At 40.0% G+C, this 45632-nt stretch carries 44 protein-coding genes; 21 read left to right on the forward strand and 23 right to left on the reverse strand.

The features are described from left to right. The first annotated feature begins 21 nt into the window (after positions 1–21). Positions 22–159 (forward strand): hypothetical protein, encoded by a 138-nt coding sequence (locus EHS15_RS19470; protein WP_425460623.1) that lies wholly within the window; start codon positions 22–24, stop codon positions 157–159. A gap of 567 nt (positions 160–726) precedes the next feature. Here the strand turns inward: EHS15_RS19470 and EHS15_RS19420 are convergent. The 3 genes from EHS15_RS19420 to EHS15_RS19475 all read right to left on the reverse strand — a co-directional run bounded on the left by EHS15_RS19420 (position 727) and on the right by EHS15_RS19475 (position 1629). After that, on the reverse strand, positions 727–957 hold the full coding sequence (locus EHS15_RS19420) for a superinfection immunity protein (protein ID WP_135759380.1): 231 nt from the start codon (positions 955–957) through the stop codon (positions 727–729). Positions 958–1138: 181 nt separating this feature from the next. Further along, positions 1139–1384: a transposase gene (locus tag EHS15_RS19425; RefSeq protein WP_135759381.1), complete on the reverse strand. Its 246-nt coding sequence runs from the start codon at positions 1382–1384 to the stop codon at positions 1139–1141. Further along, positions 1369–1629 (reverse strand): transposase, encoded by a 261-nt coding sequence (locus tag EHS15_RS19475; protein ID WP_135759382.1) that lies wholly within the window; start codon positions 1627–1629, stop codon positions 1369–1371. The genes EHS15_RS19425 and EHS15_RS19475 overlap by 16 nt, the downstream gene beginning before the upstream one ends. A gap of 1028 nt (positions 1630–2657) precedes the next feature. Between EHS15_RS19475 and EHS15_RS04635 the strand changes: the two genes are divergently transcribed. Both EHS15_RS04635 and EHS15_RS04640 read left to right on the forward strand, forming a co-directional pair. Continuing rightward, complete coding sequence (locus EHS15_RS04635) at positions 2658–3263, forward strand: helix-turn-helix domain-containing protein (RefSeq protein WP_135759383.1); 606 nt, start codon at positions 2658–2660, stop codon at positions 3261–3263. Position 3264: 1 nt separating this feature from the next. Next, positions 3265–4464, forward strand: a complete 1200-nt coding sequence (locus tag EHS15_RS04640) for a chloride channel protein (RefSeq protein WP_210416295.1) — start codon at positions 3265–3267, stop codon at positions 4462–4464. A gap of 30 nt (positions 4465–4494) precedes the next feature. Here the strand turns inward: EHS15_RS04640 and EHS15_RS04645 are convergent, their stop codons facing one another. Continuing rightward, positions 4495–5088 (reverse strand): TetR/AcrR family transcriptional regulator, encoded by a 594-nt coding sequence (locus EHS15_RS04645; protein WP_135759385.1) that lies wholly within the window; start codon positions 5086–5088, stop codon positions 4495–4497. 110 nt (positions 5089–5198) lie between these two features. On the opposite strand from EHS15_RS04645, the gene EHS15_RS04650 reads away from it, so the two are divergent. Then, positions 5199–5672, forward strand: a complete 474-nt coding sequence (locus EHS15_RS04650; RefSeq protein WP_135759386.1) for a PaaI family thioesterase — start codon at positions 5199–5201, stop codon at positions 5670–5672. Here the strand turns inward: EHS15_RS04650 and EHS15_RS04655 are convergent. From EHS15_RS04655 to EHS15_RS04665, 3 genes are all read right to left on the reverse strand, one after another. Beyond that, entirely contained in the window at positions 5669–5983 is a 315-nt protein-coding gene (locus EHS15_RS04655) for a Cys-rich protein (protein WP_135759387.1), read from the reverse strand. The two genes, EHS15_RS04650 and EHS15_RS04655, sit on opposite strands and share 4 nt — an antisense overlap. After that, positions 5980–7590 (reverse strand): ArnT family glycosyltransferase, encoded by a 1611-nt coding sequence (locus tag EHS15_RS04660; protein ID WP_135759388.1) that lies wholly within the window; start codon positions 7588–7590, stop codon positions 5980–5982. Before EHS15_RS04660 ends, EHS15_RS04655 begins: the two co-directional genes overlap by 4 nt. Before the next feature lie 87 nt (positions 7591–7677). After that, entirely contained in the window at positions 7678–8274 is a 597-nt protein-coding gene (locus EHS15_RS04665; RefSeq protein ID WP_135759389.1) for a TetR/AcrR family transcriptional regulator, read from the reverse strand. A gap of 183 nt (positions 8275–8457) precedes the next feature. On the opposite strand from EHS15_RS04665, the gene EHS15_RS04670 reads away from it, so the two are divergent. The 4 genes from EHS15_RS04670 to EHS15_RS04685 all read left to right on the forward strand — a co-directional run bounded on the left by EHS15_RS04670 (position 8458) and on the right by EHS15_RS04685 (position 12539). Continuing rightward, positions 8458–9015 (forward strand): TetR/AcrR family transcriptional regulator, encoded by a 558-nt coding sequence (locus tag EHS15_RS04670; protein WP_167884154.1) that lies wholly within the window; start codon positions 8458–8460, stop codon positions 9013–9015. A gap of 167 nt (positions 9016–9182) precedes the next feature. Then, positions 9183–9497 carry a pyrimidine/purine nucleoside phosphorylase gene (gene ppnP, locus EHS15_RS04675; protein WP_135759391.1) on the forward strand — a complete coding sequence of 105 codons (315 nt, stop codon included), beginning with the start codon at positions 9183–9185 and terminating at the stop codon, positions 9495–9497. 113 nt (positions 9498–9610) lie between these two features. Then, a complete protein-coding gene (locus tag EHS15_RS04680) occupies positions 9611–10948 on the forward strand; it encodes a proline dehydrogenase family protein (RefSeq protein WP_135759392.1) in 1338 nt (445 codons plus the stop codon). Between the two features lie 7 nt (positions 10949–10955). Continuing rightward, entirely contained in the window at positions 10956–12539 is a 1584-nt protein-coding gene (locus EHS15_RS04685) for an aldehyde dehydrogenase family protein (protein WP_135759393.1), read from the forward strand. Positions 12540–12705: 166 nt separating this feature from the next. Here the strand turns inward: EHS15_RS04685 and EHS15_RS04690 are convergent, their stop codons facing one another. From EHS15_RS04690 to EHS15_RS04715, 5 genes are all read right to left on the reverse strand, one after another. Further along, positions 12706–13188 carry an anthrone oxygenase family protein gene (locus EHS15_RS04690; RefSeq protein ID WP_135759394.1) on the reverse strand — a complete coding sequence of 161 codons (483 nt, stop codon included), beginning with the start codon at positions 13186–13188 and terminating at the stop codon, positions 12706–12708. Between the two features lie 824 nt (positions 13189–14012). Next, positions 14013–14765: a ceramidase domain-containing protein gene (locus EHS15_RS04700; RefSeq protein ID WP_135759395.1), complete on the reverse strand. Its 753-nt coding sequence runs from the start codon at positions 14763–14765 to the stop codon at positions 14013–14015. A 177-nt stretch (positions 14766–14942) separates the two neighbouring features. Continuing rightward, positions 14943–17438, reverse strand: a complete 2496-nt coding sequence (locus EHS15_RS04705; RefSeq protein ID WP_135759396.1) for a TonB-dependent receptor plug domain-containing protein — start codon at positions 17436–17438, stop codon at positions 14943–14945. A 24-nt stretch (positions 17439–17462) separates the two neighbouring features. Beyond that, on the reverse strand, positions 17463–18182 hold the full coding sequence (locus EHS15_RS04710) for an HmuY family protein (RefSeq protein WP_135759397.1): 720 nt from the start codon (positions 18180–18182) through the stop codon (positions 17463–17465). 145 nt (positions 18183–18327) lie between these two features. Then, the gene (locus tag EHS15_RS04715) at positions 18328–19092 is read right to left on the reverse strand and encodes a hypothetical protein (protein WP_135759398.1); all 765 of its coding nucleotides are present in this window, start codon (positions 19090–19092) and stop codon (positions 18328–18330) included. 197 nt (positions 19093–19289) lie between these two features. Here EHS15_RS04715 and EHS15_RS04720 point away from each other — a divergent pair, with 197 nt between their 5' ends. From EHS15_RS04720 to EHS15_RS04740, 5 genes are all read left to right on the forward strand, one after another. Then, entirely contained in the window at positions 19290–20162 is an 873-nt protein-coding gene (locus EHS15_RS04720) for a heme/hemin ABC transporter substrate-binding protein (protein ID WP_135759399.1), read from the forward strand. Then, entirely contained in the window at positions 20144–21151 is a 1008-nt protein-coding gene (locus EHS15_RS04725; protein ID WP_135759400.1) for a FecCD family ABC transporter permease, read from the forward strand. Before EHS15_RS04720 ends, EHS15_RS04725 begins: the two co-directional genes overlap by 19 nt. After that, a complete protein-coding gene (locus tag EHS15_RS04730; RefSeq protein WP_135759401.1) occupies positions 21148–21936 on the forward strand; it encodes a heme ABC transporter ATP-binding protein in 789 nt (262 codons plus the stop codon). The genes EHS15_RS04725 and EHS15_RS04730 overlap by 4 nt, the downstream gene beginning before the upstream one ends. After that, complete coding sequence (locus tag EHS15_RS04735; RefSeq protein WP_135759402.1) at positions 21933–22961, forward strand: hemin-degrading factor; 1029 nt, start codon at positions 21933–21935, stop codon at positions 22959–22961. Before EHS15_RS04730 ends, EHS15_RS04735 begins: the two co-directional genes overlap by 4 nt. A gap of 182 nt (positions 22962–23143) precedes the next feature. After that, positions 23144–23935 (forward strand): TrmH family RNA methyltransferase, encoded by a 792-nt coding sequence (locus EHS15_RS04740; protein WP_135759403.1) that lies wholly within the window; start codon positions 23144–23146, stop codon positions 23933–23935. A 7-nt stretch (positions 23936–23942) separates the two neighbouring features. On the opposite strand, the gene EHS15_RS04745 is transcribed toward EHS15_RS04740, so the two are convergent. From EHS15_RS04745 to EHS15_RS04760, 4 genes are read right to left on the reverse strand one after another with little or no spacing between them, the layout of a single operon-like run. Further along, positions 23943–24989: a serine/threonine protein kinase gene (locus EHS15_RS04745; protein ID WP_135759404.1), complete on the reverse strand. Its 1047-nt coding sequence runs from the start codon at positions 24987–24989 to the stop codon at positions 23943–23945. A 3-nt stretch (positions 24990–24992) separates the two neighbouring features. Next, on the reverse strand, positions 24993–25883 hold the full coding sequence (gene dgcR / locus EHS15_RS04750) for a diguanylate cyclase DgcR (RefSeq protein ID WP_135759405.1): 891 nt from the start codon (positions 25881–25883) through the stop codon (positions 24993–24995). A gap of 18 nt (positions 25884–25901) precedes the next feature. After that, entirely contained in the window at positions 25902–27695 is a 1794-nt protein-coding gene (locus tag EHS15_RS04755; protein WP_135759406.1) for a DUF262 domain-containing protein, read from the reverse strand. After that, on the reverse strand, positions 27692–29101 hold the full coding sequence (locus EHS15_RS04760; protein WP_135759407.1) for a hypothetical protein: 1410 nt from the start codon (positions 29099–29101) through the stop codon (positions 27692–27694). The genes EHS15_RS04755 and EHS15_RS04760 overlap by 4 nt, the downstream gene beginning before the upstream one ends. 177 nt (positions 29102–29278) lie before the next feature. Between EHS15_RS04760 and EHS15_RS04765 the strand changes: the two genes are divergently transcribed. The 4 genes from EHS15_RS04765 to mdoH are packed head-to-tail and all read left to right on the forward strand — an operon-like array spanning position 29279 to position 35031. Further along, positions 29279–30964, forward strand: coding sequence for a methyl-accepting chemotaxis protein (locus EHS15_RS04765; protein ID WP_135759408.1), 1686 nt, complete (start codon positions 29279–29281; stop codon positions 30962–30964). A gap of 44 nt (positions 30965–31008) precedes the next feature. Next, a complete protein-coding gene (locus tag EHS15_RS04770; RefSeq protein ID WP_135759409.1) occupies positions 31009–32592 on the forward strand; it encodes an OpgD/OpgG family glucan biosynthesis protein in 1584 nt (527 codons plus the stop codon). Beyond that, positions 32576–32971, forward strand: coding sequence for a hypothetical protein (locus EHS15_RS04775; protein WP_135759410.1), 396 nt, complete (start codon positions 32576–32578; stop codon positions 32969–32971). The genes EHS15_RS04770 and EHS15_RS04775 overlap by 17 nt, the downstream gene beginning before the upstream one ends. Next, complete coding sequence (mdoH, locus tag EHS15_RS04780; protein ID WP_135759411.1) at positions 32968–35031, forward strand: glucans biosynthesis glucosyltransferase MdoH; 2064 nt, start codon at positions 32968–32970, stop codon at positions 35029–35031. The genes EHS15_RS04775 and mdoH overlap by 4 nt, the downstream gene beginning before the upstream one ends. On the opposite strand, the gene EHS15_RS04785 is transcribed toward mdoH, so the two are convergent. Both EHS15_RS04785 and EHS15_RS04790 read right to left on the reverse strand, forming a co-directional pair. Continuing rightward, positions 35028–35954 carry a YheT family hydrolase gene (locus tag EHS15_RS04785; protein ID WP_246051897.1) on the reverse strand — a complete coding sequence of 309 codons (927 nt, stop codon included), beginning with the start codon at positions 35952–35954 and terminating at the stop codon, positions 35028–35030. The two genes, mdoH and EHS15_RS04785, sit on opposite strands and share 4 nt — an antisense overlap. A 35-nt stretch (positions 35955–35989) precedes the next feature. Further along, positions 35990–37225 carry an EAL domain-containing protein gene (locus EHS15_RS04790; protein ID WP_246051898.1) on the reverse strand — a complete coding sequence of 412 codons (1236 nt, stop codon included), beginning with the start codon at positions 37223–37225 and terminating at the stop codon, positions 35990–35992. A 125-nt stretch (positions 37226–37350) separates the two neighbouring features. Between EHS15_RS04790 and EHS15_RS04795 the strand changes: the two genes are divergently transcribed. After that, positions 37351–37797 carry a hypothetical protein gene (locus EHS15_RS04795; RefSeq protein WP_135759413.1) on the forward strand — a complete coding sequence of 149 codons (447 nt, stop codon included), beginning with the start codon at positions 37351–37353 and terminating at the stop codon, positions 37795–37797. 6 nt (positions 37798–37803) lie between these two features. Then, positions 37804–39726, forward strand: coding sequence for a lipase family alpha/beta hydrolase (locus EHS15_RS04800; protein WP_135759414.1), 1923 nt, complete (start codon positions 37804–37806; stop codon positions 39724–39726). Between the two features lie 17 nt (positions 39727–39743). On the opposite strand, the gene EHS15_RS04805 is transcribed toward EHS15_RS04800, so the two are convergent. After that, a complete protein-coding gene (locus EHS15_RS04805) occupies positions 39744–41081 on the reverse strand; it encodes an adenylate/guanylate cyclase domain-containing protein (protein WP_167884155.1) in 1338 nt (445 codons plus the stop codon). Further along, positions 41039–41602 (reverse strand): helix-turn-helix domain-containing protein, encoded by a 564-nt coding sequence (locus tag EHS15_RS04810; RefSeq protein ID WP_135759416.1) that lies wholly within the window; start codon positions 41600–41602, stop codon positions 41039–41041. Before EHS15_RS04810 ends, EHS15_RS04805 begins: the two co-directional genes overlap by 43 nt. A gap of 327 nt (positions 41603–41929) precedes the next feature. Here EHS15_RS04810 and EHS15_RS04815 point away from each other — a divergent pair, with 327 nt between their 5' ends. Together EHS15_RS04815 and EHS15_RS04820 are read left to right on the forward strand one after the other, a co-directional pair. Continuing rightward, positions 41930–42148, forward strand: coding sequence for an antitoxin (locus tag EHS15_RS04815; protein WP_135759417.1), 219 nt, complete (start codon positions 41930–41932; stop codon positions 42146–42148). Continuing rightward, complete coding sequence (locus EHS15_RS04820; RefSeq protein ID WP_135759418.1) at positions 42138–42590, forward strand: PIN domain-containing protein; 453 nt, start codon at positions 42138–42140, stop codon at positions 42588–42590. Before EHS15_RS04815 ends, EHS15_RS04820 begins: the two co-directional genes overlap by 11 nt. Positions 42591–43164: 574 nt before the next feature. On the opposite strand, the gene EHS15_RS04825 is transcribed toward EHS15_RS04820, so the two are convergent. The 3 genes from EHS15_RS04825 to EHS15_RS04835 form a co-directional block, all read right to left on the reverse strand. Continuing rightward, complete coding sequence (locus tag EHS15_RS04825) at positions 43165–43872, reverse strand: hypothetical protein (RefSeq protein ID WP_167884156.1); 708 nt, start codon at positions 43870–43872, stop codon at positions 43165–43167. Next, on the reverse strand, positions 43806–44180 hold the full coding sequence (locus EHS15_RS04830; protein ID WP_135759420.1) for a hypothetical protein: 375 nt from the start codon (positions 44178–44180) through the stop codon (positions 43806–43808). Before EHS15_RS04830 ends, EHS15_RS04825 begins: the two co-directional genes overlap by 67 nt. Continuing rightward, a partial coding sequence (locus tag EHS15_RS04835) for a polymorphic toxin-type HINT domain-containing protein (RefSeq protein WP_246051899.1) occupies positions 44177–45632 on the reverse strand: 1456 nt, incomplete at its 5' end. The genes EHS15_RS04835 and EHS15_RS04830, both read right to left, overlap by 4 nt.

Genomic DNA, 45632 nt, shown 5'->3' on the forward strand with positions numbered 1-45632 from the left:
TTAAACCATGCAGAAGAAGTTATGATTAAAATTCATAATTGGATTGACGACTACAATACTTTTGCTCCCCATAAAGGATTAAAAATGATGTCACCAAAAGAATTCATTTTAAATGAGCTAGCCAATGTCTGTTCGATTTTTTGGGCGACTCCTAGATAAATCGAATACTTTTAACAAATTCTCTTATTCCTTTGAAGCGACTATTGAGAAATCCTTTTTGCTTTAAATAATTGTATCAAGTCTTTTTTCACGATATTACACTCATAACGAAAAAGTAATAAGCTTAGGAAGTAAGAAAAGACTATCACTCCACCAAACACAAAACTCTTAATTGTTACAATCTTTGTTAAAAAAATCAATACTAATGATTTGATAAAGAATATGGTAAAAAGTAAAATAAATGAACTAAGAGCGATGCCAACATTATAGCCTAATCTCATCTTAAGAAAGATTTCCGTTTTCCCATTGTTCGCAGTAAATTTACCTAAGACAATAGGCTGGAAGGAATTTTGGTATTCAAGAAAGTATTTATTCTTTCTCGAATCATTAATATGGGTCAATCTGAACTGAAGACTTGATACTACAAGATTTGACTGCAACAGACACTTCTCATAATGCATTGGCTTACTACGCAAAATATAAGAATAAAAAAATAACCTTAAATATCTAAATAGTATTTGATAGATATTCGAATCCTCGCTCATGAAAATTCTAATAAAGCATCTGTTACAACGAATTACTTATTTTTTGTTTCTTAATAGAAATAATCAATGAGTAAATCCAGCCCAAAAACGTCCACCCCAGAAAGAGGTTGGTGAGAAATACTTTCAGCATATTTGATTTTTTGAAAATCGAAATGATGGTTGGCAAGAAATACAAACAGATGAAAGCACAAAATAACAATCCAGGAATTACAATTTCCCAAATCCCTATGTTCTTTAATGCAAATTGATTCATTGACTCTCCGAATTTATCAGTTTTAAATTCACTAAGTAATTCATATTAATTTAAACTATCCTGATTTGCAAATGGAATTTAATGCATTCGCCACCGCGGGATTATATCAAAAAATTGTGTAAATCAGTATCCCATATTATTTCCATACCCCAAATCAAAAAGTTGGTTGAGCCCATAAATATTAGCTGCTAATAGCAGGAATAGGCTTTCTGGACCATAGACCATGTAGATTGCAAAACTGAATGAAAAGGTTAACTTCTAAAAACCTAGTGCTGGCAAAGTAACCACCTAAATCGTTTCTCATTCTTTCAATCCCGGAGTTAATAGATTCGACAGCGTTGGTGGTATAAAAATGTTTTCTAGTATCTTCCGGAAAAAGCAAAAAAGTGAGATAGTGATCTTTTTGTTTCTTTAAAAGATCAGCCATATCCTGTTTTCCAATTTGACAAGATCAACTAAATTATTAAAATAAATTTCTCCTTCATTAAAGTCTCTGGCATCTTTGATATCTCTCCAGAGTCGCATAGCTTCTTTAGAATTAGCCTTTGATAAATTATGGTGTAGATTTCGTGCTAGGTGAACCATACATATTTGTCTGTAAGCCATCGGTCCAGAAAGCTTTAGTTTCTGAACCTTTGAGAGTCCGAAAGCCCAATATTTCCTTGGTTCCATCGCGTTTGGATTCCGCAAGCAACGAAAATAACAGTCTTTTGATTTCTTCTATTTTCATCTCTCATTTGTGTATGGCATGCATCGATGAAAACGGAAATCCATTCTTTATCGAAAGGTCTGGATTTATAGTAATCCATTCAGCGACAAAATCGAGAGCATCATTTAAAGTATCTTTTGAGAAAGGTAGTTTTTTACAGGATCGTTCAATTTGTGCACAAGATTAACCGTTGGATAACATCGCGATGATTAACTCTTCATAATCTTTGTCGATACGTTTCCAATGAGGAGGAAGGATCGCGGGTCTAAATTGAGTTCCTGAGCGAATTCTAGGGATTTTTAGTGTGCTAGTATAGTATTCACCTGACAGTTTTGTAAAGAAGCAGTGGTCACACCTCTTCTAATTGGAAAAATGATTTTAAGCACAAAGTCATGTTCACTTAAAAGAATTAAGCAATAGAAATGATACGAACCCCCCCCCTCCCCAAAAAAATCCACCTTAAGATAAAAAAATCCTTGTACTTTCTTTTGTATCTGAGAGAGTGATTGAGTACGTTCCTAATACGGAATCTCGCAAACTCCAGGGGAAGATGTCGGAGTCTTTCCCTGGAACTTTTCCTCGAAAACCAATTCATACCACGCCCCAGATCGCAGCGGAAATCCAAACGAAACGCAATCCTCTCTCTCGGTGGTAACACTCACAGCTTCAGTTTCGCAGCCTTATAGGGGCGTTTCGTTTGATTGGAGCGAAGAGCTGGACCAGGCGCCCCACTCTCCCTTATTTTCGTCACCGGAAAGTGACATAATTTTTATTGACAGGGTACCGGGGGGATTATTGTACCAGTAATTCTAAAGTGACATAATCCCTTCTCCGACAATAAGGGGTCACGCGAGATTTCGGCTCCCGCCGAAGAGACAGTTCGAGATATATTTACGTTCCCCAAAAAATAGAGTAGGGGACGGTGCTTTAGCTTTGTCTTCAGGCTTTGAAATCTTCTGTCCTTTAGAAAATTTAAGTTAGGTGACAGATTATGAAAGGAACGTACATCCGAATTCCCATTCATTTCATGAAAGATAAAAGAATCCTGCCCAAAGAAAGAGCCAGACTCATGTCCGTTTACGGAGCCTTATGGAGTTTCTGTGGCTCCGGAAATTCTTGTTTTCCCAAATTGGGAAACTCTTGGGAAGACGAAGGGGAAACCCTTTGCAAACGATCAGGGCTAGGCAAAAACACAGTCATCAAAGCGAAAAAAAGGCTGATCGATTTAGGATATGTTTTCGCAAAAAGAAACGGGCAAGGCAAAAACGATACGTACACTTTGTTCGAAGTTCCTTCTTTAGAATCCCAAAACCAGGAGTTCAAGACTCCCGAGAAAAAGGAATTCTTGTTTTCCCCGAAAGTAAAGGAGACAAACAGAACTCCCATCAAGGAGGGAAAACCCTTATCTCTTATAAAAGAAAATGTAAAAGAAAGTATAAAAGAGAGATGGGAAAGGAATTTGAAAAAGTTTCCTAAAACAACTCAACTGCAGATTTTGAAATTTTTACATTTCGAGAATGGATCCGTTCGTTTGGAAAAAGAGATCCCTTTCCATTACAAACGAATCTTCGATTCCTTACAGCTTGCCGTCGGTTGAAATGAATATCTTTCGTTATGTTTTGAAATGGGGATTCATTTCCTCTTTAGCGGGAGCCGTGGTCGGATCTGCCAGTGCACTATTTTTGGTTTCCTTGGATCTTGTGACTGATTTTCGATTTTCTCATCCTTGGACGATCTATCTGCTTCCTGTCGCAGGACTATTCTTGGGTTTCGTATATCATTCGTACGGTGCTAGTTCCGGGAAAGGGAACGATTTGATAATAGAGGAATTTCAAGATCCGAAATCTGTTTTGCCGTTTCGTATGGCTCCATTGATTTATGTGTCCACTCTTCTTACCCATCTTGTCGGAGGATCTGCCGGAAGGGAAGGAACCGCTGTTCAAATGGGAGGAGCCATCGTGGATCAAATCTCACGCTTTTTCTCGTTAGACGAAGTAGAAAGAAAGATTTTACTCATTATAGGAGTGAGCGCCGGTTTTGCATCCGTTTTCGGGACTCCTTTTGCAGGAGCCATTTTTGCTTTGGAAGTAATGGTCTTTCGAAAGTTTCAGTATCGTTATTTATTTCCTAGTCTGTTGGCAGGATGGATTGCCGACCGAGTTTGTCTGCAATGGGGAGTGGTTCATACTCGTTTCATTCGTCCCGATTTTTCCAAATTAAACATGGAGAGTTGGATATATGTTTTGTTTTGCGGAATTGTCTGCGGTGCAGTGGCTTATTTGTTCATTCGCTCCGGTAGGTTCACTTCAAGTTTGTTTCGAAAATACATTCCGCACCCTATATTGCGTCCTTTCGTAGGAGGACTTATTTTACTTTTGATCTTTTTATCTGCGGACATGCAGAGATTTATGGGCTTGGGTTTGGAAACCATCCTTTCCAGTTTTCATACGGAACTGCCTAAGTTTGATTTTTTACTCAAAATCTTTTTTACCGTTCTCACACTTTCTTCCGGCTGGAAGGGGGGAGAAGTCACTCCTTTGTTTTTCATCGGTGCGACTTTAGGAAATGCGATTTTTTCTTTCACTCCTCTTTCTCTTTCGCTCGTCGTTGCACTTTGTTTGGTGGGAGTTTTTTCCGCAGCTACGAAGACTCCTCTCGCATGTACTGTGATGGGAATGGAGCTTTTCGGTATGGAAGGATTTGTATTTATTTTTTCTATATGCGTGGTTTCTTATTTGGTTTCGGGAAAGATCAGCATCTATGAATCTCAACTTCCGAAAATAAAAATAGAAACTTAGACAAGGTAGATTTTGTTCATAAAGGAAGGATCAAAGATCGACGGATCTTCTCAATATGTCTTCTGCCAAAACTAAAACCGGTTTTTTCATAGAGCCAGCCTCTGTTTTGGGAAAATCGGTTTCAATCACCAGGTTGGAATAACCGTGAACCAACGACCAGGCCATCATTGCATATTCTTTCGGGTTTGTTTTTTTACCCACGGAATCTAAGTAAACTTTGCAGGAATGGAGAAGCACTGAATAAGAACGGATTTGGGATCTTCTTAAATTTAAAGATACCTTCGTTCGTTTTGTTTGAAACATCAGTTTGTAATAGCTGGGATTGGAAACTGCGAATTTGATATAAGCAAGTCCTAATGCTACGAAACCTTCTTTCGGGTGTTTGATCTTTTCAAAGGCTTTTTTTTGTGCATTCGCTAATTTCTCGAAACCGAAAGCAGCCATTACTTCCAATAATTCGTCTTTATCCTTAAAATGTCTGTAGATGGCGGCGTGAGAAGTTCCTGCAATCTCTGCAACAGAACGGAGTGAAATTTCTTTCGGATCTTTCTGTTTCAGAAGTCTATGACAAGCCTTGTAAAGGGCATTTTTGAGATCCCCGTGATGGTAGGCGGTTTTTCGCATTCTTAAATGAAAAAATATATGTTACCAAAGGCAACATTTTTACCGATTCCGTCAGGAAATTTATTGTTTTTAATGTTACCGTCCGTAACATTGGTTTAGGCAGGTGCTCTATGAGTCAATTAAGCGCAGAAGAAACGGATCAAATTTTGAGAGAAATGTCTTCGGAGTTTCAGGCAGGAAACCGTAAAATCACAATTCCTCCTCCTTCCTTTATCGATATGAAGGCTTCTATAGAAGGGTATGTTAAAAATAAAAGCATCACCGTATCCTTTCCCGTTATGGAAAACCAAACGAATCCTATGGGAATGATGCAAGGCGGTTATATCGCAGCCGCTTTCGATAATGCTTTCGGTCCTCTCAGTTATTTGGTGGCGAAAAAACCGACCACTACCATCGATATGAACATTCAATACATTCGAGGAGTTGCTACTGAGCAAAAAGTGGTCGTAGAAGCGAAAGTGGAAGCAAAAGGTTTTTCCACGATTCACATGACTGCGGAAATGCGCACAGAGAAAGGAAAACTCTTAGCAACCGCAACAACGAATTTATTGATACTTAAAATTCCCGCAGGGGCAGGGGATTAATATCCCTTGCCTAAGTTTTCATAAAAACATTTCTGCGATTCGGAACAGGAGAAGTTCTCCGTAGATCCGCACGATTCCATTACTTTGAATTGTTTCGTGCAGAATGTTTCACAGGATATGCGGACGATCATCTTATCGTCTTTGGATAGATTTTGCGAATCCATACAAGATGTTAAATTTTCACAAATGACCGGGCATCGTTCCAATGCATTTGCTCCTCCTTTGATCCCGAACGCATGGTTTGAAGTTTTCAATAGATCCCATGTCAAAAACCCGATCAAAAGAAACAATAGGTAGATATGTTTTTTCATTTTGCCTCCTGCCTGTAATAACGAACCGATTTTTTAAAACGTAAAGATTGGGGATGTTCCAATAGATCCAGGACATCCTCATAATGAAATTCTTTGGGTAATTTCCATAAAAACCATCGTTGTACTTCTCTATAACTTTCGTTCGGCTGATAGAACTCTGCAAATACTAGAATGGGAAGATGTTGTGCCGAACATACTGCCTCTGCTGCACTGGGAGGGGAATATGTGATTTTGTGATGGGGCAAACGATTTGCCAAATCCATCGCCCCCCAAGGATTTTCGCTTGTGACGCAGACTTCCGTATCTTCTAAAAAAACAGCATCTTGTTCTATGTTCGGATCTTGCAAAGGCAGGATTGATGTGAATCCTATCAAAGGGACAAAGAGAAGATTCGCAAGAATGGTCACATACGACTTATTCTTTTTAAAATATAAGGAAAGGGAGATAGAAAAAGAAAATAGTAAGATGAGTAAAAAGGAAAAATAATTTCCTAGATACAATGAGAATAATGCAACCGCAAGGTAACAAACGATAAGAAAGATCTGATTCCAAAAACTTCCTATTTTGCTAAGCCAGTCTTCGTAATTGAAGTAAATGGCGGGGAGTGTAAAAAACAATCCTGCAAAAGGAAGTATATAGTAAGGATCTTTTCTGTTAGGAAGTAAATGCAATATGCTTAGAAGAAATAATGCGGATAAAAGTCCTCTTCCTACTCTTTGTTTCATCGTAGAGATGGGTTCGATCAGTCCTTTTTTAAGAACTGAAAACAAAGGGATGGTAAAGGGAAGAGTGTATAAGATCCAGCCGCCTAAGATTCGCAAAAAAGATTGGTTTGTATCTCCGAACTTACCTAGGTTTTCCGTGATGAAAAAGAATTTGAGAAGTGCCTTTCCGTATTCGTGGAAAAAATTCAGATAAGAAATCCATAATACGGGTATTAGGAAAGCAAACAGTACAAAGGGGATTTGCCGGAAGTAGTGTTTGAGCTTATCTTTTTCAAAGAAAAACTTTCCTTTCCTTAATCTGATGCAATCGACTAGAAAAAAAGAGAAATGAGTGAGAAGTCCATAAACGATAAGAATAGGTCCTTTGAGTAAGTATCCTGCACCTAATGTTAAATATGCGAGTATAAGATAAAGATTCTTTTTATCTCTATCGAATTTGAGGAATAAGGTTACGAAAGCGAGATAAAAAAATACCATCGCTTCTTCCATCATAACGAGTCTGGAGAATTTCCATGTTCCGAAAGATAATAAAAAACTGAATGCGAGCAACAATGCCATCCTTCCGGAGTTGCTGAAGCTGAATCCCAGCCGATAAACCAAAAGAGTGGAGAAGCTTCCGAAGAGTGCGGATACAAATCTTTCCCAGAAGAAATGTATGCTGAAGATTCTATCTGAATAGATTCCTAACCAGAAGAGCAGGGGAGGTTTGTAAGGATTGGGAAAACCGGTGAGTTCCGGAACCAACCAATGGTTTACCTGCAAACTTTCCCGAATTGTCCGAATGTGCATCACCTCATCCCCTTGTGGAAACAAAGGGCTTGGGTCGCCCAGATGAGGTAGGAAGGCGAGAAGAGAAACTAGGAATAAAAATAGATAAACCATCTCTAGTTCCAGAAATTTTATTACTGACCAGTCAGTCAATAAAATGAAAAATAAAATTGCGATTTAAAAGGGAAAATCCGAAAAATTTTATTTTGGGGCGTATCTTTGGAGGAAAAGTTCTACCATCTTCATCTTAGGGAAATTGTCTCCCTGCTGGGTGCACTGATTCATTAAGATTCCGTGCATGAAGGTTTTCACGAATAACATTTCCGCATCAGGATCTTTTATGTCGAGGCTTCGAAATCGATCTCTCATTGCCTCTTTAAAGGGAGCAAATCTTCTTTCAATGCTCTCTGTCATTTTTTTGGAAAGTGTGACAGAGTTGGGTTGAAAGAGACAAACTGTAATTAGGATGAATGTCTTTTTTTCTTGCATGGCGAAATCGATCGCCTTTTGAAAGAATTCACGCAAGTATTCTTGTGCAGACTGGCTGGGGGAGATGGTCTTGTAGATGGCTTCTTGTTTGGAAAGATGTTCGTCGATGATGAGTTCGAAGATTTGATTTTTACTTTTAAAATAATTGTAAGCGAGTCCTTTCGATACTTTTGCGTGTTTGGCGATCATCTCCATGGTTGTTGCTGAAAAGCCGTGTTTAGAAAACAAATGCACTGCAGAGTCTCGAATGCTTTGAATCGATTTCTCCCTTGCTAATTGTTTTTTATTATCTACTTTAATCATCAACATAGCGCTAACTCAAACGATTAGTATATAAGACGACAAATCAAACACTTTTTATGTTTGGATTAGTTGATATACTAATAAATTGACCAGAGGGTTCCCATTTTTTTCGTTGACCGATCGGTCATCCTAAAGTACCATTCTAGAATGCCCCGAACTTTTGAGCAAAATGAAGAAATTAAAAGCAATGTGAGTAGAATTATCGAAAAATCTGCTTTAGATCTTTTTTCTAAAAGAGGTTATGAGGGCGCATCCATCTCTGCTATCGCTAAAAATGCCTCTGTTTCTAAGTCTCTTATTTTCCGTTATTTCACGAATAAGGAGCAGATTTTAGAAACAATTGTTAATCGGGAGAAAGAACTTCTGATTAAAATCATAGAATCTGTTGAGGAAACTTTAGCTCCTGCGCATAGATTTTTGACTTGGGTGGATGTTTTGTTCCAACATTTTTCATCTCATGCGAAAGAAATGAAACTTTTAGTTTCAGTATTTCTTCATGAAGACAGTTCCGGGGAACTTCAGAAATATCTTTCCAGAACCGAATCGGGTTTTGTTTATCTGAACCGCAAGGAAGAAAAGATCATTGAGTCTTATTTGGGTGTTAAGAATTCGGAAGATGTTTTTTTGTTTCGATACTTAGTCCAGGGTGCATTAGTTGAATATCTTTTGGATGGAGAAAAAGAGCACCTAACAAGAGGTAAAAAAATGGTTCTTAAGATATTTAAGGATAAAAAAGAAGGATTATAAAAAGACGATTAGGGTGGATTTCCCCGTTTTTTCAGCGCTTTTTTGTCCTTTCTTAGATGCATACGATCTTTCTCTGGTTGGAAAATAGGGTAAAAACAGTTGGTGATTTTGGAATCTATTCCAAGTTTGTTTTAATTATAAATTTAAACTTCTTATCGGGTGAAAAAATGGATCAATTTAAATCGGTCACTGTTGTAAAAAAGGCGAACGTATATTATGAAGGCAAGGTGACTAGCAGAACCGTACTCTTTGAAAACGGAGAGAAAAAAACTTTGGGAATTATGCTTCCTGGAGACTATGAATTCGGAACGGATCAAAAAGAAATTATGGAGATTCTTGCTGGAAACCTGAAAATCCAACTGCCCGGTTCCGATGCTTGGATCGAAATCAAAGGAACCTATACTTTCGAAGTGCCTGCCAATTCTAAATTCAAATTGAAAATAGAAACGGTAACGGACTATTGCTGTTCCTATATTTCTTAAAACTATGTTCAGGTAACATCGATCTTTTATGAACGGTTTTTTCTTTGATGATAAATACATAAAAATGTAACAATCATTTGCATCTTTTGTCGTAAAATGGGATTCTATTGTTTATGGTGGAGCCCGGGGAAACGAATGAAAAAATTCTCGAAAAGGGAAAGGAGATTTTTCGGATCAGCGATTCCTTTTCGAGTTCTCTGCATCCTTATCAATTTTTTTCCAAAGCCCTTGCTTTTTTAGAGAACAGGCCTCTTTTTAAACTTCAGTCCTTCCGTTTTGTCGATTTATTCCCTTCCTTAGTTTCTTTTTCCCAAACAGCGAAATACATCGATCTTTACTTTCTCAAAACGAAAACAGAAATTCCTTTTTATTTGGCTGCTTTGGGTTCCGTTCTGTTATCGAATCCTTTTACGAGCTTTTTCGTTGTAGTATTTGTTAAATGGTCAATACGTCTTTTTTCCCGATTTTTTATTTTAGGCAGAGATTATGAATCCGGTAGAAAGAAAATTCTGGATCGTTATCGATCCGGTATGGTTTGTACTATCGATATATTAGGAGAGGCGGTACTTTCCGAAGGAGAAGCGAAGCGTTATTCGGAAAGATACATTTCCTTACTGGAAGGAATCGCTTCCGATAAAAAACTTTCTTCGATTCGATCGTCTCATTTTCCGAAGGAACCTGCAGGAAACGTTTCCGTAAAATGTTCTTCCATTTTCTCTCAGATGGATCCTCTTGCTTTTGAATTTTCCGTAACCGAATTAAAGAATCGATTGAGACCTATTTTGGATTCTGCGCTTTCAAAAAACATATTTATCAATTTGGATATGGAGCAGTATGAAACGAAAGATATCATCCTTACCGCCGCTTTGGAGATTTTTTCGGAAGAGAAATATAATTCCTATCCTCATTTCGGGATTGTGATCCAGGCTTACTTAAAATCCTCTTTTTCCGATTTGGAAAAAGTAATCTCCGTTTCAGAAAGCAGAAAATTTCCGTTAACGGTTCGTTTGGTGAAAGGAGCTTATTGGGAATTTGAAGTGATCCAGGCGGGTTGGAAAGGCTGGGAAGTTCCCGTATTTTCAAATAAAAAAGATACGGATCGAAACTACGAAGTTTGTACGAATCTTCTGCTTCGTTCCTATCCCAAGATCAGGCCCGCTTTCGCTTCACATAATGTTCGTAGTTTGTCTTATGTTTTGGTTCGGGCAGAAGAACTGTTGGTTCCCAAAGATTTTATCGAAGTGCAGATGTTGTACGGAATGGCGGAGCCTTATAAAAAAGCGATCCTTTCTTCGGGCATTTTACTAAGAGAGTATTCTCCTTTGGGAGAAACGATTCCAGGTATGGCGTATTTAGTGAGAAGGCTTTTGGAAAACTCTACGAATGAAGGTTTTTTGAAGAATATAAATTCCAATCGGAAGGATAGAGAAAAACTTCTTTATCTGAGTTAGGTGCCAAATGACAAAAACGGATAAAAATGCTTTTCCCTTTCGAAACGAACCTTTGATCGATTTTACTTCGAAGGAAGAAAGAGAGAAGTTGTCCAGAGCCTTTTTCGATTTGAGGAAGGAGCTCCCTCTTCGTTTTTGTCCGGTCGTTGCAGGTATGGAGAAACTTTCCGGTAGAGAAGTGGTTTCGTACAATCCTGCTTTTTTGAAAGAGTCTATTTCTATTGTAAGTTATGCGAACCTTGTGGATGCGGAGGAAGCAGTTGCTTCTGCACATACTTATTCTGCGGCTTGGAAAAAAGAAAAACCAGAGAATCGGGCTTCGGTTTTACGAAAGGCGGCTTCGTTGTTGCGGCAAAAGAGGTATAGACTCTTCGCCCTTATTTCCTTGGAAGTAGGGAAGGGGATCAAGGATATTGATGCCGAGATCGCGGAAGCGATTGATTTTTGCGAATTTTATGCGGTAGAAGCGGAGATCTTATTCCGAACTAGAGAGAGAAATCTCCCCGGAGAGGAAAATATGTACGGATATATTCCTAGAGGGGTGACTGCCGTCATTTCTCCGTGGAACTTTCCTTTGGCGATTCTTTGCGGTATGACTGTCGCTCCTTTGGTTGCAGGGAATACTGTGATTATGAAACCTGCAGAACAATCTTCCGCAGTTGCGTTCGAATTGTACAACATTCTTATCCAAGCAGGAGTTCCTAAGCAGGCTCTTCATTTTCTCCCGGGGAGAGGGGAGGAGGTAGGTGAGTTTTTGGTCACTCATCCTTTGATACATACGGTTAATTTTACGGGATCCCGTAAAGTAGGATTGGGAATGATCGAACGTGCTTCTGTTCCCAAATATAAGTTCGTTAAAAGAGTATTGGCTGAGATGGGAGGAAAAAATGCGATGATCATCGATGAAGATGCCGATTTGGATGAGGCGGTTTCCGGAGCTTTGCACTCCTCTTTCGGGTTTCAAGGGCAAAAATGTAGTGCGCTTTCTAGATTGATCGTGCTGGATTCATGTTATGATTCGTTTAAGTCTCGTTTTGCGGATGCTCTTTCTTCTTGGAAATGCGGTTCTCCGGAAGATTTTTCTTGTAAGATAGGTCCTGTGATCGATTCGGATTCCCGATCCAGATTGGAGTCCGTTGCTTCCTTATTCGCTTCCCATGTTTATTATAGACATTCGATTCCTGAAGAAACCAAAAAGAACGGTCATTATGTAGATCCGATTATTTTCGAGGAGAAGGATCCTAAATCTCCGTTAGGTCAGGATGAGTTTTTCGGCCCTTACGTGACTTTATTCCGCGTCAAAACTTTCGAAGAAGGAATTCGACTGGCAAACGGTACCGACTATGCGCTTACGGGAGGAGTTTATTCCAGAAATCCGGAGAACATTTTGTTCGCAAAAGAAAACTTCGAAGTAGGAAATCTTTATATCAATCGAGGGATCACGGGAGCGGTAGTGGATAGGCAGCCGTTTGGTGGATACAAATTGTCCGGTGTGGGAAGTAAAGCGGGAGGTCCTGATTATTTAAAACAGTTCTTAGAACCTATTTCTGTGACGGAAAATACGATGAGAAGGGGATTCGTCCCAGAGTGATTACAGGGCTACAGGGCGCCTCGCATTGATTCTACTCTACTCATTATAATTTCATCCAGACCGGGCTCTCCGCTGCAATCAAACGAAACACTTCTTCTTTAACTGCGAAACATGTATGAAATATGTTTCGTTTTATTTACGCTACGATCCCTGGCGCAGAACGATCCTATTCAATAAGTAGAGATAATAGAAGAAAAGCGAATGCGAAGAAAGAAAATACGGTTCGGATTCGGTGCAAACGATTCCATGGAATTTCAAATGCCTGCCGTGCTTTTGTTTTTTCCTCTACAGTCGCTTCCTCTTCTTTAAAAATTTCCAAACGTTCGTTTAAGGGAACGTTCCCTAACACAGTAATGGCGAAGGTTCCTACGATGTAAGATGAAGATGCAGTTAGAAGTAAATAAAAGGAGCCTGTATCGGAGAACTCTGTGTAAGTTAGATACGGCAGAAGAAAAACCGGTGCTAAAAATGAAGTTAGGAAAAAAATATTTTTGATGACTCGATTGATTTCTTGCATGGCTCGGATGTATTCGGAGTCTTTCAGCCGGTGAAGTGCTCCGTTGACTGATATTTCATAGGCAAAGAAAACTCCTGCGGTCAGTCCTGTTGTAAGACAGGCGGTTAGGTAGATAAAATGGAGAAGATTCATTTGGTTTTGAGGTTAACTCATTTTGGGAGGTTGCTGCAATACAAAAATTAGAGTGATTAGAGGGATTCGTTTTACTTTTAAAAAATTTGCTAAACGACTGAGAATGTTCAAATCCCAATTCATAAGCGATCGCACTCACAGAGATATCAGTGGTGGACAATTCCCTGAGGTGGTTGCAAAGGCTTACTATCCTACCAACATAATGCTCGCCGAAGTGAATGATGTAGGTCATATCTATTGTGAAGGACATCGCATCTTTCTTTCTGGCGGCTCTTGTGGATGAAGTTGTTGGGCTAGAAGAAATCTCTGATAGGTACTGTAGACTTTACTTTACGAATGCGATTCTTGGTATTTTAGATTTATATACAAGTAAAGTCTTGAAATATCAGAAGCCATTGCATAAGGTTGATGAATAAAAGTGTTACCCATGAGAGTGATCTAATGTGTTACCTATGTGACTTGCCATATACCGCCTAATTATTGCAATGCGACATAAATTACATTATGGGAAGTAGCAGGCTGCATCACGTAATAATCTACTCCAAATCATAGCCGTTGCATTCCATATAAATCTAATCATCAAACACAAATGGAGCTTCCCAGCGCTAGCGATCGAAGCGGAAATAAAACGAAACGTGTCTCACGCTCTCGGTCGCGAAACCTCCTGTTTCGACTCCGGAGCTTCGGCATCCTTGCCTTCGCCACCACGAGAGATACGTTTCGTTCCTTAAGAAAAACTGTTTCGTTTATTGCAGCGGAGAGCGCGGTCGCAGGCCTGGAACGAAATTCTTAGATTTCGAAAGGATGCGAAGCGCCCATCTGCTTCAATTAAGGCTTTGATGAGAGATGATTTTTTCTGAGATATAATATCGATACACAAAATAGGAAGCGAGGGCGCCGAATAGATGCCAAATCGCATGTCCCTGTAGAATTGAGTCTTGGTAACAAATGATTTTTTTCAAATCTAGATACCAGAGGATCAATGCGATGCTTTGGACAGATAACGCAAGGAAGATCCATTTTGTTTGGAAATTATTTTTTACCTTATTTGCAAAGAGCGGGAGCAAAGAGAAAAGAAGTATGATTGCGAATAAATATCTTCTTGTTTCCGGGAATATCCATATAAGTGCTGCCGCAAATAGGTTAAGCAATAGATAATAAGAATAAAAACGAATAGGGCTGAATTTATATTTTTGATATAGATGAAAGACGAGAAGAAAAACAGCATATAAATTCATTCCGGTCACATCTAAAAACTGCCCGAGCCAACTTAGAGAAGCATGATAATACATACTCCCTAGTCCGATCCAAATCAAAGATAAGCAGTACATCCTAAGAAACCCTTTGTGATGAAAGAAAGAAATTTCTTTTGCCGCACTTTTAGGTTTGGAAAAATATAGGATGAGAGCTATAAGACAAAACGAGAGTGAAGAATATGTATTGGCTGGTTGGCGGATGAATCCTTCGTGGACCGCTTCACAAAAACATTGTTCGGGGAAACAACTTGCCGAACGAACTGTTTCCCATCCGTTCATCGGAACCAGTAAAGATGTAAAAATCTCTGCGATCGTTTTCATGAATAGATGGTTTTATGTTGCTACTTTCGTAGTCCGTCTTCAAACCTAAATATATATTAAATCAAAAATAAATGCAAGTTCTCTATCCGGAAAAAGCCAAGACCATCAAAACTCGGAAGTCAAACGTGGAGGTTTCGCAACCGAGATTATGAAATATGTTTTATTTGATTTTTTGAATTAACTTCCCGTTTGTTCCGGAGGAGGTTTGATGTTTTGTCTTTCCGCTTCCGTGAATGTGAACTTACCATCTAATCCGAAATAAAAGAATCGAGGCCTTTGGCTGTTGTATTGTAAGTCCCAAGCATCAAGTGCATTGTCCACACCTACGAACCATTGAAAATGGCCGAAAAATCTTTGTGAGAGTCTCAAATTCAAATTCGTATGCGGGTTGACCATACGATATCCGTAAGTGGAGTTCGTAGTACAATACGACAAATTATTATCCGTACAATAGTCGGAGAGCGCCGCTGGAACTGTCGCCAGAACATTTGTGATATTTCTTTGCGCTTCGCTGTTCATCACTGTTTCAATTCCGTTAAAATTGTCGGGAAGATCCGGGTTACACCAGAACGGATTTTTAATGCAATAGTACGGCTGTTTACCGAAAACCACCGCAAAGATAGAGAGCGAAATTCCGGAGGATTTTTCATCGATACGAATGTTGAAGTTCCATCGATGAGGCCCTCTCCCTTCCAAAGGAAGTCTTGTCAATTCGTCTCTTGTATGCGTATAAGTATATCCCGTTCCTGCGGACAAAATGTCCGTAAATCTTATATTGATGGAAGATTCAATCCCCTGAGTTGAGGCTTTTTGATAATTGGAAGTTTGAAACACTTGAAGACCTGTCGCATCACGAACTGGGTTAGTTCGAAATCCGATCAGGTTGTCCACATTATTATGAAATAAATTCGTGCTGTACCAAATTCTTTTGGTGATGTCCCATTCCCAACCAAAGTTATAACTTCTTGATAATTCCGGTTTTAGGTTGGAGTTTCCTACTACCCGATACCCTACTCCCGGATTTAAGAAATTAAAATACAAATCTTGGAAACTAGGCGCTCTATATCCTAACCCATTTGCAGCTCTTAGGCGAAATTTATCGGAAACATCATACCGAATGGCAAGTTTAGGCAGCCATTCCCCTCCGTATAAGGAGTCGTGATCATATCGAACACCCGGTACTATTTGAATTCTAGGTTTGTCTGAAACTCTCCATTCGTCTTGGACATAAAATGCATTTCTAAAACGATAAGCATGCCCGTTGATTGTCTGCCCTTTGACCAATTCGGGATTAAAATCGTCAAAACAAACTCCCGGATAACTTCTTCTACAATCGGGAGCGATTCTTGCCGAAGAAATTTGATCCTGCAAATTTTCGGCTCCTACAGAAGTGACATGATTTTCAGCGAACTTATAATCGACTCTGGATCTGAATTCAGTAACAGCATTGTCTGTTCTTTGTTGAGAATCCAGTTCATCCGATTTTCTTTGATCCGTCGTATAAAGATCTTGAAAACGGGAATAGTTTGCATTTAAATTGACATTCACTTTTTGGGTAACCACCCAATCCATGTTCAACGCCCCCATGAAATCATGAGTTTTGTTTCGTCTGTCATAGACGGTTCTAGGAGGAGATGCATCTACCGCATTTTGATCCAAATGTCTGTAATAAAATTGCCCTGTGATTGCTAAGTCGTCATTCACACGATAGACTGTCTTATTGGACAGGTTCATATCGTTGAAGGCACTTCCCGATGTACTTTCCAAAGGAGGAGTATAACCGGGGAATCGAGTAGCCAAAATATAAGAGTTGGCGATGGAAGTTCCGGAAGGGTACGGATTGTATCCTGGAGCTAAGGAAGAAATTCTTCCGTTTCTAGGACCCGGTGTTGCATCAGGAGTTAAGTCGTAACCTTCTCCCTTATGCCATCCTACAGTGAATAATGTGGAAATTTTATCCCGCTTCACACCTACGGAAGCGTAATTTCTGAACTCCATATAAGGGCCGTAATATTTTTCGCTTCCTGTTCCTCCCTGGCTTCGAAATTCCGCATACAAAGGGTCTTGTGCTTCTTTGGTGATGATATTAATGACTCCGGCAATCGCATCGGATCCGTAAATGGCAGAAGATGCCCCTTTTACGATTTCGATTCTTTCGATATCTTCCGCTTTAAACCTTGTTAGATCGATCGATCCGCTGAATCTTCCGGTTGTTCTTTGCCCGTCGACAAGAATAAGTACGTTTTGTGCGGAAAGTCCCTGTAATCTGACCGTTTGACCTCTTTCCCCTGATTGTGCAGGACGAACCTCGATGCCGGGAACGTTTCCTAAGGTTTGCGATAAATCTCTGGCGCCCATATCATCGATATCTTTTCTTGTGATTACTTCCGTTGTGATGGTAGAATCTTTCAGTAAGTTTTTTCGCCTAGTGCCTGTAACTGTGATGATGTTTCCCTTGTCGTAACTGGATTCGTTCGGTTGTACCCCCGATTCCCCGTGTTTGGGAGTTTTTGTTTTTTCCTCCGTTTTTTTAGAAGGATCCTCCTGAGGAGGATTGTTGGTTTGTGCAAATAGGTTCGAATGGAAAAAAACGAAACCGAATAAGAAGGAAAAAGAAAGGAGCGTTGCAAATCTGCCGCTGAACAAGCGGCAGTTGGAAAAATAAACTTTCATTTAAATATCAAAACCGAAAATTACTTACAGCTTCTTCCACTGGAATTTGGGATAACCGGAAGTTCCAGCAGTGCTGTAATAGTCTAACATTTGTATTGCGTATTTGGCGCCATCGCTTCCGGTAATGATATATACGTTTGTTTTTGCAGTTAGGATTGTATTGTTATAAGTGTACCAAGAACCGTAACCGGACGGCATAGGAGATAAATCCAAAGGTGCAGCAAGAACCGGATTGATGCTTTCCGTAGAAGCGGTCACAGGCCCTCCTCCGGAAGAAGAAAGTTTTACATCTACTACTTTCGTACATCCAGGGTCACTGTTGACTGCACCGTAATTCGTAGATCCGGAATCACAAGCGCCGCCGCTTCCCGTTCCGCTGGTTCCACTATTGGTAGCTACGTTATATCTTTTAAGTGCAATATCCCACTGTGCGGTGGACTCCACCATCACTCCGCCTGATTTCAAGCTGATGTACACCCAAGCGCAGCTGGAAGATGCGTTCACTGTGGAAGTATAAGTTCCAGTGGTATTCACTGCATTCGCTGGGACAGCAGTGCAATTGATATTAGAACCACTTGCCCCACCTTGGAGTAATAAGAGCAGTGCGGCAGAAGAGTCATCCGACTTTGGCTTTTGAGAACAGTTCGGAAGAAAAGACAATAGAGAAATTAAGACTATTGCAAAAGTAACTCCCTTGTTCGGGGTCTTTGAGAACGATGTAAACGATTGGTTGATGAAATTCATTGAATTCCTCCAGATTTGAGATTTTTGATCTCTAAAATGAGACTCAATCTCACATAAAAAATTTGGGCCTTTCCAAGCAAGGGAAAAAAGAAACCTTTCTCGGCACATCCAAAGGACTGCCGAGAAAGAAACCGTAAAGGATCGATTATTTTACAGCTGACTCGGAAGAAACAGCTACCTTAGTTACATAAATTCCAGAAGCATTGCTTGCTGTTTTTATAACAATCGATCCGTCAGCGATAGGAGCATTTGTAGTCCAATCGTTTTTGCTCCAAAGAGCATTTGCTAGAGAAAGCGACCCTGTGTTAGAGCAATCCGCTCCATTTTTTCCTGTCGCCCAGAAGGTCACTCTAGGAGGAGTGCTGCTAGTTACGTCAAAACAAACAGTAACTCTAGTAGATGCCGTTTCTGGTGATTCGGAAACTACATAGTCATTATAAAGAGAAGTTCCTCCCGTTGTACCTGTAGTCGTTGCATAATATGTTTGGCTACTAAAGTTCGCAAACACTAGTCCGTAAGGAGCGGATCCTGTAAAACTTCCTGAATAAAAAGTAAAAAGCAGTTTGTTGGATCCTGCAGTTGCTACTGGAGTTGTATTTGCACCAACTAAAGCAGAATCTTGTCCAAATCCTACGTAGAAAGCAGCATTCGCATTTTCGGAACGATTCGCTTTAATTCCTTCTAGGCGAAAGTGTCTACCCTTACCCGCAGATGGAGTGCAAATAAGTTGGTTCGTATTGTTACCGGTCGTGAAATTAGTTTCACATTTTTTTGCAGCTTCTTGTTGGGCATAAACTAATCCCAATAAGGCGGTTGTATTGTCGTTCTTATCATCACCTTCGCAGGAAATGAATGTTAAGCTAAGGCAAGAAGCCAGGGCTAGAGCTGTGAATTTGTTGAGCGTGTTCATAGGCTCTCCTCACTAAATTTTGATTCTGTGTCTCAAAATTAAATTGAGGTGGATTCTGTCAACAAGTTTATGAGAATAAGTCTCATTATCAGTACATATACGAAAAAAGAACAGAGTTTGTCATAGAATTTGTTACCGAAATGAGACTCAAAATCAATACTATTTGACAGAAATCCCCTCTCCCTCGAAATCGGATCATGCCTAACTTCCTACAGATTCCTTTCCGAACCGCACGTCTACTGGCTTGCGCTTCGGTATTTTTTTCTTTGGCTCTCCCCTTTTCTCTCTTCTCAGAAGAAAAACCGAGAATTGTCTCCCTAAATGGAACGATCACTGAAATCCTTTTTGCTTTAGGCGCCGGCGATCGTTTGGTGGGAGTAGATACCAGTTCTTATTATCCGAAAGAGGCAGTTTCCCTACCGAAGATCGGATACCAAAGAACTTTAGCTGCGGAAGGAATCCTCTCCTTAAAGCCGAATCAAATCATCGGAACAAATTACGCAGGTCCTCCGGCTACAATTGAGCAGCTTACAACCTTTAAAGTTCCGATGTTGATCGTTCAAGAAACCTTAACCATCGAAGGTGTGGAAGCTAAGATAGAACAAATTGCCAAATTCATTTCCAAAGAGAAAGAAGGCAAAGCGTTGATTCAAGCTTATAAAAAACAAGTGGCGTCACTTGATGGTTCTAAGCCGAAAAAACCCGTAAGAGTCTTATTCATATATTCAAGAAGTGCAACCAATGTTTTCGTTTCAGGAGTGAATACTCCTGCGGATGCAATGATCCGACTTTCCGGCGCAGAGAACGCAATGTCCGGTTTCAACGAATTCAAACCTTTGACTGCGGAAGCAGTAGTTGCAGCGAATCCGGATGTGATTTTAATTCCTGAAAAATCCTTAGAAGGATTAGGCGGCGAAAAAGGGTTGTGGGAACTTCCTGGTTTGAACTTAACAAGAGCAGGGAAACAGAAAAACGTGGCGGTGATGGACGATTTGCTTTTACTTGGTTTCGGACCAAGGCTTGCAAACGCATTAGGAGAGCTTTCGCTTAAATGGAAATCTCTCAAGTAAAAAAGAGAAAACTATTTTTATCTTTTACCGTTTTATTATCGTTATTCGCTTTGGCATTCGTTTCTAACTGGGGGGCCTTAGGGGTTCACTGGTCCGATATTCTTACGAATTCAGCAAGTTCCATTGAAAACGAAGTTTTTTGGAATTTGCGATTTCCTAGAGTCATCATGGCGACTTTGTTAGGTGGTTCACTTGCTTGGGCAGGGGCAATCGCACAAGGTTTGTTTCGAAATCCGATCGTAGACCCGGGGTTGGTGGGAATCACGGCGGGCTCTGCCCTATTTGCAGCGGTCGGAATCGTATTAGGAACTGAAATCAAAAACTTTCCTCCCGTCTGGGGAGTCATCTTACTTTCATTTGTCGGAGGAGTGGTAACCGGATTTTTAGTCTATATACTTTCCCGTTCCCAAGGTAAAACGGAAATATATACCTTGCTTTTAACTGGAATCGCAATCAACTCTCTTTGTTTTGCAGGAATCGGTATTTTAAGTTATATCGCTAGCGATGCTCAGTTAAGAAATCTTTCTAATTGGAACTTAGGGAGTTTGGGAGGATCCAGTTGGGCGACTTTATCCAGATTCGGTGTGATTTTAGCCCTTCCTGTTTTTATAGGTCCCTTCATCAGTAAACAATTGAATGTTTTTGCATTAGGAGAGAAGGAAGCTATGCATTTGGGAATTCCTGTCGAGGCAATGAAATCCTTTTTAATTTTATGCATTGGAATTCTTGTAGGATCTTCCGTAGCCGTAGCCGGGAATATAGGTTTCGTCGGACTTTCCATTCCGCATATAGTAAGATTAGCAATCGGACAAGATTATAAATACCTTCTCCCTTGTTCTTATTTTCTAGGAGGGGCGTTCCTTACCATAGGAGATGGATTCTGTAGAACGATCATGGCTCCCACCGAAATCCCTGTAGGTGTCATTACCGCCTTTTTAGGAGCACCTGTATTTCTATTATTACTGAGAGCAAGGAGAAGAAATACATGAGTTTGATCGCCGAAAATGTCACTTATTCCGTCGGTTCCAAGAATCTGGTTTCGCAAATTTCTCTCGAAGTGAAACCGGGAGAACTACATGTTCTGATGGGACGGAATGGTGCAGGTAAATCCACTATGTTTAAGTTGTTATGCGGTGATTTCGAGCCTACTTCGGGAGAAATTCTTTTGAATGGAAAACCGATACGCGAATGGAAACGGAAACATTTGGCAATGACACGTTCTGTCTTAACGCAAGACTACGAAATGCAATTCCCTTTTTCCGCAAGAGAAATCGTCGAGTTGGGCAGAAGTCCTTATCAGAGCACAAAGGAAGAAAATGACAAAGTGATTTTTGAAGCTATGGAAATCACAAACACTCAAAAATTAGGCGATAGGTCTTACTCTACTCTTTCCGGAGGAGAAAAACAAAGAACTCAATATTCAAGAGTGTTGTCACAGGTATGGGGGAACCCTCCCAAATACCTTTTGTTAGACGAACCGATCTCAAGCATGGATTTGCCGAATCAATTAAAACTATTACAAGTTTCCAGACATATGGCAGACCAAGGATATGGTCTTTTGTTGATTTTGCACGATATCAATTTTGCAAATCAATATGCGGACACTGTGTCCTTACTTAAGGAAGGAAAACTCGCCGCGAGCGGAAAACCGAAAGATGTTTTAACCGAAAAAAACATATCGGATATCTTCGGAGTCGAAATGAACGTTTTCGATTCACCGAACGGAATTTTTATTCTACCAAAATTATCAAAAATGGAGCAGACAATCAAATGAGCGCAGAACTACTACAGTCATGGGAAAAGTTGAAATCGGAAGCACCTAATATTCGCATACGAGAAGCGGGAAAAATATTAGGAGTGAGCGAAGCTGAGTTACTCGCAACAAAACTAGGAAAAGGTGTTAGTCTTTTGAAGCCGAATTGGGCAGACTTTCTTAAATCCACTCCTAAACTAGGATATGTGATGGCGCTTACAAGGAACGAACCTTGTGTGCATGAACGAAAAGGAGAATACAAAGACGTTTCGGTCAACGGAATGATGGGTCTTGCCGTGGGAGAAGACATAGATCTTCGTATTTTTCTCAGCCAATGGAAAATAGGATTCTATTCGGAAGAAAATCGAGGAGATTCCGTTTTAAAGAGTTTTCAATTCTTCGACGGATACGGAGAGGCAATTCATAAAATTTACACAACGGACAAATCCAATCTAGAAGGTTGGGCCGAAGTGAAAGAAGAATTCACTGTGTCAGATGCAGCATTATCTGAAGAAATCAAAAGAAACAAAAAACCGGAAGAGTCAAGACCGCTTGCGGAAGGTTCGTTAGATGGTTTTTTGGCAGATTGGGGCGCATTACAAGACACACACGACTTTTTCCCTCTTCTAAGAAAGTACAATGTGTCCAGAAAGGCCGCTTTGGAAGCAGCGCAAGGGAAGTTCACCAAAAAAGTAGACAATCAATTATTTGAAAAGTTACTTACTGAGTGCAGAGATGCCGAACAAGAAATTATGATCTTTGTAGGAAACGAAGGAATGATCCAAATCCATACGGGAAAAGTTTCTAAGTTGGAATCGATGGGACCATGGTTCAATGTATTGGATCCGATCTTCAATTTGCATCTAAGATCCGATTTGATTCAGGAAACCTGGATCGTAGAAAAGCCGACTAAGGATGGTAATGTGACCTCCCTCGAACTTTTCGGTGAAAATGAATTGTTGATCCTTCAGTTGTTCGGAAAAAGAAAACCGGGAATCCCTCAGTCGGAAACTTGGGCGAATTTAATCCGTAAGTATTGGAATTAAATCGATAGTAAGGGCGCAGAGGGCAAAAAGGTGAAAAGATTTTAAATTTTTTTCACCGATCTGGGTTTTAGCTGGCAATATGCGGGTTTTTATGGTAGGGCTTTTCGGGGGAAGCCCACAAGCCCGCCTCCACCACCCAATTCAGGGCGGGGGCTCGCTTTTCATTTTCCCAATGTGACATAATGATACAAATCTTCGATCCCCTAGATCCTCGGGTCGCCCCCTACTCTCTTCTGAAAGCGAAAGAGGAAAAAACAGACTATTTCATCGCTGACAATGAAAAGACCGTTGTACGTCTGTTAGAATCTTCTTTGGAAGTGGTGAGTATCTTCAGCATAGAGAAATATCTTTCCAAACATAAACGATTGATTTCTACCAAAATATCGAATCCAAATTCGATATTTGTTGCGGATCGCTCCGTGTTCGAGTCCACAATCGGGTTCTCCGTCCATCAAGGGATGATGGCGGTCGCCAAAAAACCGGAATTAAACGATCCGAATCTGTCTTTTCCGATTATAGTTTGTAATCGCATATTTGATGCGGAAAACATAGGATCCATCATCCGAACAAGTGCTGCGTTCGGAATCTCCTCCTTGCTCTTGGATAAAAAATCATCATTTCCTTATCTAAGGAGAAGTGTTCGAGTTTCTATGGGAAATATTTTCTCACAAAAGATTTTTCAAACGGATTCTTTGGGATCAACCATTGAAGGCTATAAAGCGAAAAACATTCCTGTGATAGGAATGAGTCTTCCTCGAAACGATCAAGAGCTGGCTCGTTCTTTCTCATTGATAGAAGAGTTCCGTTTTCCCGAGCGGTTTCTTTTGGTTTTGGGAAATGAAGCAGAAGGAATCGATCCCGATATACTTAGATTATGCGATCGATTGATTTATATACCTATGAAGAATGGAGTGGATTCTTTGAATGTATCCCATTCTTTAGCGGTCGCTTTGGCTTTCTCTCAAAGAAGATAAACTCTGGCTAACCTTCCCAGTCCCAAAAAAAATCCTTATTCGAAAGTTCTTCTTCCTTGGTTTCCGATTCCGATGCAGTTGTAATCGAATCGGAATGATAGGATTTTCCCATTTGTTCCAAATCAATCGTCTCTTTCAGCCAATATTCTTCCGTACCAAAATGAGGGAACAGATTTGGAAAAGCGGGGTCTTCCCATCTTTTGGCAATCCATGCAGCATAATGAATGTATCGAATCGCTCTTAAAGGTTCGATCAAAGACAGCCAAGAATCGGAGAATTCCGAAAATTCTCTATACCCTTCGAAAAATAAATTTCTTTCGTATTCGGATCTAGAGTCGCCAAAGGGAAGTAACATCCAGAAATCCTGCACTACAGGTCCTTCTAAAAAATCATCGAAATCCAGAATGGAAAAACCTTCCGCAGAATGTAAAAGATTTCCCTTATGACAATCTCCATGAATCCGATGAAAAGGAACTCCTGTTTCTTTTGAGATACGATCGAAAGATTCAAAAGCAATAAGCGCTGCATTTTTATATCTCTCTAATAGATGTTTGTCTTGGATCCAGCCGCCTTGTTCAATGAACTGCAATGCCTTGCTTGCATATTCGGGAACATCCAATTTGGTTCTATAAGAAACATGCTTTGATTTCCCGACAAGATGGATCCTTCCCAGTAACCTTCCTAATCTAGGCAGATCCGCTTCGGAGATTTCTTCGATGATCCTTCCGTTTCGGAGAGGCCATATAGCGAAAAATAAATCTTGGTAGGAAAAGATCGATTGTTTGTTTTCTTTTTGGATCGGAGCAAGTACGGGAATATCCGCATCTTTGAGCTCGTATAAAAAATCGTGTTCTTCTTGGATTTGTTCTTTAGCCCATCTTCCCGGTCGATAGTATTTAACGACGATTCTATGACCTTCCCCGACTTCTATATCATAGACACGATTCTCCACACTATTCAGCGGAACACATCTTCCTGTAGGTTCGTAACCTAAGGTTTCTATAGAAGTAAAAATAGTATCGGGTGTTAGTTGATGAAAAGAGCTGGAATTCATGGATTAGGATAAAATAACCCTATTCCTTCCCTGGTGCTTTGCTTCATATAAGTTTTTGTCTGCAATCTTCAAAAGTTCAGAAGGATGAGCGACGTGTTCTAAATCTCCTCCGGTAACTCCTCCGCTGAAGGAAATATGAAATTCTTTTTGGTCGTCGCTGTGAATAGGAATTTGAGTGATTGCTTCTCTGATTTTATCCAACACATGTTTGGCATCTATATTTGCAGTTTCCGGAAATACGATGACGAACTCCTCTCCCCCGAATCGGGAAAGTATGTCGGATTTTCTGAGTCTTGTTTTGAGTTCATTCGCCAATAATTTTAAGACGACGTCTCCCACATCATGTCCGTAAGTATCGTTGACCGACTTAAAAAAATCGATATCGATCATGGCGATAGATAAGGGGTGGGAATGTCTTTTGCATCTTTGAAATTCTTGGTCTACTCTTTCTTCCATATATCGTCTGTTATATAGGCCAGTGAGCGGATCTCGAATTGCAGTGTCTCTCAGTTGGTCCTGCAAAAATTTAATTCGAAGTGCGCTATAGATTCTTGCAAGCAGTTCGATTTCTTCGGCAGGTTTTCTGATGAAGTCGGTAGCACCTGCCTCTATCGCTTCTTTTATTTTTTCCGGTTCAGAATGGCTGGTCACCATAATGATAGGGAGCCATCCCGTCGGGGAAGAAGAAAGAATTTCTTTGATCAAATCGATTCCGGAACCATCGGGGAGTTCCCAATCAAGTAACACTACTTCAATGCTTTCTTTAGCAATGATTTCTCTAGCTTCTTGTGCATCGTTTGCAATGATACATGTATAAGAATGTTTAGTGAGCCATTTAATCAGAATTTGTCTCTGAAGAAGCGAATCTTCTACAATTAAGATTTTATTGCTCATTTGTGTTCCTTCATTTTATTATTTTTTCTTACTTCTTTTCGGATCTAGAATTTTCTCAGCCTCGCCTTCTTCCAGGGGCACTTTCACGATAGTATTTCCATCTTTCCTAACTTGGTCAAGATCAATCACAGCTCCAGCCATAAGCCCGGTTGCCTGATTGGTCACATCTTTTACCCCGTAAACAACCCATTTCCCGCCTTCTAGGGATAAGACTAAATACGAACAATCTGCTACAGCCAAAACGGAATGTGCTGAGATTTGAGCGATTGCCTCATACCCTAACACTACCCCGGAACCCAAAAGCACTCCGGAAGGAATACCGATAGCTTTTGTTAGTTGATACACTCCGTAACTCGTGCCGACTCCAAACGATGTCACTGAGCCCGTGGTTCCTACTACCGCCGCCGATGTCCCTCCGACGGCGTAACTGGTTGTTTGCATGGTAGCTCCCGCAGCGGTGATCGTTGCTCCCGTTGCCGTTCCTCCTAGAGCCAACCCTCCTCCTATCACCGATTGGGTGGCGGTGACTCCTACTAAAGAAGCGGGAGCCAATAAATACTTTCCCGACTTCTCGGTAATGATCCCTGCCCCTTTCACGGAATAAGCAGATGTTTTACGAAGACCTTTTCCTGTGGTCTCTGATCCGTATTGAAAGGACTTGGCGGAAATTGCGACAACCAAACCGGTGCTCCCCAGCAAAGCACCTAATGCGAGCTTTACGTTTGGAGCGATTATATAGACGACTCCTTTGCCTGCAAGAGTAAAAGTTTCAGCTAGAAAATAAAGTCCTGTCTTGGCTCCGACTGTTGCAACCGCAGCAGGATAAATCACAGTATTCACGCCCACATAACCTACCGATAAAATACCTACAGCCCCTATGGGTTCGATGATCCCGTCATAGAACAAACCTTTGGTCGTTTTTGCAAACGCACTGAGTAAGGCGATTCCTAAGGATTTTCCGTCGGCAATCGATTCCAAGTCTTTGTATGCTGACTGCAATTCTGATTTAGTTTGAGAGCCGAAGTCGAAGATGGTTTCTTGCCATTTGGAGCTGATCTCATGAGAAACATCAGAACGAAGATGACTCATATCTTTATAATGATCTTTCCAGCTTCCGTCATTAAAATCTTCGTAAGATTCGTCCCATGCGGATTTGAGGGATTCATCCAAATTCACATAACCGTACACAAATGACCCGAGAACATCCTCAAACTTTGTTTTGTAAGATTTCATTTTCTTTGAAAAATGTTTAGGATCTTCCTTAACTTCAGGATCCTTCAACTTCATCTCGGCCCATTCGTTCCATTCTTTTCTCAAAAGTTCCGATTGATTCACAATATTATTATGTGCAGATATTCCTTTTTCAAATGAGCTTCCTATGATTCCGTAAGATTCTGCGACTGAATCGTACATAATATAAATGCCCGGTTCTGTAGCGTGTTTTTGCAGAAATGCCCCAGTTGCCTTCCCCTGGTCGTTGATGGTTTTGGCTGCAGACCAACTCATCTTACTTCCTTCTTTCACAACGACTACGGATTCTTTCGCTTTCAATACGGATTTAGAAAACTCTTGTTTTGCGAACCCAATCCTTTGCCCGAAAATGAATATTTCCGCTTCTTCCATCGGAGGAATGAACTTGATGCTGGTTCCTTTTACGGGAATCGCACCTTGAAAAAATAGTGATTTATGGCCGCCGATAATCAGCTTCTTCGAATTTTTAAGAGGATCTTCCTGATCTTGATCCTGAGTGGACTTACATGTTCCTAAAAATAAACAAAGACTTAAAATGACTGGTAAATAATTAATTTTCATTTTTTAGAGTTTTCCCGTGTCCTCTTGAGCTCTTTTTCTTTTTCTCTGATCTCCGCATCGATTACCTTCTTCACCAACGCAGGATCGGAAGATAAGATTTTAATCTTTCCTTGGTTTTTCGCTTCTTCCAAATCAACAACGGTTCCTGTGGGTAAAGTTTCAAATCCTGCATAATTTCCCTGTGCGTATGCAATTACGACTCTAGGTCCGTCGTAAGCAAGGAAGATGGGACCTTCCAGAGTGGTCAGAAGAAGATGTGTCGGCAGAACGGTAAGCCCCGCATAACTTAGAATTAGTCCAGCCTTCATTCCGTACATAGCGGACTCTGCGGTTCCTGTTGTCACATCGTACACCATTCCGCTGGCGAGTGCAGTCGTTTCTATACCGACTCCTCCAACTTGACCTACCGCTTCCGCACCGGTAACACCTGTCACAACGGTGATTTGATTGAACGCGGAAAGGCCAGTACCGGAAACGATGGTAGGAGCTGTTGCGGATGCTGTGAGTAAAGCAATGGAACCGAAAAATCCCGCTTCCAAACTAGGAGAGATGGCTCTATAGCCCACTTGAGCGGGATAAAATAAGACAAGGCCTGAAGTAACCATTGTTTGGCCTAAGAAAGTTGCGGAATGTGCTACAGGAACGAAGACACCTCCTACTACTACTGTTTCACCTACGGCGGTTGTTGTTCCGAATAAAGGAGAAAAAACAGCTTCTTTCACTGCAACCGTATAACCTTGAAAAATATCCCAAAGAGCGAACAAACTGTTTTCTTTTTCTCCCGACTCTTCGTATTCTTCCAAAAAACCGTTCACAGTATTTCGATAACTGTCCCCCCATGTTTTTTTAAGCTTAGTGGAATTGCGGCTTACGGTTTCAGTAAACAATTGATTGGTGGAAGAGGAAAACGAATTTCCTGTTTCATTGACAGTGGATATGGCTTTTATGATCCTTGTTCGATCCTCTTCTTCTCTATCCGTAAAATGAATGTATCCGTACACCAAACTTTCTTTCGCTTTATTTCCGGATGATTTAGCAAGGCTCCATTCTTCTTTTGTTAGTTGGATTGAGTGTTCCAAAATCTCTCCGGAAAGATCTGTTCCTGAAGAGCGAAGATCCACTCCCCACCCATGGACTTTTTTGACGGTGGACTGTAAATCGGAAGGATAATTTTCGGCGCGGCCTTTCAGCTTGGTTACTACGATTGCCTTTGCGACTCGAAAACTCATTCTTCCCGAATCAAAAGTAGATTCGATAGACTTTTGAGAAGAAGGAATGATCCACCATCCATTCTCATGAATGTTTTTCCTCCCTCCGTACGCATTAGTTGTTAGCGGGGCAATCCTCTGAAAAGAAAGAGGTTTTTTTTCTCCTCCTACTACGGATTCACCGAAAGCCTTTGTCATTTTTTCATTTTTAGAACAGTTTTGAATAAACAAAAAAATGACAATTAAGCTCAGTATAATTACTGATTTTAGAGTCATATATTTAATTAAACCCTACCCGTTATAGGTGAAATGAATTGATTGAATCCTACTTTGGCATTTTTATGGTACTGACAGGCGGCTATTAAATAAATTTCCATGAGAAACAACGGACCTCTTACAAATATAGAATCCAAACTGAAGCCTGGACAAAATATCATTTCTAAAACAGATTTAAAAGGAATCATTGAATTTGTAAATCCGGAGTTTTGCGATATCAGTGGATTTACAGAAGACGAACTCATCGGTAAACCTCAGAATATCATCCGGCATCCTGCTGTCCCCGGATATGTCTTTGCTGAAATGTGGGCGACGATTAAGAACAATCAATCTTGGAATGGGGTAGTCATCAATCGCTGTAAAAACGGCGATCATTATTGGGTAGATGCAAGCGTATCCCCTCTTTTCAAAGACGATCAGCCTGTAGGTTATATGTCTGTCAGAAGTCTTGCTACGGAAGAGCAGATCCATCATGCAAAAATTCTGTTCGGAATGATCAAAGATGAAAAAACGATCTTGGAAAAAACTTTTTCCCTAATTTCGGGCTGGCTTGCCAATCAAAGAAATATCTTTTTTCTTATTTTTCCCTTAGTTTTGGCAGCATCTGCCTTATATCTTTACTTTGCTAAAGAAAATCACTTTTTAGGAATTCTATTTTTCATTATCGCATTGTTAGCTTCCTTTTCTGGGAACATATTTCAAGGCATTCTTTTTCGTAAGGAAGTGAAAATACTTCAAACTTCCATCCAAACGATGGCGCAGAGGGATTTAAAAACCGAATTTCCCGTCCCGAAACATTTCTCTTCCTGCATCACTCTATTTCAACAATTACAAATTCTAAAAGTAGAAATGAAAGGTTTGGTGACTCAGCTCTATTCTAATTCCGATTTCGTAAGCACGAATGCAGAAGAAGCGGGCAATTCCATCGAACAAATCGATGCTTCCGTAGAAGAACTTTCTAAAGCTTTGAATATCCTCTCCGATAGTGTGAGCGTAACCTTGCAGAGCACCTCTTCCGCAGGAGATCAAATCATAAATCTTACGGAAGCGATCGTTTCCATCAACAACCAAGCCAATGTTCTTTCCAAAGTGATTGCAGAAACAAGAGACGTAATCGACCAATCCTTCTCCGTATCGAAACATCTCTCAGGGCAAATGTCAGAGTTCAGTTCTTCACTTGATTCGGGGACAAAACGATTGCAAACATTAGCGGCGAAGTCCACGGAAATCGAAAAAATCCTAAGTTCAATTTCTTATGTTGCGGACAGAACCAACTTACTTTCATTAAATGCAGCGATCGAAGCTTCCCGAGCGGGAGAAGCAGGAGCCGGCTTTGCCGTCGTAGCGGAAGAAATCAAAAAACTTGCGGAACAATCATCCAAGTCTGCGAAAGAAATTCATCAATCTATCGGAAGTTTTCAGTCCGAGTTACTCAGTGTGACTCAAGAAAATCAAGTTAGACTCAGCGAACTTCAAAAAGGCGCTTCTGACATCGTAAAGATAGAGTCTTCTTTTCAAGAAATTTTCAAACATTCCGAAAGAGAAAAAGTAGCCATACAGGAATTGGTCGATATAGCTGCGAAGATAGATTCTCTTTCCCAGTTATTGACTCATGAATTGGATACGATTCTGGACAGAAACACGGAAAACAGTTCCGTCGTCAGTGAACTTGCGAATACTTCCGAAGAGCAGTCAGCATCTATACATGCAATTTCAGACGCAATGCAAAATCTCAGAAAAGTTGCTACATCCTTGTATAGCACTACCAAGTTCTTTCGCTTTTAAAAGAACTGGAACTCCTTTCAGGAAAAGATAAACTGACATGAGTCATGAAAAGACTCAATTTTTTGCTCGCTGCAGTTGCATTATTCCTTTTGTTATTTGCTCTCTTTAAAGGAGAAGATAAATCTTCTTTCGAAACAATTGCCAATCTTTTCGGAGAAAACAATCAACCTTTCGGATTCGAACATTTAGACAGAAAGGCTAAAAAATTATTAAAAACCGGATATGTCAAACCTCCTTCCGTCAAAGTACCTCAGTTAGACGGAGTCAACTATGACGATTATAGGCAAATCGTTTACAGACCGGAAGTATCTATTTGGAAAAATCTAGGCCTGCCTTTTCAATTGCAATTCTTTCATCCTGGTCATATATATTCCACTGGAATCAGGGTATTCGAAATATTGGATGAAGCTCCGACAGAAATCCAATACGATGCTTCCCGTTTCGATTTTGGAAATCTAAAACTTCCCGATCAATTCGCAAGATTATCAAGAGACCTTCATTACACGGGGTTTAGAATCCATTATCCTCTGAATCAAGAAAATGCTTTGGAAGAATTTGCTGTATTTCAAGGAGGATCCTACTTCAGGGTCATCTCGAAAGGACAAGTCTACGGATTGTCTGCAAGAGGTCTTGCCGTCAATACAGGGTTAAACGAAAGAGAAGAGTTTCCCGTCTTCGAGGAATTTTATGTCAAACAACCGGAAAAGTTCGATAAAACCCTGCAAGTATTCGCTCTTCTCAACAGTGAAAGCGTAGTTGGTGCCTATCAATTCACATTCTACCCGGGAGAAGTTTCCTGTGTGGAAGTAAAAGCAAGAAATTACTTGAGAAAGAAAGTAAAACGTCTTGGTTTCGCCCCTCTTACTTCTATGTTCTTATACGGTGAAGCGGATCAACCGATCTTAGGCAATATACATCCGGAAGTACACGATTCTGACGGACTTCTTATACATACGAAAGACAATCAATGGGAGTGGAGACCTCTCGTAAATCCTAAAGAAACCATAGTCACTACATTGGATGCGGATTCCTTTCAAGGTTATGGATTCATTCAGAGAGATCATAAATTTAAAAGTTATCAAGACGACTTGATGAAGTATCATTTACGCCCTAGCGCATGGGTAGTACCGTCTAACGATTGGGGCAAAGGTAAATTACACCTATTAGAAATTGCCACAAACTTAGATTCCGACGATAATATGGGAGTCTTCTGGGAACCGGAAGAACACCCTGCCCCTAAAGAACCGTTCGATTTGAACTATAAAGTTTACTTTCAAGATAGATCTCCTAGTGACCATACTTTAGCGAAGATATCCGCATTCTTTCGAGGATCGGATCCGCTTTACCCTAAGGTTAGTACTCTTACCGTTTACTTTACGGGAGAAGAAATCAAAAAATTAGATAGAACTGCAGCTTTAAAAGCGGTGATAGAAACGGACAGAGAAGATAAAAAAGATTTCGAATCCAAATTGGAAAAGATCAACGAACTCAGTCAATGGCGTTTGGTGATACGATATTCCAAAGAAGGCGTTAGTTTCACAAAACCGATGCAATGGAAAATCTTCCTGGAAAAAGACAATAAACAAATCAGTGAAACATGGATTTATAACGATGGAATCTCCAAATAACAATGAGTTGAGAAAACTCTTATCGTCCAGTGCGAGAATGTATCTAAAAGCATTGGGAGAAGAAGATGAATTTCAAATCGCATACCAATTGACTGAATTCGAAAAAAGAATCAAATTAAAGGAATCGGAAACTATCGATTTGGAACATGGCTGGAAACTTTGGTTGGAACAAATCGCTTCGATTTATAAAGATCCTTCCTTTCTTACTACCAAAGAATGGAAGTTAGCTTCTATGACACCTGCCAATATAGAATTTCAATCAAAGGAAGATGTTTCCAGTCAAACCTCTTATACGAAAATCCGTCCTTTGTTTTTTGTTTTATCAGTGGTGTTCTGGAGTTTCGTTTATTATCTATTAATCTTTAAATTTATATTATGATCAAGTTTAGAAGAATCGTATTTTTAACCGCATTGCTCATTCCCATTTTATGGGGACTTACTGTATTTTTCCGAATCACTTCCTTTCGAGGAATCGAAATGGCGGAATACTACCAAGGAATTTCTCTCTGCGTTCTTTTTCCTCTTCTTTCCTATGGAGCGATGATTTCGATTTTCGGATTCATCCAAAGAAGAAAAAAGAAAGGGGACAATCTAAGAATCACTTCTTTGCTTCAAGAAGATTGGAAAGAAAAAGCTTTGAAGTCACCTTTAGCAATTGTTATGCCTATTTACGGAGAGGATGTTAAGTCCACAATTTCAAGGATCAAAGTCATTTATCAGTCTTTAAAAGATCAAAATCTGATTTCGAATACCGATATATTTATATTAAGCGATACTAGAGATCCAGATCTTTGGGTCAAAGAAGAATTGGCGTATCATGATCTATGCGAAGAACTTCATTGTTTCGATAAAATATTCTATCGAAGAAGAAAGATCAATCTGAACGGAAAAAGCGGAAATCTGGCGGACTTTTGCAGAAGATGGGGAAAAATCTATCGTTACATGTTGGTGTTGGATGCGGATAGTATGATGACAGCGGAATGCATCGGGAAAATGACAGCAATCATGGAATCGGATGCAAATATCGGCATTTTGCAGACTTCACCTAAGTTATTCGGTGCCAAAACGCTATTTCAAAAAATGAATCAATTCTCATCTTCCCTTTTGGGAGGAAGTTTTCTGGCGGGTGCCGGTTATTGGCAGTTAGATGCCGGTTCTTATTGGGGGCATAATGCGATCATCAGAATCAAACCGTTTATGGAACACTGCGCCCTCCCCCATCTCCCTGAATACGGAGCCATCGGAGGAAAAATCTTAAGCCATGATACTGTGGAATCCGCATTGATGCGGAGAGCCGGATATTCGGTGTTTGTTGCCTATGACTTGGAAGGCAGTTATGAAGAAAGCCCTCCTAACCTCTTGGATTCATTGAAGCGGGACAATCGATGGTGTCAGGGGAATCTACAGCATATTTGGTTTTTGTTCGTTAAAAACATCCCTTTCTTAAATCGGCTTCATATTCTTTTGGGAATCCTTTCTTATCTCAGCGCTCCCATTTGGGGAATGTACATCTTTCTCAGTTTATGGAATTATTGGGAAGATTTTCGTTTCCTCAACTTTTCATTGCTTCCGAAAGAATTCGAATTTTTCACGAATCAAATCTATCTACCGTTATATTATGAACTTTTAGGTTTATCTTTAACTTTGCTCTTTCTTCCCAGGATATTGGGATACATCGATGCCATGTTGACTCGAAATTTGAGGAAGGCTCATGGAGGAAGCATCGGTCTAACTCTCAGTTTTCTTTTAGAAACAATCACTTCTATTTTTTTAGCTCCCGTGTATTTGATCTACTATACCACTTTCATTTTCTATACTTTGGCAAATCGAAAAATAGAATGGGCACCTCAAAACAGAGACTCAAACAAATCGTATTCGTTTCAATCCATCCTGCAGTCTTTTTTCGGGATCACTTTATTGGGAATCGTAGTCGCTTATGTGTTAAACGATTTTTCAGAGGTATTGTTTTATTCCAGTCTTCCTATTTGGTCCGGCTGGATTCTCTCCATACCGATCGTATATATCACAAGTTTGACGATTCCTTCCCGTCGGATCTTGAATTTCTTCTTTAAAACACAGGAAGAAACGGAGCCAAACAAGGAATTGTCTCAGTTGCTTCGTCTGCTGAATACCGAAACGAATACTCCTAAGGATTATCTTCTATCCGGCATTTTTCTAGCATTGGCACATCCCAGATATTTTAGAATCCACAAAGGGATGCAGGGAAAAAAGAAAGCACACCCTTCTTTTTCTCTGGAAACAAAAAAAGCGATCGATGATCTGGTACACTTAGGACCGAACGAATTGTCCAGAAAAAGTCTTTCCTCGATACTTACCAATGCGGATGCATTGGAAGAAGTGCATTTTAAGATTTGGTCGTCTCGACCCGAAACATTGGGATCTTTTTGGCGGGAAAACTGGGCTTATTTAAACAACTAACGCATCTTAAGTTTCATAATCTTCCAATAAAAAGCATTGCGAGAGGTATCTTCTATAAAACCGCAATGCCCTCCCCTACTTTCTACGATCGTTTCTACATAAGGATTGGAAGGGATTTCATTAAAGTCCCTTACGGGAATCACAGGATCATCTTCAGAAGTGAGTATCGTGATTGGGGTTTTTATTTTTTTGAAAAAATCCTTTTGTAAGGTATAAGTTAGAAAATATTCTTCCACCGTTTTAAATTCTGAATGTTTCAAAACCATCTCTTTGGTCAAATCCATCACTGTTTTGAATTCGGACAAACCTCCGAATCGATAGAGATAAGGAAATAAGGATTCTTTCTTCTTCAAGGAACGAATCCATGATTTCAAAAAATATTTTCTCAAGAGAGAATGTTTATCCATTTTAATGGTCGCTGCCATGGGATCCAAAGCGGGGCTTACAGCAAAACTATGTTTTAAAAGAGGAATTTGTTCCGTACGTTTGGAAAGAGAATGTTTCTGTGCGATTCGAATCACGAAATTTCCTCCCAAAGAAAACCCTGCTAAATAAACCGGGAGTTTCGAGGAATTCAAGGAGGCGAGTTTTAAAACACCTTCGTACGTCTCTTCCAATAAACTTCCGTTAAATAAACCTTCATTGAGATGATGAGTGTCTCCGTGATCTCTTAAATTCAATCGATAGATCGAATATCCTTGCCGATAAAAGAATTCACCAGTGCGTACGATATAACTGGAACCTATGCTTCCTTCCCATCCGTGAAGAAGAATCAAAATTCCTTTCGCATTTTTTTGTGTGTGTAAGGAGGCAAGTAAGGATACTCCTTTCCCTGTTTGGATCAATTTCCATTCCGAATCCTTGAGAAAAGAGTGAGAACGATCCTTTTTGCTTTTCCAGGAAGCCAGCAACGATTGTGACATGGCACCTGAAAAAAACGGGATAGGTTTGAAAACATTCATGTACTTTGATAGGATACGTCTATAAAAACGGACAACTGTCCTTCCAGCACTTTGGAAAACACGGTCAGCTTTCGGTTCAAAGCTCGATCCCAATAAGGTTCGCTGATCTGCCAAGAGCTGGGGCTGCGAAAGGCCTGTTTCACATGTTTATAAAAGAAAGGCAAATAAGACCAGTTTTTTTGAAGAGAAAGATTGTTCTCTTTAAAGGAAAATTCTCCGTCTCTTTCGTAATAAGAAGATACTTGTGTACCGTCCCAATCGGTTACATACACTCTTTGGATGGCACCGGAAAGTTTAAAAATCGATTGGGCGTCGATTAATACTCGTTTACCGATTTTACGAACAGGGATGGAAATTTTTTCCAATGTCTCTTTGATGGAAGTCTCGAAATGAATCTCTGAAGAAATTTGTTGCCTTTTCAACTGATGAAAACTATCCAAATGAGGTTTCAAAAGTCCGTCGCACTCGAAAGCGTTTAAAAAATTGGCTTTGGGTCTCCCTAAAAAATATCCCTGTAAAAACCGAGCGCCCGAATCCACCGCTCTATAAAGTTCTTCTTCGGTTTCAATCCCTTCGAAAAGAAGATCGGAACCCATCCCCAAAGAAATATCTTTCAAATATTCCAAGATGGATTGAAATTCTCTGGAACGGATGGATCGTTTCAAAAGATTCAAATCCACCTTGATCATGTCCGGCTTCAAAGCACCTAATCTCTCTAAGTTGGAAGATTCGGACCCTACGTCGTCCAAGGCGATCTTAAAACCTTGCTCTTTGAACATTTCCACCGCAGTGGTCAAAGAATCTAAACTTCTTTTGCTCGTCCTTTCTGTGATTTCTAAATAAATACGGGAAGGATGAATTCCATATTGTTTGGCTTTTTGCAGGATGGGAAAATCCAAACCTTCCGAATACTCGACTTCATACAGAAGACGATCGGGAGTGACATTCAAAAATAAATATCCTTTTTCTCTTTCTTCGGCGAATTTAAGAAAGGCCTTCTCAGTTAACAACGAATCAACGGTAATGACACGATCCTGTTCTTCCAAGGAATCGCTGTTGTGCATAAAAAATGACAGACTGTAAACATCTCCGTTCGGGGACACTCCCCTTCCCAAAGATTCATAGGCGGCAACCGTTTGATCTTCTACGGAAAAAATTGGCTGGAAATAAGGGACATAGTCTAAAGCCAGTTCGTCTACAGCAAACATACATCCAATATCGGAAGCACTCAAAAATCCATCCAGAACAAATCTGTTATTTTGGATAAATTTTTCGTTAAATTGGATAGAGATTTTAGCTACAGTCAGCTTCTCCGATAGCAATTGACAGAGGCGAACAGTCACTTACATTCATCGACATGAAACGAAGTTTGATTCTTTTGCCTCTATTTCTAATCGCTTGTGCCGGTTTTGTTCCTTATCAAACTGAATGGAAAACGGAGAAGAAAGGAGACGTCTTCCATGCGGTGATCAACGGAAAGGCGAGCGAGAAAGCGATCAGTGTAGGAAGCATCGGAATGAAGATATCCACCTGTACTCAAGCGGTTCAAATTCTATCCACTTCGCAAACGATCACCAAACAATTGGTAGATAATGAGAAAGAATCCTTAGGTGTATCCGAACTGAATCATCTCAGCAGATTGATTTCGAATTATAAAATCCAGCCTGAGTTATTGATATGCCAGTCCACTTCTCCCAAATCGTTTTTCGGAAGTTCGGAATGGGAAACATGCCAATGTTTATATGCGGTTCCTTACCCGGGAGGAAGAAAACAATTGAAAGAGGACATAGCAAACTCTAAATAACGAAGAATGGCTTTTTTTCGTTTTCGGTTTCTCAGCATCCTCCTATTATTTCTATCGTGTAGCGACGGGATCAAAATTTCGAAGTTTGATCGGGACGAACAATACAGAGCCATTTCAGAACATACGCTTTTTACGGGAAAACTTTCCTATATTGCAATTCAGTTCCTTCTTGAAAAAGAAGAATGGGAAGATTTTCTCGCAGAACCTAAGTTAGTGATTCAAGACCTTGTTTTGGATTATCAAAACAGAAAAGAACCGAAAACCGCCCTCATCATCGCGGAATTAAGTTATTATTTAGCCCAAAACCAGAAAGAACGAAAAGACGAATTCCTGGAATATACGGGAACCAGTATCTATCATTCGTATGCTTATCTATTTTTTTCCAAAGATGCGGATTCTCCTCAATACCTTCCCGACTTCAGAAGAGCCTGCGATTACTACAATCGATCCTTATCCAACCTGATCAATGCGCTTAGAATCAAAAACTTAAGTACGGATATAGACTTCCTTCAAATCCCTATGGTTTATGGCGCTATATACGCCAAATTTTCGAAACCTAATTTCAGTTATTTCCCGGATCAATTCGAAGACATTCACAGCACTTATGATTTCAAAATAGAAGGTTTATCCAGCTATCAGAGTGAATACGGACTGGGAGTTCCCATTGTTTTAACTTCCAAGTATGAAAAGAACAAACCTAAAGAAGACAATCCTCATCTCAAAAATACTTATGAAAATGCGATGCCTGCCACTTTCTTTTTGGAAATCACATCTCCCGAAAATAAGACCCCTGAACTTGAGAACTTCTTTGAGTTTCACGGAAAAACGGAGATCTTCGACACACTCAAAGTCAATCATATCAAAGTAAGGAACAAAACCATTCCTTTGGAGAAAGACTTCTCTACTCCTTTCGCCTTTTTGATGTACAATCGGGAAAAAGTAGGAGGGATAGAGGCAGCATTGAACGCCAAACTCTTGGATACGGACCAGGGGATGTATATGTTGGAATCTTATCAGGCAGATAAAATCCCCATCGTATTCGTACACGGGTTGATGTCTTCTCCCTATACATGGATCGATATGATCAACTATCTGTATGGAATTCCAGAGATTCGAGAGCGTTATCAGTTTTGGGTGTATTGGTATCCTACAGGAAATCCCATTTATTATTCCGGATATAGGTTTAGAGAAACGCTGCGGTCTTTAAGAGATAAATATGACCGCAATCATACCAACCCTCATTTCAAAAAAATGGTGATCGTCGCTCATAGCATGGGTGGACTCGTTTCCAAACTAACTGCTCTGAATATAAAAGAGTCGGAATGGTTGGAGTCCATCATAGTCAACCCTAACGATTTGGACAAACTTTCCACGAAAGACAGAACCTTACTCAAGAACATGCTTCATTTCGAAGCACAGGATTTCACGAAAAAATTTATTTTCATCGCGGTTCCCCACGGAGGATCCAAACTTGCGGAAACATGGTGGGCACAAGGGTTCAATAGTTTCATCCGACTACCTGAGAAAGCTTGGGGAGGACTCCAAGGAATTCTCAACACTCTCACGTATAAATTGTCCTTATCTCAAATACAAACCAGATCCATTCCTACGGGAGTGGAATCTTTGCGGCCGGACAGTACGTTCATACAAGTGACTAGAAATAAAAAATTTCCTAAGGATGTGGAGTTCCATTCCATCCACGGAGTGTCCGAAAACCTCCCTCTTCTCTCCAGAAAAAAAGTGATGTATATGTTCGATAAAAAGGAATGGGAAAGTTCGTTAGGATGGTCCGATTCCGTGGTAAACTACAGCAGCTCTTATCTGGAAGGTGCCAAAAGCAATTTGCTTCTCAAAGGAAACCATTCCGTACATAGAAACCCTTTGGCAATTCGGGAAGTGATTCGAATTTTGGAAGAACACATTCGGTAAACATCTTACGCATAGACTTAAACCATTTGATAGATCTTCACGGGAAGAGATTTACCTTTCACAGTAGTTTCTCCCAATGAAGAAAATCGTTGTTTGGCGTCTCCCGCCATCTGAAAGACTTCTTCAGAAGCTAAAATTTCGCTTCCGAACGTTTTGTTCAGTTGTTCGATCCGGGCGGCTAAGTTCACCACGTCGCCTATGATTGTGTATTCTTTTCTTTCCACGGATCCCACATTCCCGGTGACCGCTTCTCCGCAATGAAGTCCGATCCCTATTCCGATTTTAGGAAGAGTTCCTTCCTCGATCAATTTATGAATGGTGGCTCTGATTTCGGCGGAAGCTTTGACTGCATTTTCCACATCCTTACCTGTAGAAACAGGAGCTCCGAACACAGCCATAAAACCATCGCCTAAGAACTTATTGATGATGCCTCCGTTTCGGTTCACACATTCGATCGAATGAGAGAACACAGTGTTCAGAAATTGAATCAATTGTGCGGGCGATTGAGATTCGGAAAATTGAGTGAAGTTTCGAATATCGAAAAACAACATACATACATGTCGAAGTTCTCCTTCCCAATCCTCTTTTTGTGCTAACAACTGATTTACGACTACGGGAGATACATGTTGACCGAACAAGGATCTGATTTGGTTTTTATCCAGTTCGTGTTGGAAAGAGTTTTTAATCGCAGTTTTGATCTGTCTTGTGACGAAAGCAGCAACAAATCCCGAAGCGAATAAAATAGCGGACTTCGCATAAAAGAATGCTTGGTTTTCCAAAACGGAAATCGAAGAAACGTTAAAGTTAAAGGTTTGGAAATAAAAAAACAGACAGAGAAATTGAATCGCAGATACGCTACCCGAAAAAATCGCCATTCTCTCTTCAAGACGTAAAGTAGCCAAAATGATGAACAGAAAGTACACTGAGCCGGGAGGAGAGTTCAAAGCTTCCAAAGAGTAATTGTAAAAATGACCCAGAAACAAAAACACTAACGTAGGAATCGTCGATTCATAAAAAGCGGTGCCGTATCGAATCCATCGATTGAGTTTTCTGTCCTTACGGATCGACCAAATATAATATTGGCGGAGACAAAGTCCGTACACCATATTGAAAAGAAAATAACAAGGAGGCGCCCAAATAGGAAATCCGCTGGCAGCGATATAACCGTGAAAAACGGGAAAAAAATAAGGCTGCAAAAGAAAGGCAAAAAAGCCCGATAAAAAGATGATTACGATTGCGGAAGCTCGCCTAACCTCTGATCGTAAAATTTCCCTTGAGAAAGACTGTTCAAACGAATTCGCAGTTTCCAATATCATCCACCTGTGACCACATTCTTCCTTTGCAGAGAATCCCAAATCAATTTCATCCTGGGAGAAGCTCGTTCGGGGAGCGCACAAATCCCATCTTCCCCGATGACGATTTGTTCCAAAATCATTTTCCTTGTGCTCGGGGAAAAGCGAGTCAGTTTAGAGTTCAAATTTTTCCGATCGATTTCCGTACGTTTGTACGTGATCTTCCTTGTATCTTCTTTATGTACTAAAAGAGGAGTTGGATTTTCGTCCAAGTCTGAGCGGGAGCTCGAGCCAAAGCTGCCTTCTCCGGAAAGGAAAGACCTCCCCTCCCCTACTCCAATAGGAGCCAACACCCTTTTTCTTCCGTCGAAAGAAACGGTTTCGAGATATCCCTTCTTACGAAGCAGAGAAATATTTTTTGCAACCGTGTTGATTTGAATTCCAAGCAGCTCCGCAAAATAGGCGTTGGAAGCAAAACATCCTTTGTTTCTATGTAAAGACTCAATCTCGGCTATCAACAATTTGGCGGTCATAGGCAGATCCAAATCCTGAGCCCAGACAGGAAGTCTTAGATTTCGTTTCATATTTCCTCTCAGACCAAAACAAAGCTATCGCCGGATATGTGGTCTTCATATCCAGAATCTGCGGGAAGGAGGATAAGCCTCCGGCACCGCATAACGTTGGAAGCTTTTGCAAGCGTCCTTGTCGGCTATTGTCTATTTGAAAATAGCCCTCTTCCCTATCGGCGATGTGAGACTGCCGAGACCAAATACGGATGGATTTGGCTATCCTATGCTGTGCATGGGAAATATTTCTGTCAAGTCTAATGTGACATAATCCAGGAACCGAAAAACCTCTCACCCCAGAAAAAAACATTTGAACTATGCACGAATTCCGTGCAAAATTAGAATATGAGCAACGTAACCTTTCGCGCCGACGAAAAAACTCTCCTAAAAGCAAGACTGAAGGCGCAAAACGACAACAAATCCCTGGCGGAAGTATTCAATGAATTTCTAATGAATTATGCGAATGCGGTGAATGATCCTTTAGATTACAAAAACCTGATGGAAAAATTCAAATATGCCAAGGTAGGCAAAAAATTCACCAGAGAAGAGATGAATGAAAGATAAAATCTTCTTAGATACGAATATCTTCGTTTACAATTTCGATGAGAACGATTCTTTCAAAAGACAACGTTCTATCGAAATCGTTTCGTCTGCATTGAGCTCGGACAATTATTATACAAGCTACCAAGTGATACAAGAGTTTACGAACGTAGCCTCCCGCAAATTCGCTGTCCCTTTGAAAAAACCGGATCTGCAAACCTATCTGAAGTCGGTTCTATTTCCACTTTGCAGAGTTCATTACAGTCATGAGAACATACTCAAAGCAACCGAGATTCAGCAAAAACACAAGCTGTCTTTTTACGATTCTTTGATCGTCTCTTCCGCTTTGGAATGCAAATGCAATGTTTTGTATTCGGAAGATCTGGGCGACGGAGATAAAATCCAAACTCTGGAAATCAGAAACCCATTTAAAGTGAAAACAGGAAAAGGGAGGAAAGAACTCTAGAAGAGGTCTCACTCTCCTCTAGAGTTATCGGGAAGAAGGCCTGATCTGTGAGGAACAGGTTTCGATTTCATTCTGACTCCCTTCCCGGAAAGTACAAGTATTTTTTTGCCCCACCTCTTATTTTTTCTGAGCCTGACAAGATCGGTTTTGGTGGGCGCTTCGTATCTTTTCTTTAGCGCAAATTGCTATGAAAGCCACGACCGCGCTCTTCGCTTCAATCAAATGAAACAATCTTTCTTAAGCAGCGAAACGTATTTCTCGCGGTGGCGAAGGCAGGGATGCCGAAGCTCGGGAGTCGAAACAGGAGGTTTCGCGACCGAGAGCGTGAGATATGTTTCGCTTTGATTTTCGCTGCGATCGCTAGCGCTGGGGTTCTGTTTGTGTTGTCAATGAACGTTAAAGTTTAGCTAAACAATTTTAGTCTTACTTTATTGCTCTTGCAGCTTTTTATTATTCAGTCATTCTTGAAATTTCTGACTTGAAGCTATTTGCTTTGAAAACAAAGCTTCACCCCAATATCAGGTTAACACACTTTTCAAAGCCTTCCAAGTAAGCGAACGATTTATCCAATTACTCAGTTCTTAAGAGACTTAAAATTATTTTCGATGATGCTTTTTATGCCTGTTTTGAAGCCATATAAGTTCACATCATTACCAAAATACTGAAAACTTGAATCATTGTTTGTTATTATTCTTAAGTGTATTCCATTTAGTTTTAATGTTTTTGGGCTAAATGCACTATCTTCATTCTTGCTTTTTAAATCCAATATTCTATTTGAATCAATGAGCAACTCAATACTCTTTAACAGATGCAAGGGAATCTTTTCATTTGATTTTAGGGTCTTATTATTTTTCATATCTGAATAGAATATTCCTTCATGAGCATTGTAGTAAAATCTAAAATTTAGTGGAGATTCCTCTATCTCTAGAAATTTTATCTGGTCTCCTGGATAGTCATCCTCTGTGGCCAGATAAACATTAGGTGTTATTTTTTCTATGCTTTCAAAAACCTCTTTGAGCGACGTTTTTGAGCTAGGAAATTCTCTCATCAGAACAAAACTGAACTTATTTGGCTCTGCAATATCATTAATAAAATCCTTTATTTCTGTTTTCTTTACCAGTTCTCCGTTAATTTCAAGGTCACCATTGGCTATCAATTTTATTTTTATTAATGGTGTATCTTGTTTGTCTTCTGTACACATTATAAACATAAGTATTAAAAAAAGGAACCCAAGCCTTTTCCAATTATAGTCATATTTTCGAAATAATACTGTGCCAAACATTTAAAATAATTCTCTCCTTTCTTAAAGTATTCTTTTTCAGATTTACAATGTTTATTCTCTTTGAAAAGGTTAATTAATATCAATCTCTCATTATTCTGAGTAAAATACCCATTATGAGTTGAGTCATGGGCATCATACATTACTTCAAAAAGAATTTGTTTTTCAATATTCTCTACTTCAAAATGCGAAGTCCATTCGCCAATTGTAAGTCTTGATTTAGTCCACTTTCTTAAATTACAGTATTCAACTAAAGCGGTAGAAAATGTTAGGGTGAAATCATAACCTAACTGACGTGATTGATTTATCATTGGCACTTGCTCGGATCATTTCTTCTTACTAAACAAGCAGTTTTTTCTTCAGCTTTTGTAAGTTTGATATATTTTGCTGGGTAGTTGCTTTTTCTCAAAACATATTCCTCAGATGAATAAAATGGACTAGGTGCTTCTTGGTTTTTTGTACGATATGGATCACGCCCCACTTTATAAACTTCAGCTCCTTGCGCGATCGCAGTTTGAAGCCAAACTCTATTGGCAGCTTTAGCTGATTCCAGCCAACCAGGAGCTCCTTGGGGAAGCTTATTGCCTGATTTGTCAAAAACATCCCCACCTGGAAAATATTCAGCCCCAGCAAGTTCAGGTCTAGTTTTCTTAGCAACTTCAATTCTTTCTATGCTCTCTCCAAGTACAATTTTCCTCTTATTCTTATTTTTTACATCAGTATCATCAAGTGGTACTGCTATTGGCTTAGAATCAATTCTATCATTTACAATATCTTTAATTTTATTTCCAACAATTAATATACCTCCTGTTAGAATTGCTGCTTCTGCCACATCTGCTACAGCCCCTGCAACACAACCCCAAGGTCCTCCAAGCAAACAACCAGCTAATGTTAGATCGGGACCATATCCATCTGGGTTGTGAACCCATACTTGTGACTCTCCAACAAAATAGGTATGATCAATATCTACTTCAAAGTTATATACTGTTTCTTCACGATTTTCTTTGAATATTTCTGTAATTTTCAGTAAATTACCACTTGCTTCAACTCCAATATCTCCTACCAGCAAGTCTTTAGCTTCTACCCATTCAAATGTTTGCTCATTGTTCTCTGATTGTTTCAATCTTGCAAATCTGTGGTTCCAGGTTGTTTCCAATACAACTCCATTCTTATAACTGATGTTATAAATTAAAGATGTTTGCTTCTTATAAGTTTGAATAGCTCGTCTATATGCTAGTGCTCCGGTCTCATCATTTTTAGATAAGACCCAATCTCCAACAAGAATTGTTTCAATGGCGACTTGTTCTTCATACTTAGAGTTTGGTTCTAATTTATCAGCTACTTCATAGTAGTCTCGTTTTAGTTTCGTTATCTTAGTTCCAGCAACAAAACAAGTTTTAACAGTAAACTCCCCATTTTTTGTCTCAACAGCGTGATTGGAATAATCACCATTCAATTGAGAAAAGAAATCCTCTACATTTCCTACTGCTCGTTTGAAGGTTGTATTTCTAGTTTCATGTTGATCTTGACCATTCTCCCATTGTTGAACAATAGCCTCTCTCTGTTCATCCGTTAACTTTGCCCAATCCTCTTCACTATAGTTAACGCTCTTAGGATTATTTGGATCTGCTTCAGCCTTGGCATTTGCATATTTACGCATACCCTCATTTAGCTTTTGGTAATTCTGATGAACGCTCTCAGAGATTTTTTGCATCGCTTCTCTGCTGGAAGCTTGAGAAGTAGCAATACCAGCCTTCCAATCC

Source organism: Leptospira idonii, assembly GCF_004770995.1.
GTDB lineage: Bacteria > Spirochaetota > Leptospiria > Leptospirales > Leptospiraceae > Leptospira_A > Leptospira_A idonii.

Bases quoted from the DNA above. Each gene is read 5' to 3' on its own strand.
- EHS15_RS19470 (WP_425460623.1), top strand. From the start codon at position 22: ATGATTAAAATTCATAATTGGATTGACGACTACAATACTTTTGCTCCC.
- EHS15_RS19420 (WP_135759380.1), bottom strand. From the start codon at position 957: ATGAATCAATTTGCATTAAAGAACATAGGGATTTGGGAAATTGTAATT.
- EHS15_RS19425 (WP_135759381.1), bottom strand. From the start codon at position 1,384: ATGGCTGATCTTTTAAAGAAACAAAAAGATCACTATCTCACTTTTTTG.
- EHS15_RS19475 (WP_135759382.1), bottom strand. From the start codon at position 1,629: ATGGAACCAAGGAAATATTGGGCTTTCGGACTCTCAAAGGTTCAGAAA.
- EHS15_RS04635 (WP_135759383.1), top strand. From the start codon at position 2,658: ATGAAAGGAACGTACATCCGAATTCCCATTCATTTCATGAAAGATAAA.
- EHS15_RS04640 (WP_210416295.1), top strand. From the start codon at position 3,265: ATGAATATCTTTCGTTATGTTTTGAAATGGGGATTCATTTCCTCTTTA.
- EHS15_RS04645 (WP_135759385.1), bottom strand. From the start codon at position 5,088: ATGCGAAAAACCGCCTACCATCACGGGGATCTCAAAAATGCCCTTTAC.
- EHS15_RS04650 (WP_135759386.1), top strand. From the start codon at position 5,199: ATGAGTCAATTAAGCGCAGAAGAAACGGATCAAATTTTGAGAGAAATG.
- EHS15_RS04655 (WP_135759387.1), bottom strand. From the start codon at position 5,983: ATGAAAAAACATATCTACCTATTGTTTCTTTTGATCGGGTTTTTGACA.
- EHS15_RS04660 (WP_135759388.1), bottom strand. From the start codon at position 7,590: ATGGTTTATCTATTTTTATTCCTAGTTTCTCTTCTCGCCTTCCTACCT.
- EHS15_RS04665 (WP_135759389.1), bottom strand. From the start codon at position 8,274: ATGTTGATGATTAAAGTAGATAATAAAAAACAATTAGCAAGGGAGAAA.
- ppnP (WP_135759391.1), top strand. From the start codon at position 9,183: ATGGATCAATTTAAATCGGTCACTGTTGTAAAAAAGGCGAACGTATAT.
- EHS15_RS04680 (WP_135759392.1), top strand. From the start codon at position 9,611: ATGGTGGAGCCCGGGGAAACGAATGAAAAAATTCTCGAAAAGGGAAAG.
- EHS15_RS04685 (WP_135759393.1), top strand. From the start codon at position 10,956: ATGACAAAAACGGATAAAAATGCTTTTCCCTTTCGAAACGAACCTTTG.
- EHS15_RS04690 (WP_135759394.1), bottom strand. From the start codon at position 13,188: ATGAATCTTCTCCATTTTATCTACCTAACCGCCTGTCTTACAACAGGA.
- EHS15_RS04700 (WP_135759395.1), bottom strand. From the start codon at position 14,765: ATGAAAACGATCGCAGAGATTTTTACATCTTTACTGGTTCCGATGAAC.
- EHS15_RS04705 (WP_135759396.1), bottom strand. From the start codon at position 17,438: ATGAAAGTTTATTTTTCCAACTGCCGCTTGTTCAGCGGCAGATTTGCA.
- EHS15_RS04710 (WP_135759397.1), bottom strand. From the start codon at position 18,182: ATGAATTTCATCAACCAATCGTTTACATCGTTCTCAAAGACCCCGAAC.
- EHS15_RS04715 (WP_135759398.1), bottom strand. From the start codon at position 19,092: ATGAACACGCTCAACAAATTCACAGCTCTAGCCCTGGCTTCTTGCCTT.
- EHS15_RS04720 (WP_135759399.1), top strand. From the start codon at position 19,290: ATGCCTAACTTCCTACAGATTCCTTTCCGAACCGCACGTCTACTGGCT.
- EHS15_RS04725 (WP_135759400.1), top strand. From the start codon at position 20,144: ATGGAAATCTCTCAAGTAAAAAAGAGAAAACTATTTTTATCTTTTACC.
- EHS15_RS04730 (WP_135759401.1), top strand. From the start codon at position 21,148: ATGAGTTTGATCGCCGAAAATGTCACTTATTCCGTCGGTTCCAAGAAT.
- EHS15_RS04735 (WP_135759402.1), top strand. From the start codon at position 21,933: ATGAGCGCAGAACTACTACAGTCATGGGAAAAGTTGAAATCGGAAGCA.
- EHS15_RS04740 (WP_135759403.1), top strand. From the start codon at position 23,144: ATGATACAAATCTTCGATCCCCTAGATCCTCGGGTCGCCCCCTACTCT.
- EHS15_RS04745 (WP_135759404.1), bottom strand. From the start codon at position 24,989: ATGAATTCCAGCTCTTTTCATCAACTAACACCCGATACTATTTTTACT.
- dgcR (WP_135759405.1), bottom strand. From the start codon at position 25,883: ATGAGCAATAAAATCTTAATTGTAGAAGATTCGCTTCTTCAGAGACAA.
- EHS15_RS04755 (WP_135759406.1), bottom strand. From the start codon at position 27,695: ATGAAAATTAATTATTTACCAGTCATTTTAAGTCTTTGTTTATTTTTA.
- EHS15_RS04760 (WP_135759407.1), bottom strand. From the start codon at position 29,101: ATGACAAAGGCTTTCGGTGAATCCGTAGTAGGAGGAGAAAAAAAACCT.
- EHS15_RS04765 (WP_135759408.1), top strand. From the start codon at position 29,279: ATGAGAAACAACGGACCTCTTACAAATATAGAATCCAAACTGAAGCCT.
- EHS15_RS04770 (WP_135759409.1), top strand. From the start codon at position 31,009: ATGAAAAGACTCAATTTTTTGCTCGCTGCAGTTGCATTATTCCTTTTG.
- EHS15_RS04775 (WP_135759410.1), top strand. From the start codon at position 32,576: ATGGAATCTCCAAATAACAATGAGTTGAGAAAACTCTTATCGTCCAGT.
- mdoH (WP_135759411.1), top strand. From the start codon at position 32,968: ATGATCAAGTTTAGAAGAATCGTATTTTTAACCGCATTGCTCATTCCC.
- EHS15_RS04785 (WP_246051897.1), bottom strand. From the start codon at position 35,954: ATGTCACAATCGTTGCTGGCTTCCTGGAAAAGCAAAAAGGATCGTTCT.
- EHS15_RS04795 (WP_135759413.1), top strand. From the start codon at position 37,351: ATGAAACGAAGTTTGATTCTTTTGCCTCTATTTCTAATCGCTTGTGCC.
- EHS15_RS04800 (WP_135759414.1), top strand. From the start codon at position 37,804: ATGGCTTTTTTTCGTTTTCGGTTTCTCAGCATCCTCCTATTATTTCTA.
- EHS15_RS04810 (WP_135759416.1), bottom strand. From the start codon at position 41,602: ATGAAACGAAATCTAAGACTTCCTGTCTGGGCTCAGGATTTGGATCTG.
- EHS15_RS04815 (WP_135759417.1), top strand. From the start codon at position 41,930: ATGAGCAACGTAACCTTTCGCGCCGACGAAAAAACTCTCCTAAAAGCA.
- EHS15_RS04820 (WP_135759418.1), top strand. From the start codon at position 42,138: ATGAAAGATAAAATCTTCTTAGATACGAATATCTTCGTTTACAATTTC.
- EHS15_RS04825 (WP_167884156.1), bottom strand. From the start codon at position 43,872: ATGTTTGGCACAGTATTATTTCGAAAATATGACTATAATTGGAAAAGG.
- EHS15_RS04830 (WP_135759420.1), bottom strand. From the start codon at position 44,180: ATGATAAATCAATCACGTCAGTTAGGTTATGATTTCACCCTAACATTT.